Raw genomic sequence first — 56384 nt, forward strand, 5'->3', positions numbered from 1 at the left:
GGGTTCACCAGAGCGGCACCCACCGCGCAGAGCAGCACATAGGCCAGCACCGCACCCAGCCCGTTCAGCGGCGCCAGAATCAACACCAGTGTGCCCGTGCCGTAGAGGGCCAGCCCCAGCCACAGGGGCAGCCGGAACTGGGAGAAGCGCAGCCGGTGCTGCACACCCACCATAAATACCAGCATCACCACCGCATTTAGGATGGGGAACACCGCCAGAAAATTCTCCGAAAGGCCCAGCCGCTGGGTCACATACAGACTGAAAAAGGTGTTGTTCACCATGTTGGTGATGTAAAAGATAACGGATACCGCCACCGCTTTCAAAAGGCCGGGGCTGCGCAGCAGGCTGGGAATCAGCTGGCGGTATTCCGCCAGCATCCGCAGCGGCGAAACGCTCTTGGTCTGCTCTCGCCGGATGCGGCCCTGGCCGGTCTCATGGCAGAACCGGAAGGTGATGAGGGTCTTGGCAGTCATGGTAAGGGCGAACAGGAAATACAGCACCCGCACCACCGGCACCATGGAATAGGCGCTCACGAACAGACCGGAGAGAGGGGCAAAGAACACCGCCACCAGTCCGCCGATGGTCACCCAGGTGTAGATCTCCACCAGATCGGCCGGGTCGGCGTCCTCGATCAGCAGGCAGAACCAGGCCGTCTGGTTTACCTGCTCAAAGCAGTTGAGCACCGCCGCAATGAGGAACATCCAGAAATTCTGCGACACCGCCCACACCAGGCAGGCGATGGCCCAGCCGAAAAAGTCACCCAACATGGTGGTGAACTTGCGGCCCAGCTTGTCGGTAAGGATGCCGCCCCAGAAAGCGATGACCATCTGCACCGCCATGGTGACCGAAAGGATCAGTCCGATCTGCACGTCGGTCACGCCCAAGGTGTACATGTAAAGGGTGGCAAAGGGGGTGATCAGGTTGTAGGGGATGCCCCACAGCGGCTCGATGAAAATCAAGGTGCGGGGGTTGCCGTGGTTGTTTGCCAGCACCCGGATCAGGGCGTGCTGTTTCCATTTTGCATTCTGTTTCATGGTTTCTCTTCCGCCTGTCGTTTGTTACTCCGATACATTCTATCACAGAAAACAGCAAAGGGGAAGAGGCTTTTTCCGACTTTGGAGGTAAAACAAAAACGCACAGCCAGGGGTTCTGGCTGTGCGTTTGATAACATTCGGGATTAGCCGTGCTTATAGTAGTTGATCAGGCAGCCGTCCAGCAGGATCTGGCGCTCGTCCGCGGTCAGCGGGGCCAGACTCATGTGGAATTCCAGCGGGCCATCCAGGCTCAGCACGTAGGCCTTCACGCAGGAGAGGTCACCGGCCAGAGCCTCGCGCACATTGGGCACCAGGACGTAATCGCCCAGACCAAAGGGAGTGGGTCCGGCCAGCTGGAAGGGCAGCATGCCCCAGTTGATCAGGTTGGAGCGGTAGCGCTTGGTGGCGTACTCCACCGCGATGTTGGCGCCTGCACCCAGCACGCGCTGGCAGCTGGCGGCCTGCTCACGGGCGGAGCCGTCGCCGGGCTTTACCGCATAGATGCTGGAGGCGATGCCCAGCTGCTCCCAGGTCAGCTCGCCGCAGCCGGGAACCAGATGGATGCGCTCCAGCAGGCTGGCACTGGTCTTGCCCGCGGCGCGCTCGGCCTCCTCGGCCTGAATGGCCTTGGCACGGCCCACGTACTCCGGGTCTTTACGGCTAAGGGTGAACTCAGCCAGGCCCAGGGGGTTGGAGCGGTAGGAGCTGGTCTCGCCGCTGGGGATCAGCTCGTCGGTGGTGGTCACCGGGTCGGTGATGTAGCTGCTGATCTTCAGCAACAGGTTCTCGGGCAGGGGCTGAATGGCGGGCCAGTCCTTGATGTTGGGGCCAAGGCGCAGCAGCTCGTCGTAGTTGCCCTTGCCGTAGCCGGAGTAAACGCGGCTGCGGTAGCTGGAATCATCGAACTCGTAGGCCGGAATGGTGGGATCGTAGTCGATGTCGGTGGCGGGGGTCAGGATGCCGCCGTTGCGGGTGGTGGCCGCAATGGAGCGAGCGTCCATCAGGGCCACACCGGCGATTTGGCCGTTGCCCGGCTTGGAGCCTTCCCGGCTGGGGAAGTTGCGGGTGGTGTGGCGGATGCTCAGCGAGCCGTTGGCGGGCACGTCGCCCGCGCCGAAGCAGGGACCGCAGAAGGCGGTGCGGATGGTGGCGCCGCCGGCCATCAGTTCGCCCAGCGCGCCGTTCTTCATCAGAGCCATCATGGTGGGCTGGCTGGAGGGGTAAACGCTGAGAGCGTATTCTCCGTTGCCGCCGGTGTGGCCCTTCAGAATGGTGGCCGCCTCACAGATGTTGGAATACATGCCGCCCGCGCAGCCTGCGATCACGCCCTGGTCCACACGCAGCTTGCCGTTCTCGATCTTGCTTACCAGATCCAGGCGGGCCTTGCCGCCCATCAGGGCCGCGCAGTCCTCCTCGGTCTTGTGCAGGATGTCTTCCAGGTTGGCGTTCAGCTCTTCGATGCTGTACACGTTGGAGGGATGCATGGGCAGAGCGATCATGGGCCGGACTTTGGCCAGGTCCACCTCCACCAGACCGTCGTAGTAGGCCAGGTCCGCAGGGGCCAGGGGGGTGTAATCGCCGCCGCGGCCGTGCAGGGTCAGGTACTCGTGCGTAACCTCGTCGGTGCACCAGATGCTGGACAGACAGGTGGTCTCGGTGGTCATCACGTCGATGCCGCTGCGGTACTCCAGAGGCAGCTCGGCGATGCCGGGGCCAACGAACTCCATCACTTTATTCTTCACATAGCCGTTCTTGAACACCGCGCCGATGATGGCCAGGGCCACGTCCTGGGGGCCGACGCCCACCACGGGCTTGCCGGTCAGGTACACGGCCACCACGCCGGGGCGGGCCACATCGTAAGTACGGCCCAGCAGCTGCTTTGCCAGCTCGCCGCCGCCCTCGCCGATGGCCATGGTGCCCAGCGCGCCGTAACGGGTGTGGCTGTCCGAACCGAGGATCATCTTGCCGCAGCCCGCGTACATCTCGCGCATGTACTGGTGGATGACTGCCAGGTGAGGGGGCACGAAGATGCCGCCGTATTTCTTGGCGGCGGACAGGCCGAACAGGTGGTCGTCCTCATTGATGGTGCCGCCCACCGCGCACAGGCTGTTGTGGCAGTTGGTGAGCACATAGGGCATGGGGAACTTTTCCAGGCCGGAGGCCCGAGCGGTCTGCACGATGCCCACGAAGGTGATGTCGTGGCTGGCCATGGCGTCGAATTTCAGCTGCAAAGCTTCGGCGTCGCCGCTGTGGTTGTGGGCCTGCAAAATGCCGTAAGCGATGGTGCCGGTGTGGGCATCCTTCACCGCGTTTTCGTCAAAGCCCAGGGCAGCCAGCTTGGCGGGGGCCTCGCCGTCCGCCTGCACCCACTGGCCGCGGGCGTAATACATGCCGGTATTGCTGCAAGTTACCATTGAATAAACCTCCTTGAAACAGGGTTTCGGGGTCTGCGCGGCGGCCGGTGCTCTGCTTCCCACCCGATTTGACTCGGTCCGGCCCGCAGCGCGCACACTTCACCGGGCAAAAGCCCGTATGAATCGATTATAGCACAAAGGACCCGGCAGCGCCAACCGCCTGCCGGGTCCTTTGAACTGTTTTTTTTGCTTTTTCGAGCCTTTTGTCCATCCGAGCCGTACGAATTCACAGATAGAGATTCATCCAAAAGAAAATCAACCCACTTGCCGTCGATCTTGAAAAAGCCGGGAAAGCGGCCGATCTCCTCAAAGCCGAATTTGCGGTAAAGTGCCTGGGCGCGGGTGTTGTCCGCCCGCACCTCCAGCGAGATGATCTCGACTCCGGCATTGTTCTTCGCAAAGTCGATGGCCGCCTCCATCAACCGGCTGCCCACGCCCTTGCCCCAGCACTCCTGCAGCACCGAAATGCCGATCTCGGCCCGGTGGCTGGCCCGGGCCAGGGTCATGGCCCGGAAGCTAAGAGAGCCTACCATCCGCCCGTCCAGCCGGGCGACGAAGAAAGCACTGGTGGGGGTTTCGGCCATGGCGCGCAGATACTCCCGCTCCTGCTCCACCGTGGTGGCCGGTCCCTCGGCCCCGAAAGTGAGGTTGTCGGTTTCCGAGCCCACCTGCCGCAGCAGGGCAATCAGCTCTTCTGCGTCCTCCGGGCGGCCCTGCTCGATGCAAAGCCGCTCGCCATAGTTTTCATTCATGGTTGGTTCCTCCTTAAAGTGTTTCCCTGCAAAGGATGCCGTTTTCATCAAAATAGCCGCTTTCCATCACGGTGTTCAGGCTGTCCAGCACCCGCTGCTTGTCCGCATCCTCCTCCAGCAGGCTTACCCTGCCGCCGGTCTGGATGCAGGGCAGCAGCTGCACCGTGGCCCCCGCCGCGCCGGGCTCGGTCACCGTTACCTTTAACAGGGCCGAGTCCAGCGTCTCCATATTGAACCAGAAGTTGCCCAGGCTGTAAAGTACCGGAGTATCCTGCCGCCAGCCCGCGCCCTGCAGGATGTGAGGGTGCGCCCCCACGATCAGATCCGCCCCGGCGTCGGTGAAGCGGGTGGCCAGATCGGTCTGGGCCTGCTCCAGCACGGTGGAGCCCTCGGTGCCCCAGTGGACGTACACCACCAGATAATCGCACTGCTCGCTGGCCGCCCGGATGGCCTGTACCGCCAGCTCCGGGTCGTAGCAGCGCAGCACGCCGGGGCTGTCCTGCCCAGCCTCCGGGGTGAGGATGTACTTTTCCGCCCGGGTGCAGGCGATGTAGCCGATTTTCATGCCGCCTGCCAGAAAGAACTGGGGCTGCATGGCTTCCTCCAGGTTCTTGCCCGCGCCCACATAAGGGATGTCCGCGCTTTGCAGGGTGGAGAGCGTGTCCAGAAAGGCATCCTCGCCGTAGTCAAAGCAATGGTTGTTGGCAAGGCCCACAATGTCCGCCCCCAGCTCCTGCCACATGCTCACGTTGGCGGTTTTGGCGCGGAAGGTAAACTGCTTGCCGGGCATGGGGCTGCCCCGGTCGGAAAAGGAGAATTCATTGTTGCACAAAAGCACGTCCGCCGCGCGCATCTCGGCCAGCAGGCTTTCGCCGAAGCAGTCCGCAATGCCCGCGGCCTGTGCATAGTGAAGCATGTTGTACCAGTCGTCGGCAAAGTTCACATCGCCGGTGAAAGCCAGCACCGCCGGGCCGTCCGTCGCGCCGGTGTCGTGCACATTTTCCGCCATGGGCTGAGTGTAGAGCGCCTGATAATACAGGTAACTCTTGCCGCTCACCTGCCAGAACAGGTCCTGGCTGTAGCCCCCGGTTTCGGCGGCGCCGGTCAAAGCGTCGCAGATGCCTGGGGACTGCTCCTCACAAAATTGCAGAAAACCGGCGGTCAGCTCCTCCGGCGCACCGGCAGCGCGCAGAGCGGTCAGGGCGTCAGTGGCCTTCTGCTGAGGGTCCGGGGTAGCGATGGGGACAGACGAAACAGAAACGGTGCTTTGGGGCGGCTGTACCACCCGAACGCCGGTATTCATTAAGTAATAAGGTACGCCCCAGCTGAGCACAAGTAGCGCGGCAGCACACAGGAGCACAGCCAGAACGCGGGCAGGGGTTTTCATGGATTCAGCCCTCCTTGTATGGGTTGTAGATGGTGTTTTTAGTATACGTGTTTTCGGTCTGCCCGGCAAGCTTCGACCGAAAAACCGATTGACTTTTGCAAGGGTATGCTGTATACTGAATCTTGTTCCATAAAAGAAAATCATGTGCAGATGTAGTTTAGTGGTAGAACTCCAGCTTCCCAAGCTGGCTGTGTGGGTTCGATTCCCATCATCTGCTCCACGTCGGAATGGACTGCGCTCCATTCAAAAAGCCCGGCCGCTTGGCCGGGCTTTTCTCATACCGCTCCGTCATTCCTCCTTTTCCCCACAAAATTTTGCTGCACAAACTTTTGTGGGGGCCCCGCCCTACGGGCCGAGAAGGATTTTTCCTTATTCACTGTTCACTTTTCACTAATTTGTGTACAAGCCCCAGTCAAACGACCGGGGCTTTCTTTCGCTTTGCGCACCTTGCAATTTTTTCACTGTTCCATAACCCCCAAGAAGGCTTTGCGCGGCGCAAAAAGTGTGCTATAATAAAAGGAAATTGCAAAATAATACTTTTTTCACGGCCACGGCTCGCTTCGGCGCGGCCCGGCCGGTTTGACGATCTGCCAAAGGAGGGAGCTGCCATGCCCGGCGATCTGCACACTCATACCACATTCTCCGACGGTTCGCTGAAGGCGGACTGGCTGCCCCGATTGGCCGCCCGCGCGGGGCTGAGTCATCTGGCCATTTCGGACCATGACTCCATGCATTCGGTGCGCTACGGCTATGCCAACCGCCTGCGGGAGAACGTGCGGCTGATTCCCGCCACCGAGCTCACCGCCTTTGACTTTGAGCGGGGGCGGCGGGTGCACATCTTGTGCTACTGGCCGGACGAGACCTGCCCGGACCTGATCGCCCACTGCCAGCTGATGGCGGACCGGCGCAACGCTGTTTGCCGCCAGAGCGGCCGGGAGCTGGAAGAAATCTATCCCCAGTTCCGGCTGGAGGATGCCCTGGCCCTGGCGCAGGACGGCGGCGTGCTGTATAAATCCACCCTTATGCAGGTGCTGTGCGACTATGGCCTGGCGGACGGCATTTACAAAGAAACCTACAAGCCCCTCTTCGGTAAGGGCGGCAAGGTGCTGCACGACCCGGATTACCAGACCGTGGACCAGGTGCTGGACGTGATCCATAAGGCCCGGGGCGTGGCGGTTTTTGCCCACCCCAGCGTCTACAAAAGCATGGAGCTGGTCACCGAATTGGCGCTGGCGGGCCGTATTGACGGCATTGAGATCGAGCATCCCCGCAACACCCCGGAGGACAAGCAGGTCCTTTATCAGCTGGCGGCCCAGTGTGACCTTCTGGTCACCGGCGGCAGCGACTTCCACGGCCGCAATACCGGCAGTCCCCGGGCACTGGGTATGTGCCGCACCGGCGACGATGCTTTGGCGCGGCTGGAACAGCTGGCCCAGACCCGAAAGGGCTGAACCACCGGCGGCGCGCATGAAACAGGGCGGCGCTGCCCATCATCAAGCCAGACCCGGCGGACTGCATCTGCGGCTCTTTGCCGGTTGGAACGGGCGGGGAGAGACTCTTTCTGCCCGGCTCATAAAAAAACAGTTACCTGAAATAAAAGGAGAAACCCAACATGACCCATACCTACCAGAACCGTGGCGTGTGCTCCCGCAGCACCACTGTGACCCTGAGCGAGAACGGCATCATCCAGGAAGTGAGCGTTGTAGGCGGCTGCAACGGCAACCTGAAGGGCATCTGCCAGCTGCTGCAGGGTATGCCCGCTGCTGAGGCCATCCGCCGCATGGAGGGCACCACCTGCGGTCCCCGCGCCACCTCCTGCCCGGATCAGATCGCCAAGGCCCTGAAGGCCGCTCTGCAGGAAGAGGGCCTGTAATCCAGGAATCTTTTGTAAAAAAACCGCTTTTCCCCAGAAAGGGAAAGGCGGCTTTTTTTGTGTGGTGGGGGTCTTGTAAAATTGGGTCAATGGGGTACAATGGACCCAGAAACCCTGACCGGCGAGTCAAGGCAAAACAGGAGGAAAGGGGATGGCAGGATGGACCGGCTTCGTCAGCTGCCCAAGGAGAAGCGCAAGGCGGTGATGCACGCCGCCATGGAGGTGTTCGCCCAGAGCGATTACAAGCGGGCCAGCACCGAGGAGATCGCCCGCAAGGCGGGTATTTCCAAGGGGCTGTTGTTCTACTATTTTAAAAACAAGCAGACGCTCTATCTGTATCTGGCCCGGTATCTGCAAAGCTTCATCGAGCAGAACATGAAGATGGAGCAGCTGGCGGGCATCACCGACTTTTTCGATCTGCTGGACTACGGCATGGACGAAAAGCTGGCCATTCTGCGCAAGCTTCCCTGGGCGCTGGAATTCTCGGTGCGGATGTACTACACCGCCGAGCGGGAAATCGGCCCGGTGCTGCAGAAGTATCAGGTGCGGGTGCTGGAAGAGCTGTGGGACCGGTATTTCACCGAGGTCGATCTGGAAAAATTCCGCCCCGGAGTGCAGCCGCGGCAGGTGCTGGACATGCTGGTCTATCTGACCGACGGTTACATCCACCGCCGCCGCATGGAGCAAAAGCCCCTGGAGCTGGAAGAGCTGGTGAGAGAATACATGGTGTGGCGGGGCATCTTGCGCAGCTACGCCTATAAGGAGGAGCATCAATGAGCGAAACGGCGATTGAGGTCAGCGGCCTGACCAAGGATTACGGCGGCGGCCGGGGCGTGTTCGGGCTGAGCTTTACGGTGCAGCCGGGCGAGGCTTTCGGCATTCTGGGTCCCAACGGCGCAGGCAAGACCACCACCATCCGCCAGCTGATGGGCTTTGTGCGTCCCGGGGCGGGCAGCGCGCGCATCTTCGGACAGGATTGCTTTGCCGGTGCGGCCCGGGTGCAAAGCCAGGTGGGCTACCTGCCCGGCGAGCTGGCCCTGATGGACGATATGACCGGCGAGGCCTTCATTCGGCTGATGGCCGGGCTGCGGGGCCAGAAGGACCTGAGCTACGCCTGGCAGCTGTGCCAGCGGTTCGGACTGGACGCGGGGCAGAAGATCCGCAAGATGTCCAAGGGCACCAAGCAGAAGGTGGGTCTGGTGTGTGCGCTGATGCACCGCCCCCGGCTGCTGATTCTGGACGAACCCACCAGTGGCCTGGACCCGCTGATGCAGAACCAGCTGTGGGAGATTTTGCTGGCGGAAAAGCAGCGGGGTGTGACGATTTTGCTCTCCAGCCACATCTTTGAAGAGGTGGAGCGGCTGTGCGACCGGGCGGCGCTGCTGCGCGGCGGGCGCATCGCGGCGGTGGAGCAGCTGGGCGAGCTGCGGGCCAAGGCCAGCCGGGTGTATCAGCTGAGGTTTGCGGGCGAGAAAGAGGCGGCAGCCTTTGCGGCAGCCTGGCCCGGCGCGGTGGCAAAAGGCGAGTGGGTGCAGCTGCAGCTGAGCCGGGGCGAGCCGGTGGCACGGCTGCTGGCGATGGCGGCCCAGAGCGGCGTGCAGGACCTGAAAACCCGGCAGGAGTCGCTGGAAGACATGTTTTTGCGGATGTATGGGGGGCGGAACGAATGAGCGGAGCATTGCTGAAAAAGGAGCTACGGGCCAACGGCCCGCTGGCGGCGATCTTTCTGGGGGTGGTCACCCTGTACGGGTCCATGATTACCAGCATGTTCGACCCGAAGCTGGGCGACAGCCTGAACATTATGATGGAGAGCATGCCGGAGCTGTTCGCAGCCTTCGGTATGAGCAATCCGGGGGCCAGCCTGACCCAGTTTCTGGCCAACTATCTTTATGGCTTTCTGCTCATTGCCCTGCCGCTGGTGATGATTCTGCTTCTGGTGCAGCGGCTGCTGGTGCGGTACACCGACCGGGGCGCCATGGCCTGGCTGCTGGCCAGCCCCACGCCCCGCTGGAAGCTGGCTCTCACCCAGGCCTTTGTGCTGGTGGCAGCGGTGGTGTTGCTGGTGGCCTACATGACCGGCCTGTGCGGGATTCTGGCGGAGGTGCTGTTCCCCGGCGAGCTGGAGTTTGACCGTTTTGCGCTGGTGAATCTGGGCAATCTGGGGCTTTTGCTCTTCTTCGCGGGGCTGTGCTTCTGCTCGGCCTGTCTGTTCCAGAGCAGTGGTCCGGCCCTGTGGGTGGGCGGAGGTCTGAGCGTGGCCTTCGTGCTGCTGGATATGCTGGCCGGTGTGGGCGAGCAGGCGGAGTTTGTGCGCTGGTTCACTCCGGTGACGTTGTACGACCCGGTGGCGCTGGCAAACGGCGAAAATGTTCTGCCGCTGGCGGGGCTGTATCTGGGTGCAGTCATTCTCTTTGCTGCCGGTGTGGTGGTATTCACCCGGCGGGACATCTGCGTGTGATCTTCTTTTTATAAAGGAAAAGCCCGCTTTCTGGTATACAAATGCTGGGAGGCGGGCTTTTTTGCGCTCTTTCGGTTTAAACTCAGCCTCTGCCGGGCCATACTTTTGCCGGAACCAACAAACGAAGGGAGAACGATGGCAATGAGCTACCGGTTCAAAGGCTTTTCCCGCAGCGCGGCGAAGATGCTGAATCTGGCCCTGTCGTTGGCAGGGCAGCGGGGGCAGCGGCAGGTGAGCACCGGACACATCCTGCTGGCGATCCTGACCCAGGGGGGCAGCCCGGCGGCGAATCTGCTGGAGGCCCGGGGGGTGACCCAGATCAAAATCCTGGGTAAGGTGGAGCAGCAGCCGGGCGGCGCGGCCTGCCGGCCTGGCCCCAAGGATATGATGGCGGAAAGCTGCAAGGCGCTGGATTTCGCGGTGCTGGGGGCCCACGCCGCCCGCATGAAGGAGGCCCAGTGCGAGCATGTACTCTGCGCCATGCTGGAGGACCCGGCCTGCACCGCCAGCCGCTGGCTGGCTGAGCTGGGGGTGGATGTGAGCGCCGCCGCCAAGGAGTGCCGTCAGCTTTCCGGCCAGCTGGTGCTGCCGCTGCAGCCCAAATTCAGTGCACCGCCCCCCAGCCGGGGCAGCCGTGCCAGCGACAAATACGGCAAGGACCTGACCCGCATTGCGGCGGAGGGGGGGCTGGACCCGGTGTTCTGCCGGGAGAGTGAGCTGGAACGGATGATCGAGATTTTGTGCCGCCGCCAGAAGAATAACCCCTGCCTGGTGGGCGAACCGGGGGTGGGCAAAACCGCCCTGGCCGAGGCTCTGGCCCAGCGCATCGCAGCGGGCCGGGTGCCGGGCAGCCTGCAGGGCCGCCGCCTGCTCTGCCTGGATATGGCCAGTCTGGTGGCGGGCACCAAATACCGGGGCGATTTTGAGGAGCGGCTGAAAAACCTGCTGGAGGAGATCTGCCGGGAGGGCAACACCATCCTGTTTGTGGACGAGCTACACACCGTGGTGGGCGCGGGCGCGGCGGAGGGGGCCATCGACGCGGCCAATATCCTAAAGCCGCTGCTGGCCCGCGGCGAGCTGCGCATGATCGGCGCCACCACTCAGCAGGAATACCGCCGCTGCATGCAGAAGGACCCGGCGCTGGAACGGCGGTTCGGCCGGGTGCTGGTGGAGGAGCCGGACCCTCAGCAGGCGGTGCGGATTCTGCAGGGGCTGGCCCCCCGTTACGAGCGGTTTCATCAGGTCACGCTGCCCCCGCGCACGCTGGAGGCGGCGGTGGAGCTGTCGGTGCGGTACCTGCCGGGGCGTTTCCTGCCGGACAAGGCCATCGACCTGATCGACGAGGCCGCCGCTGCGCTGCACATCCAAAGTCAGGACCAGCCGGGCACGCCCACCCTGGAGCCGGAACAGCTGGCAGAGGTGGTGGCCCGGGCCAGCGGAGTGCCCGCCCAGCGCATCACCGAACACCAGCGCCGCAAGCTGGACCTGCTGGAGCATCGTCTGGCCGAGGCGGTGGTGGGCCAGCCCCAGGCGGTGGCTGCGGTGGCGGGAGCAATCCGCCGGGCCTGCACCGGCCTGCGGGACACCGCCCGCCCCATGGGGGCCTTCCTGTTTCTGGGGCCCACCGGCGTGGGGAAGACCCATCTTGCCCGAGCTCTGGCCAGCCAGTGGTTTGGCAGCGAAAAAGCGCTGCTCCGCTTTGACATGAGCGAGTATATGGAGGCTCACGCCGCCGCCAAGCTGATCGGCGCGCCTCCGGGCTATGTGGGCCACGGCGAGGGCGGCCAGCTTACCGAGGCGGTGCGCCGCCGTCCCTACAGCGTGGTGCTGTTTGACGAGATCGAAAAGGCCCACCCGGACGTGCAGAACCTGCTGTTGCAGATTCTGGAGGAGGGCCAGCTCACCGACAGCGAGGGCCGCAAGACCGGTTTTTCCCACTGCATCGTGCTGCTCACCAGCAACCTGGGCGCACGGCATCTGTGCGGCCAGTCGGAGGCGCTGGGCTTCGCGGCCGGGCAGGCGGCCCAGCTGGCCCGCCGCAAGGAGTTGGCGCTGGAGGAAGCCAAGCGGTTTTTCCGGCCGGAGCTGCTGGGCCGTCTGGACGAAGCGGTGGTCTTTTCGCCGCTGGAGGGTCCGGCACTGGAGCAAATTACAGAGCAATTATTGGATGAGCTGGAACAGCGGGCAGGACGAAGCGGTTACCAGCTGCGCCACACCCATGAGCTGACGCGGGAGCTGGCCCGGCGGGGCAAAAGTGCCTACGGTGCCCGGGAGCTGCGCCGCCAGGTAAGCCGGGCGGTGGAGCAGGCGTTGGCAGACAGCATCGCCAGCGGCCAGGCCCAGCCGGGTCAGAGCTTCACCGCCTGTTTGCAGCAGGGACAGGTGTGTCTTTTGCCGGGGCAGCCGGAGGCAGGTGCGCCCCAGCCGGTGCAGGTATAACAAAAAAGGCAGGTCAAAACGACCTGCCTTTTTTGCAATTTTATACCTTCTTGCGCAGCAGCGAGAAGGAGAAGAAATTGGTGTAGTAGGAAAGGGAGTACATCACCGGCCGTGTCAGCTTGGAGAAGCTGATCTCATCCATCAGCAGCAGAGCCTCGTGGTCCGGAACCTCCAGCGTTTTGCGGATGGCCGCATCGCCCAGCACGGCACTGGTGTGGGTGACGGTACTGGTAACCGAAACGCCGCATACCTCTTCCAGAATATCGAAGATGGGACGGGCAAAATCCTGCCGCTGGGCGCTCTCGTGGTCCAGCAGCTTGGCGGGCAGATAGTCCACCGAGTAGATCACCGGCATTTCTCCTGCCAGCACCCGCTTGCGTACCATCAGCACCGGGTCGCCCACTTCCAGCTCCAGCTGATGGGCCAGGTGGCTGTCTGCGGTGAGCTGCTGCACCGAGATGCTGTCCGCATGGGGAACATAACCGGCGGCACGGATCATGGTGCTGTATTCGAATTTCTGGTCCAGGCGGTTGTCCAGCGCCACGATGCGCCGGTTCACCACGGTGCCGATGCCTCGTACCCGTTCCACGTAGCCTTCCCGTTCCAGCTCGGCCAGCGCGTCCCGGATCACGGTGCGGCTGACCCCCAGGCGGGCCGCAAGCTCCACCTCAGCGGGCAGCCGCTCACAGCTTTCATAGGGGCCGGTGCGCATCTCGCGCAGCAGCTGGGACGCGATCTGCTGGCTGATCACCGCGCCGCCCAGCGGCCCCGCTTCACCGGTTTTTGCTTTTGCCATATCCAATTGCCTCCTGCACACAAATAAATCATACTTTAAAAAAAGTATAGCACAGCCCGGGCCATTTGCGCAACAAAAAAGCCCGAAACGGCTCCAAACAGGAACCGCTTCGGGCAAGGGCCGCACGGCGTGGGAATCCAGCGCCGGAAACGTGCTCAAACGCCGCCCAGATGCTTGATTTTCTTGTTGTAGCTGCGCCGGAACAAGGTGAGCGCAAAGCAGAGGGAAACCATTTCTGCAATCAGGAAAGAGTACCACACCAGGTCCACATTGCCGGAAAGCGACAGCAGCCAGGCGATGGGCAACAGCAGCACCAGCTGGCGGAACACGCTCATCAAAAGGCTGTGCATTCCTTCGCCCAGAGCCTGGAACAGGCTGCTCAGCACGATGGCGATGCCCGCGAACACGAAGCTCAGCGAGATGATGCGCAGGGCGGGCTCGCCGGTGCGGGCCAGGGCGCTGCCGTCGTTGAACAGGGCCAGCAGCTGGCCGGGGAACAGCTGGAACAGCGCGGTGCCGAAAATCATGATCACTGAGATGGAGATCATGGCGATTTTGGTGCAGGCCAGGATGCGCTGCTTTTTGGCTGCGCCGTAGTTGTAGCCCACAATGGGCACCAGAGCGCTGGTGAGGCCGAAGCCGGGCATGAATACGAAGTTCTGCAGCTTGAAGTAGATGCCCAGCACCGAAACGGCAGTCTCGGAGAAACCGGCCAGAATGAAGTTCATGCCGAAGGTCATCACGCTGGAGATACTCTGCATGATGATGCTGGGCAGGCCCACCGAATAGATGCTCTTCACGGTGGGTAGATCAAAGCGCAGGGCGCTGATGCGCAGCTTGACCTCGTTGTTGTGGCGCAGGTTCAGCACCAGTGCCACCCCGCAGCCGATCCACTGACCGATCACGGTGGCCGCGGCCGCGCCCGCCACGCCCATTTTGGGCATGCCGAACATACCGAAGATCAGGATAGGGTCCAGAATGATGTTGATTACGGCGCCGGTGAGCTGGCTGGCCATCTGGTAAACGGTCTTGCCGGTCACTTGGATCAGCCGCTCCAGGCAGATCTGCAAAAACATGCCCAGGCTGAACACCAGGCAGATGCGCAGATAGGCCGCGCCGCCCCCGGCAACCTCCGGGTTCTGGGTAAAGAAGCTGAAAAACAGCTCGGAGAAGAACAGGCCGAACACCGCGAATACCGCCCAGCTGGCCGCCATGAGCAAAAGGCCGTTGTGGGCTACTTTGTCGGCAGCCTTGCGGTCACCTTCGCCCAGGCGGCGGCTAAGCAGAGCGTTCACGCCGATGCTGGTACCCACCGATACCGCGATGGTGAGCATCTGCACCGGATAGGCGAAGCTCACGGCGGTGAGTGCCGCGTCACTGAGACGGGCCACAAAGATGCTGTCCACCACGTTATACAGCGCCTGCACCAGCATGCTGATCATGATGGGGAAGGCCATGCCCAGCAAAAGCGGAGTCATCGGCTTGGTTCCCATGATGTTTTCCTTCATTTACACAATCCTCCATTTTTCCACAGTCAGCGCCCCACAGCGGGGCAAAATAAAGGAAACGGGTCGGAACGACTCGTTTCCTTTGTTGGCGTTTGTCGGGCGGGGCAGAAATCACATCCGGCTTTTCAGACCCCGGATGTCCTGCCCCAGAAAGAGTACCGGCTCGCAGCTGCCGCCCAGGCGGCTGGCGATCTTTTCGGTATAGCGGACCTCAAAGGCCTTGCCGTCCACAATGTTGGTGGTGTAGATGGTGGGCCGGTTTTCCAAAATGCGGGTGTTCAGAATGTTGTAAAAGCAGCTGGCCATGTAGGGGTTCACATACTCGGTGCCCAGATCGTCCAGAATGAGCAGGTCCGCCTCCATCACTGCCTCCAGCAGGGGACAGCTGTCTGCAAAACGCTCCCGCTCCAGCTGGCTGAACAGGTTCTGGGCACAGATGTACACCACGTTGAAGCCCTTTTCCAGCACCGTCTTGGCAATGGCCAGGGCGGCGTGGGTCTTGCCCAGGCCCGCGTTGCCGTAAATCAGCAGATTGGCATTCTTCATATCGAATTCCCGGGCGTAGGCCTGCAGGTAAGCCAGATTATCCCGCATCAGCGCGCGGATATTCTCGCCGGTGGCCGGGTCGATGGCGTCCGGATAGAGCGAAAGGTCCATGCTCTCGAAGCTGCACAGACTCAGCGGGGTCTCCTCGCTGATCTCCTTCCAGCGCAGCTGCCTTGCCAGCTTGCCCACGCAGGGGCACAGGCGGCCATTCACCATGCCGGTGTCCTGGCAGTCCGGGCAGGTGTAGCGGGGCTCCAGACTTTGGGGGCCGTAGCCGTTTTGGGCCAGCAGCTGCCGGAGCTCCTCCTGGGTCTGGCGGCGCTGCTCGGCCACCGCCTGGCGCTCGGCCTGGGGCGCGCCCTTGGCGGCCAGCTCCATGGTGCGCAGCCCTAATGACTGAACCTGGGCTTCCAGCTCGCCCAGCCGGGGCAGGGCGGCCAGCGCACGGGCCCGGCGCTCCTGGGCCTGGGTTACCGCCCGTTGGCGGCGGCTGGCCACCTGGCGCAGGGCCGCCCGGTAAAGTTCGTTTTTGGTGCGCATGGCTTATTCCTCCTGTTTCAGGCGCAGCGGGCGGCGTGCGGGCCGCTGCAGGATGTCGTTGCCGCTGGGAGCCTGCCGGTCCACCCGCACATTCGCGCCGGTCAGCGAGCCGCCGCCCCGGGCGTCTGCGGGGGTGCGCCAGCCCTTGGCGTACCAGCTTTTCAGAATGCCGTTGATGTACTTGGGGTCCTTGCTGCCGTTGCCGTGCAACACTGCCTCCTCCACCATGGCATCCGAGTAACCGAACTCCTCATACCAGCGGCGGATGCACCGCTTGTCCGCCAGGGTGAGCGCGCCCACAGGCATGCCCAGAATGGCGGCGGCCTTTTCCTCCCGCTGGCCGCGTTCCTTCAAGCGCTGCAGGTAGACCTCGGCCTCCTGGCCGGTGGTCACACCCTCCTGGGCCCAGCGGTCCAGTTCCCGTTCCAGCTGGGTCACCGAATGGCGGCCCTGGCTGGAAATATGCGCCGCGCACAGCAAAATCAGATCCACCGGGATGCTCTCGTTCACATACAGCGAGACCAGCCGCTGGATGTCCTTCTGGCCCAGGCTCTGGCCCAGATAGGCCTGAGCCTCGGTGGCCAGGGTGCTCACCATGGGGTCCCGCATGGCGGCCATACGCAGCTCCTCGGCGGTGAGGGGCGGCTGCTTGGCAGGTAGGGGAGCAGGGGACGCGGCGTCCCGTTCCAGCTCCAACAGACCTACTCCGTGCCAGAAATCCAGCGCCTTTTGGGCGGCCTGCACATTCTTCAGCGCCAGCGCGTGGGCGATGTCCTTGGGGTCGGTGCTGTGAGTGGCCAGAATGTAAAGCGCCACCCGCATGTGGTCGCCGGTGGCGCGGGTGAGGTTGGTGAAGATCAGCTGAGGCACAGCGATGGAATCGCCGGTCTGGCTGCGCAGGCGGTAGGTCATAGGGCAAGGGCTCCTTCTTCGTTCAAACAGGCATACAATGCAGCGCGGGCCCGGCGAAACCGCCGGCAGCCCATAAAATTACATCCTAAAGCATACCACAAAATATCCGGCCTGACCAGTGCCCCGCCGCAAAAAGCCGGACTCAATCCCGCCGCGAATTGACAAACCGGCCCGGGGCGTGTACCATTGGTTAAAAGAACAGCAAAACCAGCGCCCGCGCCAGGGCGGAGAGGCGGATTGAGAAGATGAAGATCGCAATTGTGACCGACACCAACAGCGGTATCTCGGAAAAGGAAGCCAAAAAGCTGGGAGTATACTGCCTGCCCATGCCCTTCTCGGTGGATGGGCGGTGGATGCTGGAGGGCGTGGACCTGACGGCGGAGGAGTTTTACCGGCGGCAGGCGGCCGGGGCCAACATCACCAGCAGCCAGCCCAGCCCGGAGACCGTGACCAATTTGTGGGATAAGCTTCTGACCGAGTATGAGGCGGTGGTTCACATCCCCATGAGCAGCGGTCTGAGCGGGACCACCGCCACCGCGCTGGCTCTGGCGGCGGAATATGGCGGCCGGGTCCAGGTGGTGGACAACAAGCGCATTTCGCTGCCCCAGCGCCAGTCGGTGCTGGACGCACAGGTGCTGGCAAAGCGGGGGCTGACCGCTGTACAGATCAAGCAGAACCTGGAGGAGAACGCCCTGAAGGCCAGCGTATATCTAACCGTGGATACCCTGAAATACCTGAAAAAGGGCGGCCGGGTCACCCCGGCGGCAGCGGCTATCGGCACCGTGCTGAACATCAAGCCCCTTTTGCAGATTCAGGGCGGCGGCATTGACGCTTACGGTAAGGTGCGGGGCCTGGCCCAGGCCCAGGACAAGCTGCTGGATGCCATCTGTGCGGACCTGACCGGCCGCTTTGAAGGGATGCCCATGCACATCGGCGTGGCCTATTCCGGTTCGCCGGAGGTGGGCAAAAAGTGGCAGAAGTATGTGCAGGAACGCTTCCCCCGCTGCAAGGTGCAGTGCAGCGCGCTGGGCCTGAGCATCGCCTGTCACACCGGCCCGGGTGCGCTGGGCGTGGGCTGCTATTATTATGAAGAGTGACCGATGAACGGCAAAAAAGGGTGTGCCCCTCCGGAATGAGGGGCACACCCTTTTTGATTGCTTCGCCTGCCGGGCTGCTCACAGCTGGTCCCGGATGCGGCCCAGGGCGTTTTTCTCCAAACGGCTCACCTGGGCCTGGCTGATGCCGATCTCCCGGGCCACCTCCATCTGGGTCTTGCCCGACAGATAGCGCAGGGCCATGATCTTTTTCTCTCGCTCGCTGAGCTGATGCACCGTGTCCTTAAAGAGGATCTCGCTGATCCAGCTGTCCTCACCGTCGGTTTCGCCCACCTGATCCATCACATACATGGCGTCGCCCGCGTCGTTGTACACCGGCTCGTACAGGCTCACCGGCTCCACCACGCTCTCCAGCGCCAGAGTCACCGCCCGCTCCGGCATGTCCAGCCGGGCGGCGATCTCCTTTGCTTTGGGCTCCCGGCCCAGCTCCTTCTGCAGCTGCTCCCGGGCCTGCATGGCCCGGGAGGCGGTGTCCCGCATGGAGCGGCTCACCCGCAAGGGGTTGTTGTCCCGCAGAAAGCGGCGGATCTCGCCCACGATCATGGGCACGCCGTAGGTGGAAAAACGCACATTTAGATTGGGGTCGAAGTTGTCGATGGCCTTGATCAGTCCGATGCAGCCCACCTGGAACAGGTCATCCATGCATTCGCCCCGGCCGGAAAAACGCTGCACCACGCTGAGCACCAGACGCAGGTTGCCCTGGATCATAGTTTGGCGGGCAGTGTCGTCGCCCTCGTGCGCGGCAAGCAGCAGCCGCTTTTTCTCCGCCTCGCTCAGCACCGGCAGGCGGGCGGTGTCCACGCCGCACAGCTCCACTTTGTTGTAATACAAACGCATTCACACTCCAAACAGGCAAGGGTGCCTGTTCAAAGTATGGCCGCGGCGGGGGCAGGGCAGTCAGGAACGGGGCTGGCAAAATCAGGGCCCGCAGCCGCAAAAAAGCAGGAATAAAGCCGGTGTGACATAAGAAAACGACGCCGGAAAAGGGCCGCTTTTGCGGGATTGCAGCGTCAAAGCCCCTTGACAACCACCAAGGGTGCCGGGGCGGCGCAAACCGCGAAGAACCCAGTGGGTTCTTCGACCGGCCAGGGCGGTCTGCGAAGCAGAGCGGGCGCATCATTGACGCGCCCGCAGCCCGTGCCCCAGGATTTTGGATGCAGAAAGTGCGAAAAGGGGCGGCGCAAGCCTTGGTGGCTTGCCCGCCCCTTTGAACATTTTGTGCGCCAAAATCCTACGGCAGAACCGTTGTTTTCTTATGCCACACCGGTTAAGGCAGCAAGATTCACACAAAATGACCGCCCGGCATACTGTGAACACAAACGATGCAAGGGAGTGGATGCGACGATGACCTCGGAACTTTGGCTGCTGTGCTGCATGGGAATAGTGCTCCTGCTCACGGCGGGGCTAGCCTTTTTGTGGGCGATCTTCTATGACCGCTGCGTCCGGGAGAAGCAGCAGCTGCAAACGCCGGATTTCACCGCAAAGGCGGGCTTCAAGGTGACGCAGCTGCCCGACACGCCTTATCTGCGGCTGGACCGGGTGTATCTGATGGGGCGGCGCGTGGGCCAGCTGGAATTCTTTATTCAGCCCAGCTGGACGGCGGTGCTGCGGGTGGCTCCGGAAGGAGAGGAGCTGCGTCTGTGGGAGCTGGGGCTGCCGGAGTACGACCAGCTCACGGTGCGGCCGGTGAGCGGCGTGCGCACCGAGCTGCGCCAGGCACCCGGCGGCAGTGCGCTGGCCTGCTGGCAGCGGGACGGTTTTTGCTATGGGCTGTATCTGCCCTCGGGGGAGATGGGGCTTGCGGGCAGCCTGCTGGAGCGCTTCGCGGCGGATTGCCGGTGCGCCGTCACTCGATAAAATGCAGGGCCGGGCAAGAATTTCTTGCCCGGCCCTGCATTGCCTTTCAGAGTGATTTTTCCAGTTCCCGGCGCAGCCGCAGGATGATCCGCTTTTCCAGCCGGGAGATATAGCTCTGCGAGATGCCGATGGCGTCCGCTACCTCTTTTTGTGTGCGCTCGATGCCATCGGTCAGACCAAAGCGCATCTGCATGATCTGCCGCTCCCGGGGGGCCAGCCGGGCCACCGCCTGACGCAGCATGTCTTTTTCCGCGTCCTGCTCCAGTTGGGCGCTGATCTGGTTCTGGTCACTGCCCAGCACATCCGAGAGAAGCAGTTCGTTGCCGTCGCCGTCGGTGTTCAGCGGCTCGTCGATACTGGCCTCCTGACGGCGGTTGCTGCTCTTGCGCAGATACATCAGAATCTCATTTTCAATGCACCGGCTGGCGTATGTGGCCAGCTTGATGTTCTTGGAGGGGGCAAAGGTGTTCACCGCCTTGATCAGCCCGATGGTACCGATGGAGATAATGTCCTCCACCGAAACGTTGCTGCCCTCGAACTTTTTGGCGATGTAGACCACCAGCCGCAGATTGTGGGTAATCAGGATGTCCCGGCAGCTCTGGCGGCCCTCCTCCAGCCCGGCAAAGACCAGCTTTTCCTCGGCGGGAGTCAGGGGCGGGGGCAGAGTCTCCGGTCCGTTGATGTAGTACACCGCGTCCGGCAGACAGAGCCAGCAAAGCAGAGCGTGCCAGGCGCGGGAAAGCCAATTGCATTTCATTCCACAGCGCTCCTTTCCCGCCCGGCTTGTGCAAAACGGCGCTGCACGGGCCGTGCGGTGTGATAAAATTCGGCGCCGAACAGCGCCTGTACCGAGCCGTCCGCCAGGGTCTGGTCGGTGAAAACCACCAGTACACGGTCTGCCTGCCGGACCTTGCCGGGGCCGGAAAGCCGGGCGGAAAAGCCGCCCACGGCGGGCAGAGTACGCATGCCGCTGGCGGTCTTGCAGGGGATCAGCCGAACGGGCGTGCCGGGCGGCGGTTCGGGGCAGGCTCCGGCAAAAAAGCCTGCCAGAAAGGCGGCGACAGCCTCCGGCAAAGCGCCGCGCAGGCTGGTGTAGCTGGCCAGCACCGGCGCCTGACCGCTCAGAGGGTCCCGCAGCAGAAAACCGGTGTCCAGCAGGGCGGCAAGCGGCGGACCATCCGCACCGTCCAGAGAAAGCCGGAGCTGCCAGCATTCGGTTTCCTTCGGCCCGCCGAAAACCAGCAGCACCAGCCGCAGGGTCAGATAGACCAGTACGGCGCATCCCACCAGCAGGCTGGGGGAGACCGCCCAATAGACCGCGAAGTTGTTGGTCTGCGCGCCCAGAGGAAGACCGCGGCTCAAAGCCAGCAGCACTGCTCCGGCCAGTCCCAGATTCAAAAGAAAGTACCACACGGTCTGGTGCGCAAAACCTCGCCAGCCCCGGAATGGGCAGGCCGTCCGGCATACGGCAGCGGCGCTGGCGGCCTGGTACAAAAGGCTCAGAGCAGCGGGCAGCGGCGGGGCAAGAAGAATCAGCGAGGACAAAGCGGCCATCACCGCCCCGGCGCAGGTGCGCCAAAAGCCCGGCGGCGCGCCGCACAAAAAGCCCACCGCACGCAGCAGAAGATAGGCCACCAGAAAATTTACCAGCAAAAGCACGTCCAGATAGATCACGGTCTTCACAGCTGTACTCCGCTCCTTTCGCCGGGCATGTTCGCCCGCTCTGGCTTCGATTGTAGCGCGGCGGCCCGGAGAAAGCTGTCAAAAAAATAATGCGCCGCGCACATCTCCCGGAAAGGGAAAGCGCGCGGCGCATAGGTTGTTTTATGGAAGGGTAAAAATTACCAGAGCAGATGCTCCTTGATGGGAATGCCGCAGGTGTTCAGCGCCCGGATGAAGGAGGAGCTGCCCTTGTAGTGGATGCCGGTGATCCCCAGGTCGAAGGCGGCGGTGGTGTTGGGCTTGTGGTCGTCCACAAAGATGGTCTCGGCGGGGACAAGGCTGTACTGCTCCAGCAGCAGCTTGTAGATGGCCGGGTCCGGCTTGGTGAGCTTTGCCTCGCAGGAGGCGATGCCGCCGTCGAACAGGGGCCAGAACTCCCGCTGGCGGATCTCGTCGATCACGTCCTGAGGAATGTTGGACAGATAGTAGATGGAAAAGCCCATCTTCTTCAGCCGCTTGATCACCTCCACGGTTTTGCGGCGGGTCTTCAGCATACGGGCCCAGTCGTCCAGCACGCTCTGTACCTCGAAGGCACAGCCGGCGGCAGTGGCTTTTTCCAGCATCAGGGCGTTGCCCTCGGCCCGGCTCAGCTTGCCGGCGTCCAGCAGCAGCCACTCCTCGCTGCCGAAGGTCAGCTCGAATACCTTCTGCTCGATCTCCTCATTGTAAAAGCGCTCCAGCAGAAACTCCCGGGGCTTGAAGTCGACCACCACGCCCCCCAGATCGAAGATGATGTTTTTATACATAAGGCCAGATTCTCCTTTGCAATCGTCCAAGGGCGCACGGCCCGGGGATATTGCCTTTATTATACACGATTTTCCCCTTTGGGCCAATGCCCCGGCAAAACTTTGGGCATGAGCAGCCGCGCTGGGGCATATCAATGGAAGAAAACAAAAGGGGGCGATGGGCTGTGACATTGCGGCAACTGTGCAAAAAGGACGTGGTGCAGCTGGGCTCCGGCGCGAAGCTGGGACGGGCCGACGATCTGGAGCTGGAGGTGAGCAGTGCCCAGGTGCAGGGGCTGATCCTGAGGGGGCGGCCCCGCTGGTTCGGCCTGCTGGGCAGGGAAGAGGATCTGATCATTCCCTGGCGGCAGATCGAGACCATCGGCGAGGATGTGATTTTGGTGAACTGTCCGCTGCCGGAATCCCAGCGCCAGAAGCCGGAAGAGGGCATTTGGGCAATCTTTCACAAATTTGTAAGCAGCTGAAAACTTGCGCCGCCTGCAAAAAGCATCGTATAATAAACAGCGTTTCCGTTTTACGTGAACCAGAGGCAACACCCCGCAATTCACGCCAACACCTGAATTTATGCGGTGTTGCCGTTGCCAAAAACAATCTGCGGGCAAAAAATTGCCCGGGAAATGAAACAAATACCGCCTGAGCCTCGTTTCCTTTTCAGCAAAGGGTGCGGGGCCGGGGCGGGGAAGTCTGCCGGAGCGGGCCGCGCCGCCCGGTCAAAGGAGGAACAAATCGTTGCAAAGCGTTAAGACAAAACCGTCGATTTTTGACGGCATTGCCCGGCGGCTCAGCCCGCTGCGCTATGCCATGGCTCCGGTGGTGAGCCTGATCACCCTGGTATGTACCGAGTGGATTCACCGGGGCGAGCTGACCATGAAGGTGCTCACCGATAACGTGCTGCCCCATCTGCCCGCCTTCCTGCTCACCTGGCTGCTGCTGGGCTGCATTTATCAGGCACTGGCCCGGGCCACCCGGCTGCATCCGCTGGCGGTAACTGTGACCGGGCTGCTGGGCTGCATCCCGGCGGCGGTTACATACTTTAAATTGAAGCTGCGGGGCGAGCCCTTCTTCCCCTGGGACCTGTCCCAGTTTTCGGAAGCCACCGACGTGGCGGGCAAGTCCGGCGTGGAGCTGCAGACCTCCATGTGGGTCAGCGCGCTGATCTTCGCTGCGCTGTTCGTGCTGGCCTGCTTTGTGCGGGAGCCCAAAACCAGTGTTCGTTCCCGGCTGCTGGGTGCGGGCATCCCCGCTGTGGGTGCGCTGGCACTGGTGTTCGGAGTGTTCATCAGCCCCACGGTCTCCCAGATGGTGGGCATCACCCCGGATATGTGGATGCAGAACCGCTATTACCGCAACTATGGCGTGATCGCAGGCTTTCTGACCAACATCCAGAACCTGCAGGTGGACAAGCCCGCCGGCTACAGCCAGGAGGCGGTTCAGGAGATCATCGACAAGGATGCCTCCCGGGACCTGGCGCCGGAATTCACCGGCAGCTACAAAAACGAGGGCGACGGGGCGGTGAAGCAGCCCAACATCATCTTTGTGATGAACGAGTCCTTCTGGGACGTGGCCGAGCTGGAGGAGTACGGGGTGGAATTTGACCAGGAGGTCACCCCCAATCTGCATCGGCTGATGGAAAGCGCCGCCTACGGCAAGGCTTACAGCCCAAGCTTTGGCGGCGGTACCTGCGATGTGGAATTTGAGGCGCTCACCGGCTACTCGGTGGAGTTTTTGCCCAGCGGCTGCAAGCCCTTCCAGCAGCATGTGACCCGGCCCATGTTCTCGGTTGCTTCTTATTTAAAAGAGCAGGGCTATGCCACGCAGGCCATCCATTGCTATTATGCCAAGTTCTGGAGCCGCAACACCGCCTACCCCAACCTGGGCTTTGATGAATTCATCTCTCTGGAGAATTTTGAAAATCCCGAAAAGAAGCGCGACTACTACTGGGGCGGCGGTCTGGTGACCGACGCCGAGATGACCCGCCGCATCATCCAGGAATGGGAGGAGCGGGATCAGGATCAGCCCCTGTTCATGCACGCGGTGACCATGCAGAACCACACCAGCTACAACGAGGCCAACTACCCCGAGGAGGAGCTGGTGGACATCGTGAAGGCCCCCGAGGGCATCAGCGACAAGACCCTGGGCGCTCTGCGGGACTTTGCCACCGGTGTAAAAGAAGCGGACGCCATGCTGGGCGAGCTGACCGATTACTTCTCCCAGGTGGACGAGCCGGTGATTCTGGTGTTCTGGGGCGACCATTATAATCCCATCGGCAGCGGCTATGAGGTCTACACCGCCGCCGGCTACTCCTCCTCGCAGGACAGCGAGGCGCCGGAGCTGCACCAGATGCCCCTGATGATCTGGTCCAACTACTGGGACGAGCCGGTGGACATCGGCACCGTGGGCGCCTATGAGATCAGCCCGGTGACCTTTGAGCTCTACGGCCTGGAACAGCCCGCGCTGTTCGACCATCTGATCGATCAGCTGTCGGCTTACCGCAGCCGGACCCACGGCGTGACCATCCAGCCGGACGGCTCGGCGGATACCGAGGAGCTGACCGAAGAGCAGACCCAGTGGTTTGACGAGCACTGGATGCTGCAATACGACCTGATGTTCGGCCAGGAATACGCCCTGGGCGGGCAATGAGAGAGGGCGGCGGGGCCTTGCGGGGCTGCGCCGCCCTTTTTTGCGTGGTTTCGCGGCTTTTTTCGCGGAGAAATGCGAAAAAAGTGCTTGTAATCCCGGCACCCTTGTGGTATACTATACCGGCAATACACACGCATTGCTTTGTTCCCCTGTGCCCGCTAGGGTGGGAGACCATGCATGCAATGCGGAGGTAAAAACAATTTTTTGGAGGATTTAAACATGGCAGTAGTATCTATGAAGCAGCTTCTCGAAGCCGGTGTGCACTTCGGTCATCAGACCCGCCGCTGGAACCCCAAGATGGCGAAGTACATCTTCACCGAGCGCAACGGCATCTACATCATCGACCTGCAGAAGACCGTTAAGAAGCTGGACGAGGCTTACAACTTTGTTCGCGAGGTTGCTTCCGAGGGCGGCGAGATCCTGTTCGTCGGCACCAAGAAGCAGGCTCAGGAGTCCATTAAGGACGAGGCTACCCGCTGCGGCATGCACTATGTAAACGCTCGTTGGCTGGGCGGCATGCTGACCAACTTCCGCACCATCCGCAAGCGCATCGACCGTCTGGAGCAGCTGCGCCAGATGAGCGAGGACGGCACCTTTGATCTGCTGCCCAAGAAGGAAGTTGCCAAGCTGGAGCTGGAGATCGAGAAGCTGGAGAAGTTCCTGGGCGGTGTGAAGAACATGCACGGCCTGCCCAAGGCGATGTTCATCGTTGACCCCCACAAGGAGCGCATTGCTGTGGCTGAGGCCCGCAAGCTGAACATCCCCATCGTAGCTATCGTCGACACCAACTGCAACCCCGACGAGATCGACTACGTGATCCCCGGCAACGACGACGCCATCCGTGCTGTTAAGCTGATCGCCGGCGCTATGGCCGACGCCGTGATGGAAGGCCGCCAGGGCGAGCAGAACGCCGCCGAGGAGACCGCTGAGGCTGCTGAGGCCTGAGCACCCACCATTTTCCACCGATAACGAAAGGGGATAATCAAAATGGCTTTTACTGCACAAGACGTTAAGAACCTGCGTGAGCAGACCGGCTGCGGCATGATGGATTGCAAGAAGGCTCTGACCGAGTCTAACGGCGATTTCGAGAAGGCTGTTGAGTACCTGCGTGAGAAGGGCCTGGCCGCCGCTCAGAAGAAGGCTGGCCGCATCGCCGCCGAGGGCATGGTTTACGCCACTGTCTGCGGCAAGGTGGGCGTTGTGGTTGAGGTGAACGCCGAGACCGACTTCGTTGCCAAGAACGACATGTTCCAGACCTTCGTAAAGGATGTTGCTGGCGTTGTTGCCGAGCAGAACCCCGCTGACGTGGACGCTCTGCTGGCCTGCAAGATGGGCGAGGACACCGTTGAGGCTGCTCTGAAGGAGAAGATCCTGGTCATCGGCGAGAACATCAAGATCCGCCGTTTCGAGCGCTTCGAGGGCATCTGCTCCGCTTACATCCATGCCGGCGGCACCCATGCTGTTCTGGTTGGCTTCGAGACCAGCGAGGAGATCGCTGCGAAGCCCGAGTTCGAGGCTTACGGCAAGGACATCGCCATGCAGATCGCCGCTGCCAACCCCGGCTACCTGTGCGAGGCCGACGTGCCCGCTGAGGTGATCGAGAAGGAGAAGGAGATCCTGCTGGCTCAGATCGCCAACGATCCCAAGAACGCCAACAAGCCCGACGCCATCAAGGAGAAGATGGTTCTGGGCCGCATCGGCAAATTCTACAAGGAGAACTGCCTGGTGGATCAGGAGTTCGTTAAGGACAACGAGCTGACCGTTGCCAAGTACACCGATAAGGTGGCCAAGGAGCTGGGCGGCGAGATCAAGATCACCAAGTTCGCCCGCTACGAGAAGGGCGAGGGCCTGGAGAAGAAGTCCGACGACTTCGCTGCCGAGGTTGCCAGCATGATGAAGTAAGTCGATTCCGACTTACCCGCGCCCATTGCGGCGCAGATCATTCGCTTTCATCCTGCCGGTGCGGTGCTGGTCCCGTTTTTGTGGGCGAAAGCCTTTGGGAGAACAGACGGGGCTGTGTGCAGCCCGGCGATCCGATTGTGAATAGAAGGCTTCGGCCCGGCGTTCGCGGTGGTTTTAAGTCGCACACCGCGAAACAGCGCACAAGGGCCGACAAACAAGCCGTAAGGGGCGGCGCTCAGAACGAGCGCCGCCCTTTTTCTATGCTCTTTTCAGGGCTTGATTACAAAGGCAGGCAATGAGCCACAAGCGCGCAAAAAGCAAGCGGAGCATGCTCCGTTTTGCGGAATTTGAAATAGGAAAATCTTGGGTTTTGGCGTTTCAATGGAGTTTTGATCGTATGGTTTTGTCCTTTTGGTACATACACATTGTTCCAATGCACTAATTTGCAATAATAAAGTGGTAATTCGACCAAATCGCTTGCAAATGGCCAAAAGTCGTGCTACAATAATCCCTGCTCATGAGAGATAAGGGCCGTCCGCTGAAAATAAGGTGGGGCAGGCTCTGTTTTTTTGCCTGTGGGAGCTGCGTCAAACCAGGCAAAGCTTTGTGTAAATTAACGTAAAAATTCCATCATGCGGGCTTGCTTTTTGGAATTTTATGTGATACACTTTAGTCAAATAAAACAAGAAAGCAAATTGTGAGGTGCGTAATGGCTGACAAGAATCATCTGAGAAACCCCGCGACCACCGCGTTGTTCGAGGCCATCCTTTCTTTGCAGAGCATGGAAGAGTGCTATACCTTCTTTGAGGATCTTTGCACCATGAAGGAGCTGGCCGACATGGCCCAGCGTTTGGAAGCTGCCAAGATGCTGCTGGATGGCAAGACCTACGAGCAGATCGTGAAGAGCGTGGAGATCAGCACGGCAACCATCAGCCGCATCAACCGCTGCATCCAGTACGGCAACGGCGGCTACGAACTGATCATCGACCGTGTGAAGCAGAATGCCCAGCCCGAAGGCGAGCAGGCTGCGGAATAAGCGGACAGGTTCCCCGAAAGAACAAAAAGAACACCCGGATGAGTTTTCATCCGGGTGTTCTTTTTTGCTTGATGAAGTTTTCTCAAAAGGCCCGGGAAGGCCTTGCGGCTTTCCCCTGCGGCGCAAACCGCAAAATGGCCTGCGGAAAACTTAGTCCTCCTGCGGACGGAAGATGATGTTGCCCTCGTCGTCCACGCCTTCCACAATGGCCAGGCTGGTGAGCTTATAGCCCGCGGCACGCAGGGAGTCACCGCCGGGCTGGAAGCCCTTTTCAATGGTGATACCGATGCCGCACACAGTGGCCCCGGCCTGCTCGCACACGTCCAGCAGACCGTGCATGGCCTTGCCCACCGCCATGAAGTCATCCAGGATCAGCACCCGGTCCTGGGGTCCCAGGAACTTCTTGGCCAGGGTGATGTCGTATTCCTTGCCATAAGTAAAGGAATGTACGGTGGAGGTAAAGACCTCGCCGTCCAGGTTTTTGCTCTTGGCCTTTTTGGCGAACACCACCGGAACATCGAAGTAACGTGCGGTCATGCAGGCAATGGCAATGCCGGAAGCCTCAATGGTGAGGATCTTGTTGATGCCGTCGTCTTTATAAATATGGTAGAATTCCTTGCCGATCTCGTCCAGCAGGTTCACATCCAGTTGATGGTTCAAAAAGGAATCCACTTTAATAATATTGCCCGGGCGGACCTGACCGTCCTTTACGATTCGCTCTTCCAGCAGTTTCATACTTTTATAACGCTCCCTACACAAAAGTATCCCCACCGCGGGCAAAATGCACACACGGAAAAAGGTAATACACCTATTATACAGAAAAGCGAAGGGTTTGCAATGCTTAAAACGCTCTTTTTTGCTGAAAAAACGGCTTTTTGCGGGAAGAATAATAACGAAAGCATTACAAATTGCCAAATGAACAGTTTCCTTTGTCCAAAAAAACAAAGATTACTGTGCATTATCACCACGTTTACGCTTTACAACGATAAAAAGTATGTGAAAATAGCGAATTGCAATTTTGCACTGATGTCCGTATAATTTAGAAAAGCAAAAAATTCCCCCCACAGAAAACAGATAAGGGGTGTGCGGGGGAAGATCGGAGGAGAACCCACATGAAAAAAGCAATGAGTTTGGTCCTTGCGGCCGCAATGGCATTCAGCTTCGCTGCTTGTGGCGGTGCATCCGGCACCAGCGGCGCGACATCCACTGCTTCCGGTGCAGCATCCACCACCGGCACCGCCTCCGGCGCAGCCATTAAGATCGGCGGCATCGGCCCCCTGACCGGCGGCGCTGCCATCTACGGCAACGCTGTTAAGAACGGCGCCGAGCTGGCTGTGGAAGAGATCAACGCCCAGGGCGGCCTGCAGTTCGTGCTGAACTTCCAGGACGACGAGAACGACCCCGAGAAGTCCCTGAACGCTTACAACAACCTGAAGGACTGGGGCATGCAGGCCCTGCTGGGCACCGTTACCACCCAGCCCTGCCTGACCGTAGCTCCCGAGACCGCGGCTGACAACATGTTCCTGCTGACTCCCTCCGCTTCTGCGGTGGACGTCATCAAGGAAGACAATGCCTTCCAGGTCTGCTTCACCGACCCCAACCAGGGCGTCGCTTCCGCGGACTACATCGCCGATAACGGCCTGGCCACCAAGATCGCCGTGATCTACGACAGCTCCGACGCTTATTCTTCCGGCATCCACGACAAGTTCAAGGAAGAGGCTGCCAAGAAGGGCCTGGAGATCGTGGCCGACGAAGCCTTTACTGCCGACAACAAGACCGATTTCTCCGTACAGGTCCAGAAGGCCAAGAGCTCCGGCGCTGAGCTGGTGTTCCTGCCCATCTACTACAGCGAAGCCAACCTGATCATCCAGGAGATGAACAAGCAGGGCTGCACCGCCACTGTGTTTGGCTGCGACGGTCTGGACGGCCTGCTGACCATCGAAGGCGCCGACACCTCTCTGTTCGAGGGCGTTATGCTGCTGACTCCCTTCGCTGCCGACGCACAGGACGAGAAGACCCAGAACTTCGTGTCCAAGTACCAGGAGAAGTTCGGCGAGACGCCCAACCAGTTTGCTGCTGATGCTTACGACGGTGTTTACACCATCCTGGCTGCCTGCGAGCAGGGCGGCGTGACCGCTGATATGGACGCTTCCGCTATCTGTGACGCCCTGAAGACCGCCATGACCCAGATCACTGTGGACGGCCTGACCGGCGAAGGCATGAAGTGGGAAGCCACCGGCGAAGTGAACAAGGCTCCTCGTGCCGTTAAGATCCAGAACGGTGCTTACACCGCAATGTAATTGAAACAGTCCGGCCTGGTCCGGTGCTGAAAGGGCTGCTCGCCGGGGGCGCAGCAGCCCTTTTTTATTCAAAAATCCGGCAAAATCCGGCAGAAAATGCTGCGGGATTCTTGTGTGCACTTTACAGCAGTGCTATAATAATCCATATATTCTGTGCGGTGGCGGCAGACAGGTGTAGGCATCACCGGTCCGCCGCCGCGAAAAAAGGGGAATCGAGTATGGAATTTCTGTCCTACTTAATCAACGGCATCAGCCTGGGCAGTGTGTATGCCATCATCGCCCTGGGCTACACCATGGTGTACGGCATTGCCAAGATGCTGAACTTCGCCCATGGTGATGTGATCATGGTGGGCAGCTACATCGTGTTCATTGCGGTGAACCAGATGGGCATGCCTCCGCTGCTGGCCATTGTTATTTCCATGGCCCTGTGCACGCTGCTGGGCATCGTGATCGAGCGGTTTGCCTATAAGCCGCTGCGCAGCGCCTCCTCGCTGGCGGTTCTGATCACCGCCATCGGCGTGAGCTATCTGCTTCAGAACCTGGCTCTGCTCATCTGGGGCGCGGACCCCAAGTCCTTCACCTCCGTGGTGGGCCTGGCTCCGGTGCAGCTGGCAGGCGGCCGGCTGGTCATCTCCGGCGAGACCATCGTGACCATCCTGGTAAGCGCCGTCATCATGGCTGGCCTGATCTTCTTCGTGAACAACACCAAAATGGGCCGTGCCATGCTGGCCGTGAGCGAGGATAAGGGCGCTGCTCAGCTGATGGGCATCAACGTGAACTCCACCATCGCCATGACCTTCGCCATCGGTTCCGCTCTGGCGGCAGTGGCCGGTGTGCTGCTGTGCTCGGCTTATCCCACCCTGCAGCCCACCACCGGCGCTATGCCCGGCATCAAGGCCTTCACCGCCGCGGTGTTCGGCGGCATCGGTTCCATTCCCGGCGCTTTTGTGGGCGGCATCCTGCTGGGCGTGATCGAGATCATGAGCAAAGCTTACATTTCCACCCAGCTGGCGGACGCCATCGTGTTCGCGGTGCTGATCATCGTGCTGCTGGTGCGTCCCACCGGTCTGCTGGGCAAGAAAATCAGTGAAAAGGTGTGAGGTGGCGGTTATGAATATTCTGAAAACCATGAAAAAGTCCACCCGAAGCAACCTGATCACCTACGGCATCGTGGTGCTGTTTTATCTGGTGATGCAGCTGCTGTCCAGCGGCGGCCTGCTGAGCAATTCCATGCAGGGCATGCTGGTGCCCATCTGTACCTATGTGGTCCTGGCAGTCTCTCTGAATCTGACCGTCGGTATCCTGGGCGAGCTGAGCCTGGGCCATGCGGGCTTCATGAGCGTCGGCGCTTTCTCCGGTGCGGTGTTCTGGATGATCGCAGGTCAGAGCCTGCCCTCCGTTCTGGGTCTGGCAGTGTCCATGCTCATCGGCGGCGTGATGGCCGGTGTGTTCGGCTTCCTGATCGGCATCCCCGTGCTGCGGCTGCGGGGTGACTATCTGGCCATCGTGACCCTGGCCTTCGGCGAGATCATCAAGAACATTCTGAATGCCATCTATCTGGGCTGGGACAGCAACGGCTTCCACTTCTCCATGAAGGACGCCACCTCCCTGAACATGGGCGAGGACGGCGAGGTCATCATCAACGGTGCCATCGGCATCAGCGGCATGACCAAGGCCTCCAGCTTCACTGCTGGCATCATTCTGGTGCTTATCACCCTGTTTGTGGTGCTGAACCTGATCAACTCCCGCGCCGGCCGTGCGATCATGTCCATTCGAGACAACCGCATCGCCGCCGAAGCCACCGGCATCAATGTGACCAAGTACAAGCTGATGGCCTTCATCACCTCCGCCTTCCTGGCCGGTATGGCGGGCGTGCTGTACGCGCTGAACATGTCCGCTCTGGCGGCCAAGAAGTTTGACTACAACACCTCCATCCTGGTTCTGGTGTTTGTGGTTCTGGGCGGCATCGGCAATATCCGCGGTTCCGTGATCGCGGCGGCGGTTTTGTATGTGCTGCCCGAGATGCTGCGCGGCCTGAACGACTACCGCATGCTGATTTATGCGGTGATCCTGATCGTTATGATGATCTTCAACCAGAGCGCCCAGGTGGTCGCCTGGCGTCATCAGGTGTGGGAAAAGCTCTCCGCCACCGGCCCGCTCCAGAAGCTGGCCCGGGTAAAAAAACAAACGAAGGGGGAGGCATGATCCATGGCTCTGCTTGAAGTAATGAACGTGGGCATCGCTTTCGGCGGTCTGCAGGCGGTGGCCCAGCTGGATATGAAGATCGAAAAGGGCCATCTGTATGGCCTGATCGGCCCCAACGGCGCCGGTAAAACCACCGTGTTCAACATGCTCACCGGCGTGTACCGTCCCACTGAGGGCGATATCATCCTGGACGGCAAGAACATCACCGGCAAGGCCCCGGCCAAAATCAACCAGGCCGGCATTGCCCGTACCTTCCAGAACATCCGTCTGTTTAGCCAGATGACCGTGCTGGACAACGTGAAGATCGGCCTGCACAACCAGGTCAAGTATCCCATGTGGACCGGCGTGTTCCGCCTGCCCGGCTTCAAGGAGAAGGAGCAGGAGATGGACTACAAGGCCATGAAGCTGCTCAAGATCTTTGATCTGGACAAGGAAGCCAATCTGCCCGCTTCCAGCCTGCCCTACGGCAAGCAGCGTAAGCTGGAGATCGCCCGCGCCCTGGCCACCAATCCCAAGCTGCTGCTGCTGGACGAACCCGCCGCCGGTATGAACCCCAGCGAGAGCGAGGAGCTGATGAACACCATCAAGTTCGTGCAGAAGGAGTTCGGCGTGGCCATCCTGCTCATTGAGCACGACATGAACTTCGTGATGGGCATCTGCGAATACATCTATGTGCTGGATTACGGCCGGGTCATCGCCCAGGGCAACGGCGAATCCATCCGCAATAACCCCAAGGTCATTGCGGCATATCTGGGAGGTGACTGACCATGGGTGAGATGCTTCGCGTAAGCGATCTGAATGTGTTCTATGGCTCCATCCATGCCATTAAGGATATCTCGTTCCATGTGGACGAGGGCGAGATCGTGACCCTGATCGGCGCCAACGGCGCCGGTAAGACCACCACCATGCACGCCATTTCCGGCCTGCTGAAGCCCAAGAGCGGTACCATCGACTTCCTGGGCAGCCGCATCAGCCAGATGGAAGCCCATAAAATCATCCGGCTGGGCCTGGCCCAGGTGCCGGAAGGCCGCCGGGTGTTCAGCCACCTGACCGTGCAGGAGAACCTGTCCATGGGTGCGTTCACCCGCAAGGACGGCGCTTCCGCCATCGCTCAGGACCTGGAAATGGTGTTCGACCGTCTGCCCCGCCTGAAAGAGCGGCGCAAGCAGCAGGCGGGCACTTTGTCCGGCGGCGAGCAGCAGATGCTGGCCATCGGCCGTGCGCTGATGTGCAAACCCAAGATGCTGCTGCTGGATGAGCCCTCCATGGGCTTGTCGCCCCTGCTGGTAAAGGAGATCTTCAAGATCATTGAGGACGTGAACAAGGACGGTGTGACCGTTCTGCTGGTGGAACAGAACGCCAAGATGGCCCTGGAGATCGCCGACCGCGCCTACGTGCTGGAAACCGGCACCGTAAAGATGGAAGGTCCTGCGGACGAGCTGGCCAACAACATCGAAGTGCGCAAAGCCTACCTGGGCTGCTAAACCCAAAACGACCGAAAGTCCCTATGCCGAAGTTGTTTGGCATAGGGACTTTTTTGTGCGGCAAAAAGGAATTGACAAGATTATAATACAAGTGTATTATAATCTTAATTAATACAGCTGTATTATAAACAAAGGAGAGACGACGATGAAGGAATCAATTCGCAGGCTCCCGGATGGAGAGCTGGAAGTGATGCAGGCGCTCTGGCAGGCGGACCACCCGCTGCTGCGCAGTGAACTGGACCAGGTGCCGGGCCAGAAAAACGGCTGGGCGCCGCAGGTTTTGGTCACGATGCTGACCCGGCTGGAAAAGAAGGGCTTTGTGCGCCGGAACAAAGAGGGGCGGGGATATCGTTACGAAGCGCTGATCAGCCGGGACGAGTATCTGGCCAGCGAGAGTGAAAGTCTGTTGGAGCGGTTGTATGGGGGTCAGCCCGCCGGATTCATCGCAGCCTTGCAGCGGGGCAAGGGCCTTAGTGCGGCGGATATTCAGGAGCTGGAAGCCATCCTGCAAAAGGCGAAAGAGGAACTGAAATGAGCGGTACACAGCTGCTGTTGAATGGATTCGGGCTCAGCCTGTCAGCGGGGGCGGCGATCCTGGTGCTTTTGCTGCTCCGCTCGGGTATTGCCCGGCGATACAGCGCCCGCTGGCGGTGTGTAGTTTGGCTGCTGCTGGCTGTGCGGCTGCTGATTCCTCTTCCGCTGGAAAGCGGGATTCTTCGGATTGAACTGCCCCAAAGACTGAGCCAGCCCCAATACGGCCAAAGTGCGGCGTATTCACTCCCACAGAAGGATGCAGCACCGGTGCCGCAAGCTGCCGGGCAGCAGAAAAAGGAAAATGATACAGAGCAACCGCCGGCATCACCGGACCCGGAAGCAGATTTCCAGCAGCCGGAAACGCCGCCCATTCTGCTGCAAAAGGCGGGGCCGTCTGCGCTTTCCGTTGCTTGCGGCGTGTGGGTCAGCGGGATTCTGCTGTGCGCGGCGGGACAGCTGCTGCGGTATTTTCTCTGGAGGCGGCAGACGCTGCGGTGGAACCGGCCGGTTCAGGATGAAAAACTGCTGCAACAAATCGCAGCGGAAAGCAGTGCGGCAGGGCTTTCCCGGCCTCCGCGGGCTTACTACAACGCAAAATTGCCTGCGCCGCTGGTTTTGGGGTATTTCCGTCCGATGCTTCTTTTGCCGGAAGTTTTTTCCAGCGAACCTGCTATGGGAGCGGTGCTGCGGCATGAATGCATCCATCTGAGGCGTGGGGATTTGTTTTGGAAGCTGCTGTTTCTGGCGGCGGCCTGCGTGCACTGGTTCAATCCACTGGTGTGGATCATGCGCGGAACGGCTCACCATGATCTGGAGCTTGCCTGTGACGAAGCGGTGCTAGTAGGGACGGATACTTCCCAGCGAATCCTTTATGGGGCTGCACTTCTGGAACATGCAAAGAAACCTGTAGCACGAGTGGACGCTTTTCACGGCAAGGCGTGAGGGATCATGATGAAACGAGCAATACGAGAAAAACTTCGTCCGGCTGCCCGGCGGCAGGCACAGACCGGGTTAATGCTGGCCGCTCCGGTGTTTCTGGGCAGCGGGATCTTTTTTCTGCTTCCGTTTTGTCTGATGCTTCGCTACTCACTTACATTTGGAATCGGCGGGTTCCGGTTTGTGGGGCTGCGCAATTACCGGGAGGTGCTGGAAAGCCCGGCCTTCCAATTGGCGGCAGTAAATACGGTGCGTTTTCTGGCGGTGGGACTGCCGCTGATCATGGCATTGGGACTGCTGCTGGCGCTGCTGCTTCGGCAGAAGCTTCCGGGAGCTGGCCTGCTGCGCCGGGTGTTGCTGTTGCCCATGGTGCTCCCGGTCGCCAGTATCGTGATGCTGGTGCAGATTCTGTTTGCCGGTCCGGGCATTTTGAACGGGCTGCTGGAACAGTGGGGATTATTCCCCCGGCAATGGCTGAACGGGCCGGAAAGCTTCTGGGTACTGGTTGGCCTGTATGTCTGGAAAAACTGCGGCTACAATGTGGTGCTGTTTCTGGCCGGGCTGAATATGATCCCGGAGGAGCTTTACCAAACGGCCGAGCTGGACGGTGCGGGCCCCTGGGCAAAATTCCGGTTCATCACGCTGCCGCTCTTGATTCCCAGCCTGTTTTTCGGTTTTATCTTCGGCATCGTGAACAGCTTTAAGGTGTATCGGGAGGCGTTCCTGCTGGGCGGGGAATATCCGGCCCAGAGCATCTATCTGCTGCAGCATTTTTCGAACAACAATTTCCGCAACCTGAATTATCAGCGACTTTCCGTGGCGGCAATTTTATTGTTCAGCGTGATTTTTCTTCTGGTGGGGCTGCTGCTGTGGGCCCAGCGGAAAACGGAAACATAACGGCAAGGGAGGAAGGACCATGAACTGGCTCGAACGGTGGAGACAAAAAGCAACGAACTGGCTGAGCGACACACCGGAAAGCTTCACCAGCGCGTTCCATGAAAAGAAGCAGATGAAGGAACGCCTGGAAGCAGCGCTGGATCAGAGTACAAAACGAAGCGGCCGCGCAGCTCTGGTGCTGGCCGCAGCAGTGATTCTGGGGCTGGGCGGTTTCGCGGTGTGGGGAATCTCCCCCACACAAAAGCAGACGGATGCGCTTCGGGTGCTGTGTGTGGCGCCGGAGTATACCGGCCGCTATTCGGAATTCAAAGCCATGGAGAAGGCGAAAGCCCGGTTCGCAGCTGCCTGGCCGGATGTGGAGCTGACGGTGGAGTATTTCTTCATTGATGAATCCAGCGTACAGAATGAGGAGAAGCTGACCCAGCTGCGCACCCAGATTATGGCCGGGGATGGTCCGGACGTGCTGTTCAGCACAGGCGACATCTTTTTGCAGAATCCGGCCAAGCAGATGGCGGCAGGTGTTTTCTGCGACCTCACACCGTATATGAAAGCGGAGAGAGAGGAGCTGCCTTCACTGAAGGAATTGGTGCTGCAAAGCGGCCAGGAGCGGGGGGAGCAGTATGCGATCCCGCTTACTTATTGGGTGGAGTCCCTGAACAGCACGGCCGAGCGTTTTGCTCTTTATGGAATTGACCCGGGTGCTGTTTCGGACCGGCAAGCGTATCTGGATACCATGCAGCACTTTCTGGAACAAAATCCGCAGCTGAGCTGGAGTGGCGGAAACCGGGCAAATGCAGACTACGTTCTGGCACAGACCTTTGTGAGCCTGTTCCCGGAGCTATGCGATCTGCAAAATGAGAGCCTTCCGCTGGAAGATGCGCAGGTCCGCCAGTGGCTGGAGCTGTGCCGGCTGGAATACGAGCGGGTGGCCGCGTATCCCCGAGATGCATCGGAACAGACCCCTCCGGAGGATCAGTTTCGGCTGTTGGGGCTGCAGCAGCTGAACGCGGTGAAGCAGGGCGAGACCGCGGATTGTCTGGTGGCCCACAACCAGCAGGGAGGGACCACCGGGATCGTGGGGCAGTGGGCCGGGGTGTTGGCCAATTCGAAAAACCAGCTGAACGGCTGGCGATTCATCCGGACCATGCTGGAGGAAGAGGTGCTGTGGACTGGAACCAGTGAGAGCGACAATTACGGCTGGGTCTTGCAGGGAAGCGAAAACTTTGTGAGCCAGCAGGTCAGCTCCACAAAACCGCTGGAAACGCTGTATGGCGGCTCTCTCTGGCTGGAGCGTTATATGGACCAGGTGGGTCAGACCAGTGCAGTGGTTTTTACCATGGAGCCCTATGAGACGTTGTTGGAAACCTTCCAACCCTATTTTGAGGGTACGGCGAGCTATGAGGACTGTGCCCAAAAGGCGCAGAACTACTGGCAGATCTACCGCACGGAATAAGAAACTACATGCACAAAAGGAGGAAACGGCAGATGCGGCGCATTCCGGCAATGATTCGTATCCCGGCAGCTGGCATTCTCATGGCCGCGGCACTGGCAATTCTGCTGCCGGTGTGTTTCACCCTGCTGGGCAGCCTGATGAGCCCCGGGGAGATCGAGTATTACTTCGGCCCGGTCTACGAGGGGACGGCGGAAGAGGCGGTGCGGCTTCATCTTTTGCCGGACCGGCTCTCGCTGGAAAGCTGGTATCAGGTGCTGCTGCGCAGGCCGGACTATCTGATCAAGTTCTGGAACAGCCTGCTGCTTTGCACGGCTATCGTGCTGGGGCAGCTGACGGTCAGCTGTATGGGTGGCTTTGCGTTTGCCAAATACCGTTTCCCGCACAAGGAGATTTTGTATTATATCCTGATTATCCTGATGCTCATGCCGGTGCAGGTCACGCTGGTACCCAACTATATTGTGCTGGACTGGCTGGGCCTGCTGGACCGCTGGGCCTGCCTGGTACTGCCGGTGGCGCTGGCTCCCTTCGGAACCTTTCTGATGACGCAGGTGTTCAAAAGCGTGCCGGATGAACTGCTGGACGCTGCCCGGCTGGACGGTGCTTCCACAAGGCAGCAGCTGGTACGCATCATGATTCCCGCCGCCCAAAGCGGGGTGGTAAGCCTTGCACTGCTTGCCTTTATTGATGCATGGAATATGGTGGAACAGCCTGTGACCTTTTTACGGGATGCGTCCCGTTATCCGCTCAGTGTGTTTCTGGCCAGCGTCAACAGCGAAAATTTTCCTCTAAGCTTTGCTTGCGGCGTGCTGGCGTTGCTTCCGGTGCTGCTCCTCTTTTTGTTCTTCCAAAAGGAGCTGGTGCAGGGAATCGAATTTTCCGGGTTGAAATAAAAGGAGAACGGCGATGAACACATATAAAACTGCCGTGCTGCGCTGGGGGCTGCGTCTGGCAGTGATTCTGGGGCTTTGTACGGTGCTGGCAGGAGTGATCCAATCCCAGCTGATGCCCCAGGTGCAGGCGGTGAAACCATATTCGGGCCGACTTTCCTTCACCGAGCATTACCTGGCCACCGCCGCGGCAGAGCAGCCGGAGCAGCAGAGTGTACAGGCGGCGGGCAGCTGGATAATTCAGCAGGCAATGGCAGAAGAAGGGCAGGCCGTCCGCAAAGGGGATGCCCTGCTGTTGCTTGATGTGCAGGATCAGATGATCCGGCTGCAAACTCTGGAAGCGCAGATCCAGGAGCAAACCAATTACATCAACGCATACAATTGGACCGGCGGCGACCGGCTGGTACTGGAGCAAAAGCTGGAGGCGACAAAAATGGAATACCGGCAATTGAACGCCAGCTTCCCGGCAAACGGCGTGGTAACGGCCCCGGCGGATGGGGTTGTGGCAGAGCTTGCCGGACCGGGTGCGGTATCGGTGGGGCAAACGGTTGCGTGCATCACCCCTGACCAGAACACGGCCGCGAACTGCATTCAGTGGAGCCTTACGGCCGCACAGGCGCAAACCCTGCTGGAACAGGAAAAGCTTGCCTTGGATGTGACCTGCCGTGCAGAGCAGGAGGACGGAACGCTGGAAACGGTGGAAGTCTCCACTGCACTGGAACCATACGAATGGGAGGAAGAGACGGGCGTGTACCGGTTTGAAGCCTCGCTGCCGGTGGAACAGGGAATTGTCCGTCCAGGCGCGCAGGTGGAGGTGACGGCGAAAAGCAGCAGCCGGGAATATGAGTGCCTGGTGCCGCTGTCCAGTCTGATTCTCACCGGCCCGGAACAGTATGCAGTGGCAAAGGTGGAGCAGACCGACGGGATCTGGGGCGAGGAATACAGGGTGCATCTGGTCATGGTGGAGCTGCTGGAAAGCGACGCAGTAAATGCTGCGGTCGAGCCGGTGGGCGAAACGATCGGCAGCAACGATTTCATTGCATCTTATTTTGACCGGGCTTTGGCCGACGGGGAGCAGGTACAGCCGTTATGGAGCTGAAAAAACGCATTGGAGTTTGGCTGGCAGCCGCGCTGTTTTGCTTTGCCATGCAGTGCAAAGCGGTCTGGGACATGCGGTCTGCAATGCCGGAGGCTGTGGTGTTTTCCAGTTCGTCCGGGGTGGGCGTCAGTGTACAGCAGGCAGAAACGGCACTTGACCGGGCAGCTGCAGCGGAAGAACAAACCGGAACAATTGCGTTCCCGCCATTAAAACAGGAGAAAGCGGTCCGCCTGATTGCCGCGACCATCAATTATGCGGCCGCAGTGGGAATGAGGTTTTGCGCAGGGGGCTGGTTTGGACCTGATGCGGTTCTTCAGCACCGGGCTTTTGCGATAATTCCGGATACGTTGGTCCTGGAATTGCTGGGAAACGATCAGGCCATCGGAACGGAGCTTTTGATTCAAGGCGAGTATTATCGAGTTTGTGGAATCTATCGGGCAGACCGGCGCTTTTTGCCAAGAGCCTGTGCGGGAGAATTGCCGCGGGTGTATTTGAGTCGTTCTCCCGGCTGGGATGGGGCAGAAGAGATGCTCGCCACGGAACTGCTGCTTTGGTCCGAAGAGCAAAGCACGCTGGAACAGCTGCGGGAAACGGCTCAGTCCGCTGCGGGTGGTATGCTGTCCGGCAGTGTACAGGACCTGCGCTGTGTCCGGCAGTTTGCCTGCCAGCTGTGCCTCTTCACGATCATCGGTGCGGGTGTGTGGCCCCTGCTGCGTTGGGCCAACCAGGGAATGGAAGCGTTGATCGGTTTATTGCGGCAAGAAGATAAAACACCGCGTGATGCAATGCTTCAGATTGGCTGTGCACTGTGGGGGCTTGCAGGGCCTTTGGTTACTGTCTGGGGGTTAAGCCGTTTGGTGCAGTTGCCGCAAAGCTGGCTGCCCCCGGAACAGATCTTTGATTGGAAGTGGTATCTGGAACGTATTCTGATCTTTTATCAGGCATTGTTCAGCGGTCCGCAGCAGTATCAGGCGCTGACCGGCTGCTATCTGCCTTTGATTGCGGCATGGGGAGCAGCGGCGCTGTTGTGCTGTTTGGTCATGGAGCAGTGGCTGTTTTATGCTTTTGCCGGGAAACGAAATATGCTATAATAAAAAGCACTCAGCCCAGCGTTTGCCGCCGGCCGCGCGGGGTGGGTGCTTTTTGTTTTGGTATGGAGGCGGTTTTCGTTGACAAAGGATCTGACCCAGGGCGGCATCACAAAGACCTTGGTTCTGTTTTCACTGCCCATGATCGCGGGCAATCTGCTACAGCAGCTGTACAACATTGCCGATACCCTGATCGTGGGCCGCTTTTTGGGGGCGAACGCTCTGGCGGCGGTGGGTTCAGCCTACACGCTCATGACCTTTCTCACCTCGATTCTGCTGGGCCTTGCCATAGGCAGCGGGGCGCTGGTGTCCATCTGCTGGGGCCAGCGGGATGGTGAGCGGATGCGTTCCTGCGTGGCGGCCTCCTTTACGCTGATCGGCGTGCTGGCTGCCCTGCTCACTCTGGGTGTTTATCTGCTGGTGGACCCCATTCTGGCCCTGCTGCAGGTGCCGGAACAGGTCTGGGACCTGATGCGGGTGTATCTGCTGGTGATTTTTGCGGGCATTCCCGCTACCTTTCTGTACAATTATTTCGCCTGCATGCTGCGGGCGGTGGGCAACTCAGCGGTACCGCTGGCCTTTCTGGGCGTTTCCTCGGTGATGAACATTGGGCTGGATTTGCTTTTTGTGCTGCGCTTTGACTGGGGCGTGGCGGGGGCGGCCTTTGCCACTGTGCTCAGCCAGTATCTGTCCGGCATCGGGCTGGCGGTGTACAGTCTGTTCGGAGCCCGGGAGCTGTTGCCCCGGAAAAAGCACTGGCGCTTTGGCCGGGCACGTCTGGCCGAGGTGGCCAGCTACTCGCTGCTCACCTGTATGCAGCAATCCATTATGAACTTCGGCATCCTGATGGTGCAGGGCCGGGTAAACAGCTTCGGCCCAGCGGTAATGTCTGCCTTCGCGGCCGCGGTGAAGATCGACACCTTTGCCTACATGCCTGCCCAGGACCTGGGCAACGCCTTCTCCACCTTTGTGGCCCAGAATTACGGGGCAGGCAAGGCCGACCGCATCCAGAAGGGTATCCGGCGGGCGGTGGCCATCTCGGCCGGGTTCTGTGTGGCAGTGAGCGCATTGGTGTTCCTTTTCGCTCACCCATTGATGCTTATCTTCGTGGCCCCCGAGGAGACCGAGATCCTGGCCATCGGTGTGCAGTATCTGCGCATCGAGGGCAGCTTTTATTGCGGCATTGGATGCCTGTTTTTGCTGTACGGTCTCTACCGGGCCATGGAAAAGCCGGGCATGTCGGTGGTGCTCACCATCCTTTCGCTGGGCACCCGAGTCATCCTGGCCTATGGCCTTTCCGCTATCCCGGCCATCGGGGTCACCGGCATCTGGTGGTCGGTTCCCATCGGCTGGTTTTTGGCGGATGTGGTGGGCTTTGCATACTACTGGAAAAACCGTGCCCGGCTGCAGGCTGTGCTGACCGGGAGCGCAAAAGGAGAAATAACATGAAAGAACGCTTGACACATCTTTATTTCGGAAACGGCAAGGGCAAAACCACCGCCTCCATGGGCCTGGCGCTGCGGGCGCTGGGCAACGGCTGGCGTGTGGTGGTGGTCCAGTTCCTGAAAAGCCATCCCAGCGGAGAGATTGCGGGCCTGGAAAAGCTGGGCGCCAAGGTGATCCGCAGCACCGAGACCATGAAGTTCGTGTTCAAAATGAACGAAGAGGAGAAGCAGGCCGCCCGGGCTGTGCAGCAGAAGATGCTGAATGAAGCCGTCCGCCTGGTGGACGAGGGCCAAGTGGACCTGCTGGTGCTGGACGAGGCGGGCTCCCTCTGCGAGTTGGATATGCTGGAGGATATGAATACCCTGCGCCAGCTGGTGGAGCACAAGCCCGCCGGACTGGAGCTGGTGATCACCGCCCACGAACCCGCCCAGTGGCTGATGGATGCGGCGGACTACTGCACCGAAATGCGCTGCCACCGCCATCCCTTCGACCGGGGCATCCCGGGCCGCAAGGGCGTGGAATTTTAAAGCATCCTATGTAACAAATAAAACGCCCGTGACCTGGCAAACGCAGCGCAGGTCACGGGCGTTTTTATGGATTGGGGAGAGCAGCGGCGAAAGCTTAGCGGGCTTTTGTCCCCGCAGTTGTTTGGTCAGGCTCCGGCGGGGCCAGAGGGCTCACCACCGCGTCCTCCAGCCGGTGGTCTCGTACCCGGGCGGTGTGGATGCACACCGGCGGCAGCTTGGCGGAAAAACGCTCCTGGTCGGCAGGCACCGCGCCTAGCTGACCGAACACAAAGCCGCCGAAGGTGTCGTATGTATCCAGAAGCTCCTCGTCCAGCTCCAGCGACAGGCTGCGAGCGACCTCCTTCAGAGGAGCGGAGCCCTGCACCCGCCAGCGGCCGGGGGCCAGAGGCTCGATTTCCCGGGGCTGAGCGGCTTTTTCCATGTCGTCCTCCAGGTCGCCTACCAGCTGCTCCAGCAGGTCGTTCATGGTCACCACGCCGGTCACGCCGCCGTATTCGTCCAGTACCACGGCGAAATGATTGCGGGTACGCTTCATTTCCCGGAACAGCACGTCTGCCCGCAGATGCTGGGGCACGAAATAGGCCGGACGCACCGCCTTTTCCATCACCTGGGTGCGGCTGCGGTCCTGCAGGCGGAAATAATCCCGCACGTTCAGCACACCGATCACATCGTCGGCGGTCTCGCCGCACACCGGGTATTTTGCAAAACGGCTCTCCCGGATAGTGGCGTCCCAGACCTCGTCGCTGTCCTCCTGCCAGAGCACGGTCAGCTCGGTGCGGTGGGTGGCAAACTCGGCCACGGTGCGGTCATCAAACTCAAATACGTTTTGAATGAACTCACGTTCCTCCTGGTCGATCACACCCTTTTTGCTGCCCGCGTCCACCATCATGCGGATTTCTTCCTCGCTCACCTCGTCCTCCTCGGCGTTGGGGTCCAGGCCGCACAGCCGAAGCACAAAGTTAGTGGAGGCGGTGAGCACCCACACAATGGGGGAGGCCACTCGGGCCAGCGCCGAGATCATGCCGGACATGGCCAGCGCCAGGCTTTCCGCCTTTTTCATGGCCAGACGCTTGGGCACCAGCTCGCCGAATACCAGCGTGAAATAGGAAAGAATCAGGGTGATGAGCACCACCGATACCGCGTTCAGGGTCTGGGCGGGCACCGGCACACCTAGGCCGAGCAAGCCATCCACCAGGATGCCGGCGAAGTTGTCCGCCGCAAAGGCGCTGCCCAGAAAACCGGACAGGGTAATGGCAACCTGAATGGTGGCCAGAAAACGGGCGGGCTGGCTGGTCAGCCGGGCCAGCCGGACGGCGCGCTTGTCGCCCTGAGCAATAAGCTGGGCCAGCTTGGCGTCACTCACCGAGATCACCGCGATCTCGGCGCAGGCAAACACCGCGTTCAGCGCGATCAGAATGATTTGCAGAAGAATCTGCCATACAATAGGGTCCATAAAATAAAAAGCTCCTTTTTCGTATCAGTGAATCAAAACAAACAGGCGGGGAGGGAAGATCAGCTTGACGCCCTCAAAGAGGGGAGCGCTAGCGCAGCATCCGTCTGAAACGCAGAAAGACACGCCCGTTTCCCGCAAGGGCAGAAAACAGGTGTGTCTTGTATGGTCGGTTTGATTCAGTTGCATTGGGGCATCGAGCAGGGTCGCCGTCGTCCATAAATCAAATGTTCTCCTTTTCGGGTTTAGTGGGAATGACTAGATGATACAGGATGCGGGGTGGCTTTGTCAAGCGCCGGATGGGGGCGATTTTGGGCGCTTTTACCAGTATCCGCCGGATAATCGCTGTGCGCACTGGAAAAACGGAAAAAGCGGCGAAATACCGGGAAATTTTCGGTTTTGCGGTTTTCTTGCCCTGAAAGTTGTGCTATAATCATGGGTAAACTGTAAAGCAAACCAGTCGCAAAGGGAGGAAAATCAATGGCAGAAACCATCTTAGTTGTGGACTTTGGCGGCCAGTACAATCAGCTGATCGCCCGCCGTGTGCGTGAGTGCCACGTTTACAGCGAGATCGTGTCCTACACCAAGGCCATAGAGGCTATCCGGGAGAAAAAGCCCGCCGGCATCATCTTTACCGGTGGCCCCAACAGCGTATATCTGGAGGATTCCCCCTCCATCAGCACCGAGGTGTTCGAGCTGGGCATCCCCGTGCTGGGCATCTGCTACGGCTCGCAGCTGATGATGCATCTGCTGGGCGGCCATGTGTGCGTTGCCCCCGAGCGGGAATACGGCAAGACCGAGGTCAATGTGGACACCAACAGCAAGCTGTTCCAGGGCGTGAGCGAAAAGACCATCTGCTGGATGAGCCATAACGATTACATCGAGAAGGCGGCTCCCGGCTTTACCATCAGCGCCTACACCACCAACTGCCCGGTGGCCGCCATGGAGTGGCCCGAGCGCAACCTGTACGCCGTGCAGTTCCACCCCGAAGTGCTGCACACTCAGGAGGGTACCAAGATGCTCTCCAACTTTGTGTACAACGTCTGTGGCTGCAAGGGTGAGTGGACCATGGACTCCTTTGTGGAGAAGTCCATCGAGGCAATCCGCGCCAAGGTAGGCAACGGCAAGGTGCTGTGCGCCCTGTCCGGCGGCGTGGACAGCTCTGTGGCTGCCGTTATGCTGGCCAAGGCGGTGGGCAAGCAGCTCACCTGCGTGTTTGTGGACCACGGCCTGCTGCGCAAGAACGAGAGCGAAGAGGTTTGCAGCGTGTTCGGTCCCGAGGGTCCCTACGACCTGAACTTCATCTGCGTGAACGCCCGTCAGCGCTTCTACGATAAGCTCAAGGGTGTGGAAGAGCCTGAGAAGAAGCGGAAGATCATCGGCGAGGAGTTCATCCGCGTCTTCGAGGAAGAGGCCAAGAAGATCGGCACCGTGGACTTCCTGGTGCAGGGCACCATCTACCCCGACGTGGTGGAGAGCGGCGCCGGCGGTGAGAGCACCGTGATCAAGAGCCACCACAACGTGGGCGGTCTGCCGGATTACGTGGACTTCAAGGAGATCATCGAGCCCCTGCGTGACCTGTTCAAGGACGAGGTGCGCAACGCCGGCCGTCAGCTGGGTATCCCTGAGTACCTGGTAAGCCGTCAGCCCTTCCCGGGTCCCGGTCTGGCCATCCGCATCATCGGCGAGGTGACCGAGGAGAAGATCAAGATGGTGCAGGATGCCGACGCCATCTGGCGTGAGGAGATTGCCGCCGCCGGTGAGGACAAAAACCTGGGCCAGTACTTCGCAGCGCTGACCAACATGCGCAGCGTGGGCGTTATGGGCGACGAGCGCACCTACGATTACGCTGTGGCCCTGCGTGCGGTGACCACCACCGATTTCATGACCGCCGAGCCCGCCTATCTGCCCTGGGATCTGATCGCCAAGGTGACTAGCCGCATCGTGAACGAGGTTCCCCACATCAACCGCGTCATGTATGACTGCACCGGTAAGCCCCCGGCAACCATCGAGTTCGAATGATTTCATAGGCTGAAAAATCGCATAGTTAAGCGGTTTTCTGGTCTTTGAAATGGCTCGTGGCAACGATTTGGCAACACTTTTTCATTATTCATAAAAAGAGAGCTAACTGATTTTGATTCGTCAGTTAGCTCTCTTTTTTGTGAAGTGGTGTAAGACAAGAGGAATTGAGCGATCAATACGAGGTACGTCACGCAGAGCTTTGCATATTCGATCAAAAATTAGAAAATTCCCCTTGACATCGTATGAAAAGAACAGTATAATGAACACTGTTCAAGATACAAGATAGCCTACTTCTTTTTCAGAAAAGGAGAAAACCGGAGACGAAGCAGGTTGCTTCGAGAACTTGAAAACGACCCATAGGGGATTTTTTTATTTCCAATACTGAACGATGTTCAAGAGGAGGCAAACGATGAAGGTAAAACGCAATACACTGCTGCTTCTGGCCTGCCTGGTATGGAGTGCGGCAGGGTTCAATATTCTGCGCATCGGTCTAATGAGCTACCCGGCTTATCGGTCTGTGATGAATTACTTGTTGTCTGTTCTGGTTTTCGCGGTATTTCAGATCTTTATCTTTGGTAAACTGGTAAAAAAGCACACCGCGCGGATCAGCGGCTATGAAGAAGAGCGGCATTTCTTTTTGAAGTTTTTCGACAAAAAGGCCTTTGCCATTATGGCAGTAATGATGAGCGGCGGCATCGGGCTGCGGGCCAGCGGCATTGCGCCGGAGCAGTTCATCGCAGTCTTTTATACTGGCCTGGGCGCATCACTGCTGTTGGCCGGACTGCTGTTTGGTTGCAACTGGGGCAAAGCGGCATCCGTCGCGGCTGCCGGTTCGAAATAATATAGAGGATTAAAGGAGAAGAAACAATGCAGGCAATTGTAGAAACCGCATTTGACGCGGTATATCTGATTTCTGTCATCACCATCGGAATTCTGATGATTCGGGGGAGCAAGGGCAACCGTCAGTTCCGACTGTTCGGCTGGATGGCCGTAGTGCTGGGCGCGGGCGATTCCTTCCACCTGATTCCCCGGGCTCTGGCGCTGTGCACCACAGGGCTGGAAAACTACACCGTTCCCCTGGGTCTGGGCAAGTGGATCACCTCGGTGACCATGACCGTGTTCTATGTGCTGCTTTACTACGTCTGGCGGCAGCGCTATAAGATCACCGGCCAGAATGGCATCACTGCTGCGGTGTATATCCTTTCCGCTGTGCGTGTGGTCCTGTGTATGATGCCGCAGAACCAGTGGCTCAGCGCGGAATCTCCGCTCTCCTGGGGCATCTACCGCAACATTCCTTTCGCGCTGCTGGGCCTGCTGATCATCGTGCTGTTTTACCGCAGCGCCAAGGAGCATAACGATAAGGCTTTCCGTTGGATGTGGCTGACCATCGTGCTGAGCTTCGGTTTCTACATCCCGGTGGTGCTCTGGGCCGACACCATTCCCATGATCGGCATGCTGATGATCCCCAAGACCTGCGCCTATGTGTGGACGGTGCTCATTGGCTACTTCGCTATGAAGAAGGAATGCAAATAAATAAGCGTTGCTGAACGCCGGACTACTTCGCCCGCCGTATGCTTTTTGGCTGCGGCGGGCGAAGTGTTTTCTTGTGCGGCTCGGATTTGAGGTTTGTTAAAGGTATTTATGATATACTAAACTCATTCCAGAAGGAAGGCGGCAGGAAAGATGCGGATTTTACTGGTGGAAGACGAAGAATACATGGCCCAGGCCGTGGCGCAGGTTCTGGAAAAGAACAACTACGCCGTCGATCTGGCACACGATGGGGAATGTGGCTTGGACTGCGGGCTTTCCGGCATCTACGACATCATTATTCTGGACGTGATGCTGCCAAAGCGCAGTGGGTTTGAAATATTGAAAATCCTTCGCCAGCAAAAAATCTTCGTGCCGGTCCTGATGCTTACCGCCAGAAGCGAAACCGAGGACAAGGTAAACGGGCTGGACCTGGGAGCGGATGATTATCTGACAAAGCCCTTTGAAATGCAGGAGCTGCTGGCACGGCTGCGGGCACTGGCCAGAAGAAGGCAGGAAATCTCCCTTCCCAGCGACTGCTCGTTTGGAGATATCTTGCTGAATTCACACACATTGTCACTGTACTGCGGGAGTCAGAGCTTTAAGCTGACCTTAAAAGAAAGCCAGCTTTTGGAAATGCTGATGGATGCCCGGGGCGGAGTGATCTCGAAAAACAGAATCATTGAAAAGGTCTGGGGCTTTGACAGCGACGCAGAAGACCGCCATGTGGAGGTGTACATCTCATTTTTGCGAAAAAAGCTCAAGGCGCTGGATGCGAACACCACCATTGAAACGGTGCGGGGAATGGGCTATGCGCTGAAAGCGGGAAAGGAGCAGGCAAGATGTTTCAAAAACGAAAGCGCCGGTTTATCCTCACCAACATGGCTATGCTGACGGTGGTGCTGCTCATCTCTTTCACGGCCATCTATCTCATTACCGCCTATCACATCCAGAGCCAGAATCTTTTAAAGCTGGAAAACATCCATTCCAACACCCTGCGTTATCAGGACGCTTACGAAAAAGGCACGTTTTTTCAAATGGTGGTAACGCCGGAGGAATATTCCGAGGCCTTCGGCGTGATTGTGGACGAACAGGATCAGAGGGTCTTTGACAGCTCCTTCGGCATACTTGAAAAAGAGTGGGTCAACCAGGCCATCGAGCAGACCAATGGACGAAACGAAGGTCAAATTGTGCTGGAAGGGCGGCGCTTTCTGTTTTCAAGGGCGCCCGCCTATGCGAAGGTAGACTCCTCTTTGCAGAATGCCGCCGTTGAGCAGTTCAATCAAATTGACTTTTTTGGATGTTACCGCCTCCATGCGCAGCTTGCAGGAGCTGCTGATGGCCTTTGCGGGAGTGGGTCTGCTCACCCTGCTTGCCATGCTGGGAATTAGCATTCTGTTTGCAAAACGAGCGGTAGCGCCCATTGAGCAGTCCTATTATAAGCAAAAGCAATTCATTCAGGACGCATCCCATGAGCTGAAAACGCCGCTGGCTTCCATCCGGGCCAATCTGGAAGCACTGCAGGCAAACCGGCAGGAAACCGTCCAAAGCCAGCAAAAATGGCTGGACCATATTTTCCACGAAACCAGGCGCATGAGCAAGCTGGTGACCGAGCTGCTGGAGCTGGCCCGTGCCGGCCAGAGCGAGCAGCCGTTAATGCTGGAACCGGTCTGCCTGAGCAAATTGCTGGAGCGAACATTGCTTTCCGTGGAGGCCGTGCTTTATGAAAAGGATATTTCTCTGGAGTAGAAAATCCAGCCGGAGATTTTTGTGAAAGTAGACGCAGATAAGGTGGAACAGGTGATTCGTATTCTTTTGGACAACGCCTGTAAATATACCCCGCCCGGCGGAAACGTTGCGGTCTGCCTGCACCGTCAGAAACGGCATGCAGTCCTCACGGTAACCAACACCGGAGAGGGAATCGCGCCGGAACATATTGATAAGATTTTTGACCGCTTTTATCGGGTGGATAACTCCCGGAAGCACACCGGCAGCTATGGCCTTGGCTTGTCCATCGCCCGATCTCTGGTGGAACAGATGAAGGGCGAGCTTTTGGCACAAAGCGTACCGCATCAAAAAACCACCTTCACCGTTCGGCTGGCAGCGATATAATTGCTTGCCGTCTTATTGAAAATCATGGAACCTGTCGCCCCATTCCAACCAAGAATGGGGCGGCGGGTTTTCTTTTTGGCTGATTTTTTGCCCTATAGGGACGAAAACAGGGATGCAAAGTGCGATGTAACCCATGTTTTACGGGATAGTTGGTGGAGGCAACCGGCCTTTTGGGCTAAACTAGAGGCCGTAACGAGAGAACATGACCTCATATCCAAACAAAGGAGTAACGAAAGAATGGACATGATTTCATTGAGCCACATCAACAAAAGCTATGGCGAACATTCGGTTCTGCGGGATGTAAGCCTGACCGTCCGGCAGGGGGAGATCTACGGCCTGGTCGGAAAGAACGGCGCAGGAAAAACCACCATATTCAAAATCATCCTGGGGCTGACGGAATTTGATAAAGGGCAGCTTTCCATCACAAAAAGCCGCTCCAAAGCGGAGCTATCCGCCAGCCGAAGAAAAATCGGGTTTTTTATCGGAAAGAACTTTTTTGATTATCTGAACGCAAGGGAAAACCTGGAGTATTACCGCCGTCTGAAGGGAATTCGGGACAAAAGCGAAGTGGATCGGGTGCTGCGGCTGGTGGAGCTGGAAGATGCGGCCGGAAGCTTCGGTTCCTTTTCCATGGGAATGAAGCAGCGGCTTGGCATCGCGAACGCACTGCTGGGCAATCCGGAAATTTTGATTCTGGACGAACCGGTGAACGGACTTGACCCGCAGGGAATCGCCGACATCCGCAATTTAATTATCCGGCTGAACAAAGAATCCGGCATGACGATTCTTGTCTCCTCCCATATTCTGGGGGAACTGGAGCATACGGCAACGCGCTTTGGGCAACGCGCTTTGGAATCATCGACCAGGGGCGCGTTCTGCGGGAAATCACCCATGAGGATTTGAAGGTGCGAAACGATACCATTCAGATTCAGGTGGACGATTGCGAAAAGGCCAGCCGCCTGCTTCGTGAAAATCACATTCAGATTCTTCGGCAAACACCGGCGTACAAATCGCTGGAAGACTACTACTTCGAACTGGTGGGAGGGAAAAGCCATGTGTAATTATATCGGTGCGGATATTCGACGCGTTCTACACAAACCGTCCTTTCTGGGCGCAATTGGAACCTTTGCGGGCCTTTTTGCCCTGGCGGTGTTCATTTATTTCAATCCGACTTTCACAGCGGAGTTGTATGTGACGAAAATTTCCAGCTTCCTGAGTTTCTTTCCATTGATCGTTGGATTGTTCGTCTTTCTGTCCGTCTATGCCGACGATTTCAAATGCAGATCCATGCAGGTGGCCATCGGTTACGGAATTCCCCGGGGCAAAATCGTTCTGGGTAAGCTTTTGGAAAGCGCGGTGCTTCTGTTCGGCGTAGCTGCGGGGATGGCGGTTCTCATTCTCGCTGCGCCCATCCTTTTGGGCCTTGCTCCAAGCGCCGGACATCTGGAGCTGCTGGCGTTGACCGTGGCAGCGGAAATGCTTCGCACACTGGGGTATATTGCCCTTGCCAGTGTTTCGGTGTTCCTTTCGCAGAATGCGGTAAACGGCATCATCTTTTATGTGCTGCTTTCCTCAAAAACCGTGTACATCATCCTGACGATGCTTCTTGGGCAGGAGTTTTTGACCAACATGATCGGTGATCTGACGAAATATCTATACACCACGCAGCTTTATACCGCAAAGGGTCTCTTTGTGCAGCATGAATCCTTCTGGGGTATTCTGCTTCTGGCCGTGGGTATTTATGTGGTGGGCCCCACAATTCTTTCGGCGATTGCTTTCCACAAAAAAGAACTTGAGTTTTAAAGGAGAAAATAAAGCATGAAAAAGAAGAGTATCTGGATTTTGCCCCTTGTGGTAGTTTTTGCAGCGGGCGCGTTTTGGACAAAGGGATATTACAATGACCGGTATGTGGTTTCCGATTATTATTACACCCAGATCCCCGAAGATGAAATGAACGAGGATTCCTGGCTGCTGGATTCCGACGGAGCAAAGCAGGTCAAGGGAAAAGAATATGAACTGGTTGCGTACAACGCCCAGGGCGAAGAACGGGAAGTCTATTTCGCAAAGACCGGCAGTGCGGAGGATTATTATGCCCCTGGCACTTACATCCAGGTCAGCACCAGCAAAACGCTTGTGGCCGGGGTGGCCGTTGTGAATGAGGAGGATGTGCCCCCAGCTGCGCTGGAACAGATCGACACACTTGGAACCAGAATTCAGTGACCGCCCGGTGGATGGATTGGCTGATTTGATGTAAAATAAGACCAGAGATGAAGCTCTTTTCAGGTGAAGAAAGTGAGAGGTTAAAATATGGATGCTGCCCGAATGGCTACTACTTTCGTTGTTGTGTTGTATTTCTTGTTTTGGATTGCTGTCTTTTCTATGACGTGACCGCTCACCGTTATATAGAGGAAAACTGCTGTGATCTGGGCATGAAGGTGATTCGCGGACTTTCCGCCGATATGGAGGATTTGCTCTGCGAACAGGGGCAAAAGGATGCCCGAAACTTCTTTGATCAGCTGATGTTCTCCTGTGAACACGGGCCCTTTGTGGCGCCGCCGGTGAAGGCCCCGGCCCGGCAGAAAACCACCTACCAGCCTGTGTTGCCCCAGGCGGCCAAGGAGCGCAGCGGGGATGTGGTCATCGTGACCAACTGTGCCGAGACCGACGAGAATCTGGCCAACATGATCGCGGATTTCCGCGCCGCACTGCCCTGTGAAAGCCGGGTGGTAAACCTGCGTCAGTTCCCCTTTGACGGCAGTTGTCTGGGCTGCTTCGGCTGCGCTGTTACCGGAAAATGCGTGTATAAGGATGGCTTCGACGACTTTCTGCGGAATACCATCCAGACCGCGGACGCTTTTGTGTATGCCTTCACCATTGCGGACCACTATACCCAGTCCAGTTTCAAGTGCTTTGATGACCGGCAGTTCTGCAACGGTCACCGCACCGTGACCCACGGCACACCCATTGCGTATCTGGTCAGCGGTGACTACCGGTACGAGCCCAACCTGCGCATGATTCTGGAGGGCCGGGCCGAGGTGGGCGGCAACTATCTGTGCGGCGTTGCCACCGACGAGGGCGACACCGCCCGGGAAATTCGGCAGCTGGCGGAGAACCTGACCTTTGCCATGGACAAAAAGCTCACCCGCCCGGCCAATTTCTACGGTGTGGGCGGTATGAAGATTTTCCGGGACCTGATCTATGTGATGCAGGGCCTGATGAAGGCGGACCACAAGTTCTACAAGCAGCAGGGCATCTACGATTTCCCGCAAAAGCAGAAAAAACGCATTTTGCAGATGAAGCTGGTGGGCGCGCTGCTGGCAGTGCCCTCGATCCAGAAGCAGGCCAAGGGCAAGATGACCGAGGCCATCGTGGGCCCGTATCGAAAGGTGATCGAGCAGGTACAGGGAGGAAACAAACAATGAGCTTTACAAAAATCGACCGCACCGCCTGGCCGCGGGAGGAATATTTCAACCACTATTTCAGCCAGGTGCCCTGCACTTACAGCGGAACCTTCAAGCTGGATATCACCCGCCTGCGGCAGAGCGGGCAGAAACTGTATCCGGCCATGTTGTATTATCTGTCCACGGTAGTAAACCGGCATCAGGAGTTCCGCATGGCGCTGAACGAGGCGGGGGAGCCGGGCTATTACGATGTGGTCCACCCCTGCTATACCATCTTCCACAAGGAGACCGAGAGCTTCTCCAACCTGTGGACGGCCTACACGTCTGATTATGCGGCCTTCTGCGCCGCCTATGAGCAGGACATGGCAGCCTACGGAAACAACCCGGGCATGATGGCCCGTCCGGATACCCCGGCCAATACCTTCCCGGTTTCCATGATTCCCTGGACCAGCTTCGAGGGTTTCAATCTGAACCTGCAAAACGGTTACGACTATCTGCCGCCCATCTTCACCATGGGCCGGTTTTATGAGGAAAACGGCCGGGTGCTGCTGCCGCTGGCGGTGCAGGTACACCACGCAGTGTGCGATGGCTTCCATCTGTGCCGCCTGGTGAACGAGCTGCAGGAACTCTTGAACGGGTGAGAACATGGAACGAGTGATTGTGATCGGCTGCCCCGGCGCGGGCAAAAGCACCTTCGCCCGGGCGCTGCACCAGGAGACCGGTCTGCCGCTTTATTATCTGGACCGGATCTGGCACAAGCCGGACCGGACCGAGCTTTCCCCGGAGGAATTTGACGCGGCGCTGGCGAATATCTTAAAGCAGCCCCGCTGGATTATCGACGGCAACTACCTGCGCACCATGGAAATGCGCCTGGAACGGTGCGACACTGTGTTTTTTCTGGATTATCCGCTGGAGCTCTGTCTGGAGAGCGCGGCCGCCCGCATCGGAGTTGCCCGGGAGGATATGCCCTGGGTGGAGACGGAGTTTGACCCGGAGTTTCGCAGCTGGATTGAGGATTTCCCCAAGACCCAGCTGCCCCGGATGAACGAGCTGCTGGCTTCCTTCCGGGAGAAAGCTACCATCATCCGATTTCATTCCCGCCAGCAGGCGGCCGCCTGGCTGACAGAATGGGAGCGGGTAAGAAAAGGAGAAAATGAATGAGCAAACGCAAGATGCCCCTGCGCAAAAAGCTGCTGATCGCCGGAGCCGTGGTCCTGGCGGTGCTGGTCCTGCTGACCGGGGCCTTTTTCTGGTATGTATCCGATTATTACCGGGCCGAGGATGTGGCCCTGGCGGTGCTTTCCGGGGAGGATGGCATTACCGTGCAGGATGACCTGACCATTCTGTCGCCCTCCACGCCCACCGATACCGCCATCATCTTCTATCCCGGGGCCAAGGTGGAGGCGCAGGCCTATCTGCCGCTGCTGGACCAGATTCGTCAGACCGGCGTGACCTGCATTCTGGTGGAAATGCCTTTTAATATGGCGATTTTTGATTCCAACGCCGCCGAAGAGGTGATGGAGCAGTTCCCGGAGGTGGAGCATTGGTACATCGCCGGGCATTCCATGGGCGGAGCCATGGCCTCCCAGTTCGCCGCAAATCACCCGGATGAGGTGGATGGTCTGATTCTGTTGGGGGCCTACATCTACGGAGACTACTCCCCGGCGGATACCCTCACCGTGTACGGTTCTTTGAACCAGAGTGTGGAGGATAAGCTGGATTACACTGAGAACGTGGTGGAGATTGAGGGCGGCAACCACGCCCAGTTCGGCAACTACGGCCCCCAGAAAGGGGATGCCCCCGCGACCATTTCCGCAGAAGAGCAGCAGAAGCAGACCGTGGAGGCCATCGAGGAATTCATCGGCAGCCGAAGCGCTGCCTGACGGTTTGAAAAAAGAACGCGCACCACGCGCAAAACGCAAAGGACCGGCCGCCCAGTGGGCGAGCCGGTCCTTTGCCGCAAAATGCAGATTGGAGGATGTTATGAAAAGAGGGGGAAATCAGAGAAAAAGCAGTCCTTACTCCTCGTCGTGGCCGTGACCGTGGTCATGGCTGTGACAGCCGCCGCAGCAGCCGTTGCAGGAGGGGATGTCGTCGGTAGGCAGGCCGTTGCGGGTGCGGTAGTCGGCGATGGCCGCCTGTACCGCCTCCTCGGCCAGCACCGAGCAGTGGATCTTGTGGGGCGGCAGGCCGTCCAGCGCCTCGGTGACCGCCTTGTTGGTCAGCTTCAGCGCCTCGTCCACCGGTTTGCCCTTGATCATCTCGGTGGCCATGCTGCTGGAAGCGATGGCGCTGCCGCAGCCGAAGGTGTTGAATTTTACGTCGGTAATGATATCGTTGTCGATCTTCAGATAGATCTTCATGATATCGCCGCACTTGGCGTTGCCCACCTCGCCAACGCCGTCGGCGTCGTCGATGGTGCCCAGGTTGCGGGGGTTGAGAAAATGGTCCATGACCTTATCACTGTATAACATAGTTCTTGATTCCTTTCTGAAGATCGTTCCAAACGGGGGAGATCAAGCGCAGGTAGGCCACCACATCGGTTACGGCCTGGATGATGTGCTCCATCTCTTCGGGGGTGTTTTCCGGGCTCAGGGTCAGGCGCAGCGAGCCGTGGGCTACCTCATGGGGCAGGCCGATGGCCAGCAGCACGTGGCTGGGGTCCAGCGAACCAGAGGTGCAGGCGGAGCCGGAAGAGGCGCCAATGCCCTTCTGGTCCAGCAGCAACAGCAGCGACTCGCCCTCGATGCCCTCAAAGCAGAAGCTGGCGCAGCCGGGCAGCCGGTGCTCCCGGTCGCCGGTGAGGGTGGAGTGGGGAATTGCGGAAAGACCCTCGATCAGCCGGTCCCGCAGCGCGGAAACCCTGGCGGTGTTGGCGTCCATGTCCCGCACGGCGTCCTGCAAAGCAGCGGCCATGCCGGCGATGGCAGGCAGATCCTCGGTACCGGCCCGCTTGCCCCGCTCCTGGGCGCCGCCCTCGATCAGACTGGTCAGCGCCACACCCTTGCGGGCATACAGTGCGCCCACGCCCTTGGGTCCATGGAACTTGTGGGCGGAAAGACTGAGCATGTCGATGTTGTCCGCCTGCACGTCGATGGGCAGATGGCCCACCGCCTGTACCGCGTCGGTGTGGAAGAGTACACCCTGCTCGCGGCAGATGGCTCCGATGGCCCGGATGGGCTGGATGGTGCCGATCTCGTTGTTGGCGTACATCACGCTCACCAGCACGGTGTCCGGCCGGATGGCGGCCTTCACGTCCTCAGGGCGGACGATGCCGTTTTCGTGAACGTCCAGATAGGTCACCTCAAAACCCTGCTTTTCCAGCTTCTGCAGGGTGTG

The 56384-nt window shown here is 59.2% G+C and carries 58 protein-coding genes and 1 tRNA gene (2 of these 59 only partly in view); 43 read left to right on the forward strand and 16 right to left on the reverse strand.

Annotated elements, in window-relative coordinates:
* From B5G03_RS04760 to B5G03_RS04775, 4 genes are all read right to left on the reverse strand, one after another.
* Positions 1–1034: the 5' portion of an MFS transporter gene (locus B5G03_RS04760; RefSeq protein WP_087180612.1), read on the reverse strand. Its footprint begins 232 nt before the window's first position; 1034 of the gene's 1266 nt are visible here — the first part of the coding sequence; its start codon is at positions 1032–1034; its stop codon lies off the left edge, out of view.
* Between the two features lie 143 nt (positions 1035–1177).
* Positions 1178–3448, reverse strand: a complete 2271-nt coding sequence (locus B5G03_RS04765) for a hydratase (RefSeq protein ID WP_087180613.1) — start codon at positions 3446–3448, stop codon at positions 1178–1180.
* Positions 3442–4200: a GNAT family N-acetyltransferase gene (locus B5G03_RS04770; protein WP_162613331.1), complete on the reverse strand. Its 759-nt coding sequence runs from the start codon at positions 4198–4200 to the stop codon at positions 3442–3444. Before B5G03_RS04770 ends, B5G03_RS04765 begins: the two co-directional genes overlap by 7 nt.
* 13 nt (positions 4201–4213) lie before the next feature.
* Positions 4214–5587 carry a CapA family protein gene (locus tag B5G03_RS04775; protein ID WP_162613332.1) on the reverse strand — a complete coding sequence of 458 codons (1374 nt, stop codon included), beginning with the start codon at positions 5585–5587 and terminating at the stop codon, positions 4214–4216.
* A 146-nt stretch (positions 5588–5733) separates the two neighbouring features.
* On the opposite strand from B5G03_RS04775, the gene B5G03_RS04780 reads away from it, so the two are divergent.
* The 7 genes from B5G03_RS04780 (at position 5734) to B5G03_RS04810 (ending at position 12357) form a co-directional block, all read left to right on the forward strand.
* Positions 5734–5807: transfer RNA gene (locus B5G03_RS04780), tRNA-Gly, on the forward strand.
* A gap of 388 nt (positions 5808–6195) precedes the next feature.
* The gene (locus tag B5G03_RS04785) at positions 6196–7038 is read left to right on the forward strand and encodes a PHP domain-containing protein (protein ID WP_087180616.1); all 843 of its coding nucleotides are present in this window, start codon (positions 6196–6198) and stop codon (positions 7036–7038) included.
* Positions 7039–7199: 161 nt separating this feature from the next.
* Positions 7200–7460 (forward strand): TIGR03905 family TSCPD domain-containing protein, encoded by a 261-nt coding sequence (locus tag B5G03_RS04790; RefSeq protein ID WP_058966503.1) that lies wholly within the window; start codon positions 7200–7202, stop codon positions 7458–7460.
* A gap of 159 nt (positions 7461–7619) precedes the next feature.
* Positions 7620–8237, forward strand: a complete 618-nt coding sequence (locus B5G03_RS04795) for a TetR/AcrR family transcriptional regulator (protein ID WP_162613333.1) — start codon at positions 7620–7622, stop codon at positions 8235–8237.
* A complete protein-coding gene (locus B5G03_RS04800) occupies positions 8234–9130 on the forward strand; it encodes an ABC transporter ATP-binding protein (RefSeq protein ID WP_087180618.1) in 897 nt (298 codons plus the stop codon). The genes B5G03_RS04795 and B5G03_RS04800 overlap by 4 nt, the downstream gene beginning before the upstream one ends.
* Positions 9127–9918, forward strand: coding sequence for an ABC transporter permease subunit (locus tag B5G03_RS04805; RefSeq protein WP_087180619.1), 792 nt, complete (start codon positions 9127–9129; stop codon positions 9916–9918). Before B5G03_RS04800 ends, B5G03_RS04805 begins: the two co-directional genes overlap by 4 nt.
* Positions 9919–10059: 141 nt before the next feature.
* On the forward strand, positions 10060–12357 hold the full coding sequence (locus B5G03_RS04810) for an ATP-dependent Clp protease ATP-binding subunit (protein WP_242962290.1): 2298 nt from the start codon (positions 10060–10062) through the stop codon (positions 12355–12357).
* Positions 12358–12397: 40 nt separating this feature from the next.
* Here B5G03_RS04810 and B5G03_RS04815 read toward each other — a convergent pair whose 3' ends face one another.
* The 4 genes from B5G03_RS04815 to B5G03_RS04830 all read right to left on the reverse strand — a co-directional run bounded on the left by B5G03_RS04815 (position 12398) and on the right by B5G03_RS04830 (position 16659).
* Positions 12398–13153, reverse strand: a complete 756-nt coding sequence (locus B5G03_RS04815) for a GntR family transcriptional regulator (RefSeq protein WP_087180621.1) — start codon at positions 13151–13153, stop codon at positions 12398–12400.
* A gap of 155 nt (positions 13154–13308) precedes the next feature.
* Positions 13309–14661: an MATE family efflux transporter gene (locus B5G03_RS04820; protein WP_087180622.1), complete on the reverse strand. Its 1353-nt coding sequence runs from the start codon at positions 14659–14661 to the stop codon at positions 13309–13311.
* A gap of 111 nt (positions 14662–14772) precedes the next feature.
* Complete coding sequence (locus B5G03_RS04825) at positions 14773–15747, reverse strand: ATP-binding protein (RefSeq protein ID WP_087180623.1); 975 nt, start codon at positions 15745–15747, stop codon at positions 14773–14775.
* A 3-nt stretch (positions 15748–15750) separates the two neighbouring features.
* On the reverse strand, positions 15751–16659 hold the full coding sequence (locus B5G03_RS04830; protein WP_087180624.1) for a DnaD domain-containing protein: 909 nt from the start codon (positions 16657–16659) through the stop codon (positions 15751–15753).
* Between the two features lie 245 nt (positions 16660–16904).
* Between B5G03_RS04830 and B5G03_RS04835 the strand changes: the two genes are divergently transcribed.
* Positions 16905–17756, forward strand: coding sequence for a DegV family protein (locus B5G03_RS04835; protein ID WP_087180625.1), 852 nt, complete (start codon positions 16905–16907; stop codon positions 17754–17756).
* Between the two features lie 78 nt (positions 17757–17834).
* Here B5G03_RS04835 and sigG read toward each other — a convergent pair whose 3' ends face one another.
* On the reverse strand, positions 17835–18611 hold the full coding sequence (gene sigG, locus B5G03_RS04840; RefSeq protein ID WP_087180626.1) for an RNA polymerase sporulation sigma factor SigG: 777 nt from the start codon (positions 18609–18611) through the stop codon (positions 17835–17837).
* 507 nt (positions 18612–19118) lie between these two features.
* On the opposite strand from sigG, the gene B5G03_RS04845 reads away from it, so the two are divergent.
* Positions 19119–19631 (forward strand): hypothetical protein, encoded by a 513-nt coding sequence (locus B5G03_RS04845; RefSeq protein ID WP_087180627.1) that lies wholly within the window; start codon positions 19119–19121, stop codon positions 19629–19631.
* 46 nt (positions 19632–19677) lie between these two features.
* Here B5G03_RS04845 and sigE read toward each other — a convergent pair whose 3' ends face one another.
* From sigE to B5G03_RS04860, 3 genes are all read right to left on the reverse strand, one after another.
* A complete protein-coding gene (gene sigE, locus B5G03_RS04850; protein WP_087180628.1) occupies positions 19678–20388 on the reverse strand; it encodes an RNA polymerase sporulation sigma factor SigE in 711 nt (236 codons plus the stop codon).
* Positions 20385–21314, reverse strand: a complete 930-nt coding sequence (locus B5G03_RS04855; RefSeq protein ID WP_162613334.1) for a sigma-E processing peptidase SpoIIGA — start codon at positions 21312–21314, stop codon at positions 20385–20387. The genes sigE and B5G03_RS04855 overlap by 4 nt, the downstream gene beginning before the upstream one ends.
* A gap of 158 nt (positions 21315–21472) precedes the next feature.
* Positions 21473–22099 (reverse strand): HAD family hydrolase, encoded by a 627-nt coding sequence (locus tag B5G03_RS04860; protein WP_087180630.1) that lies wholly within the window; start codon positions 22097–22099, stop codon positions 21473–21475.
* Between the two features lie 164 nt (positions 22100–22263).
* Here B5G03_RS04860 and B5G03_RS04865 point away from each other — a divergent pair, with 164 nt between their 5' ends.
* The 5 genes from B5G03_RS04865 to B5G03_RS04885 all read left to right on the forward strand — a co-directional run bounded on the left by B5G03_RS04865 (position 22264) and on the right by B5G03_RS04885 (position 27677).
* Positions 22264–22563 carry a PRC-barrel domain-containing protein gene (locus B5G03_RS04865; protein WP_087180631.1) on the forward strand — a complete coding sequence of 100 codons (300 nt, stop codon included), beginning with the start codon at positions 22264–22266 and terminating at the stop codon, positions 22561–22563.
* Positions 22564–22828: 265 nt separating this feature from the next.
* Positions 22829–24739, forward strand: a complete 1911-nt coding sequence (locus B5G03_RS04870) for an LTA synthase family protein (RefSeq protein ID WP_242962291.1) — start codon at positions 22829–22831, stop codon at positions 24737–24739.
* A gap of 219 nt (positions 24740–24958) precedes the next feature.
* Positions 24959–25684 (forward strand): 30S ribosomal protein S2, encoded by a 726-nt coding sequence (rpsB, locus tag B5G03_RS04875; protein WP_058967216.1) that lies wholly within the window; start codon positions 24959–24961, stop codon positions 25682–25684.
* A gap of 42 nt (positions 25685–25726) precedes the next feature.
* Positions 25727–26641 (forward strand): translation elongation factor Ts, encoded by a 915-nt coding sequence (gene tsf, locus B5G03_RS04880; protein ID WP_087180632.1) that lies wholly within the window; start codon positions 25727–25729, stop codon positions 26639–26641.
* 709 nt (positions 26642–27350) lie between these two features.
* Complete coding sequence (locus B5G03_RS04885) at positions 27351–27677, forward strand: YerC/YecD family TrpR-related protein (protein WP_087180633.1); 327 nt, start codon at positions 27351–27353, stop codon at positions 27675–27677.
* 150 nt (positions 27678–27827) lie between these two features.
* On the opposite strand, the gene B5G03_RS04890 is transcribed toward B5G03_RS04885, so the two are convergent.
* The gene (locus B5G03_RS04890; protein WP_087180634.1) at positions 27828–28412 is read right to left on the reverse strand and encodes a xanthine phosphoribosyltransferase; all 585 of its coding nucleotides are present in this window, start codon (positions 28410–28412) and stop codon (positions 27828–27830) included.
* 377 nt (positions 28413–28789) lie between these two features.
* Between B5G03_RS04890 and B5G03_RS04895 the strand changes: the two genes are divergently transcribed.
* The 14 genes from B5G03_RS04895 (at position 28790) to B5G03_RS04960 (ending at position 42533) form a co-directional block, all read left to right on the forward strand.
* On the forward strand, positions 28790–29977 hold the full coding sequence (locus B5G03_RS04895; RefSeq protein ID WP_087180635.1) for an ABC transporter substrate-binding protein: 1188 nt from the start codon (positions 28790–28792) through the stop codon (positions 29975–29977).
* Between the two features lie 218 nt (positions 29978–30195).
* Entirely contained in the window at positions 30196–31077 is an 882-nt protein-coding gene (locus B5G03_RS04900) for a branched-chain amino acid ABC transporter permease (protein WP_087180636.1), read from the forward strand.
* A 10-nt stretch (positions 31078–31087) separates the two neighbouring features.
* Complete coding sequence (locus tag B5G03_RS04905; protein WP_087180637.1) at positions 31088–32182, forward strand: branched-chain amino acid ABC transporter permease; 1095 nt, start codon at positions 31088–31090, stop codon at positions 32180–32182.
* A gap of 3 nt (positions 32183–32185) precedes the next feature.
* Entirely contained in the window at positions 32186–32947 is a 762-nt protein-coding gene (locus B5G03_RS04910; RefSeq protein ID WP_087180638.1) for an ABC transporter ATP-binding protein, read from the forward strand.
* 2 nt (positions 32948–32949) lie between these two features.
* Complete coding sequence (locus B5G03_RS04915) at positions 32950–33666, forward strand: ABC transporter ATP-binding protein (RefSeq protein WP_058966452.1); 717 nt, start codon at positions 32950–32952, stop codon at positions 33664–33666.
* 145 nt (positions 33667–33811) lie between these two features.
* Complete coding sequence (locus tag B5G03_RS04920) at positions 33812–34201, forward strand: BlaI/MecI/CopY family transcriptional regulator (RefSeq protein ID WP_087180639.1); 390 nt, start codon at positions 33812–33814, stop codon at positions 34199–34201.
* Positions 34198–35142: a M56 family metallopeptidase gene (locus B5G03_RS04925; RefSeq protein ID WP_087180640.1), complete on the forward strand. Its 945-nt coding sequence runs from the start codon at positions 34198–34200 to the stop codon at positions 35140–35142. Before B5G03_RS04920 ends, B5G03_RS04925 begins: the two co-directional genes overlap by 4 nt.
* Before the next feature lie 6 nt (positions 35143–35148).
* Entirely contained in the window at positions 35149–36033 is an 885-nt protein-coding gene (locus tag B5G03_RS04930; protein WP_242962292.1) for a carbohydrate ABC transporter permease, read from the forward strand.
* Between the two features lie 19 nt (positions 36034–36052).
* On the forward strand, positions 36053–37486 hold the full coding sequence (locus tag B5G03_RS04935) for an extracellular solute-binding protein (protein WP_087180641.1): 1434 nt from the start codon (positions 36053–36055) through the stop codon (positions 37484–37486).
* A 32-nt stretch (positions 37487–37518) separates the two neighbouring features.
* Entirely contained in the window at positions 37519–38376 is an 858-nt protein-coding gene (locus B5G03_RS04940) for a carbohydrate ABC transporter permease (RefSeq protein ID WP_162613335.1), read from the forward strand.
* A gap of 13 nt (positions 38377–38389) precedes the next feature.
* On the forward strand, positions 38390–39472 hold the full coding sequence (locus B5G03_RS04945; RefSeq protein ID WP_087180643.1) for an efflux RND transporter periplasmic adaptor subunit: 1083 nt from the start codon (positions 38390–38392) through the stop codon (positions 39470–39472).
* The gene (locus B5G03_RS04950; RefSeq protein WP_087180644.1) at positions 39463–40563 is read left to right on the forward strand and encodes an ABC transporter permease; all 1101 of its coding nucleotides are present in this window, start codon (positions 39463–39465) and stop codon (positions 40561–40563) included. Before B5G03_RS04945 ends, B5G03_RS04950 begins: the two co-directional genes overlap by 10 nt.
* 57 nt (positions 40564–40620) lie before the next feature.
* Positions 40621–42009 (forward strand): MATE family efflux transporter, encoded by a 1389-nt coding sequence (locus B5G03_RS04955; RefSeq protein ID WP_087180645.1) that lies wholly within the window; start codon positions 40621–40623, stop codon positions 42007–42009.
* A complete protein-coding gene (locus tag B5G03_RS04960; protein WP_087180646.1) occupies positions 42006–42533 on the forward strand; it encodes a cob(I)yrinic acid a,c-diamide adenosyltransferase in 528 nt (175 codons plus the stop codon). The genes B5G03_RS04955 and B5G03_RS04960 overlap by 4 nt, the downstream gene beginning before the upstream one ends.
* A gap of 94 nt (positions 42534–42627) precedes the next feature.
* Here the strand turns inward: B5G03_RS04960 and B5G03_RS04965 are convergent, their stop codons facing one another.
* Positions 42628–43986, reverse strand: a complete 1359-nt coding sequence (locus B5G03_RS04965; protein WP_087180647.1) for a hemolysin family protein — start codon at positions 43984–43986, stop codon at positions 42628–42630.
* A 477-nt stretch (positions 43987–44463) separates the two neighbouring features.
* Here B5G03_RS04965 and guaA point away from each other — a divergent pair, with 477 nt between their 5' ends.
* The 15 genes from guaA to B5G03_RS05035 all read left to right on the forward strand — a co-directional run bounded on the left by guaA (position 44464) and on the right by B5G03_RS05035 (position 54928).
* Positions 44464–46005 (forward strand): glutamine-hydrolyzing GMP synthase, encoded by a 1542-nt coding sequence (gene guaA / locus B5G03_RS04970; protein WP_087180648.1) that lies wholly within the window; start codon positions 44464–44466, stop codon positions 46003–46005.
* Between the two features lie 409 nt (positions 46006–46414).
* The gene (locus tag B5G03_RS04975) at positions 46415–46846 is read left to right on the forward strand and encodes a hypothetical protein (protein ID WP_087180649.1); all 432 of its coding nucleotides are present in this window, start codon (positions 46415–46417) and stop codon (positions 46844–46846) included.
* A gap of 26 nt (positions 46847–46872) precedes the next feature.
* Positions 46873–47538 (forward strand): hypothetical protein, encoded by a 666-nt coding sequence (locus B5G03_RS04980; protein ID WP_087180650.1) that lies wholly within the window; start codon positions 46873–46875, stop codon positions 47536–47538.
* A 150-nt stretch (positions 47539–47688) separates the two neighbouring features.
* Positions 47689–48426, forward strand: a complete 738-nt coding sequence (locus tag B5G03_RS04985) for a response regulator transcription factor (RefSeq protein ID WP_087180651.1) — start codon at positions 47689–47691, stop codon at positions 48424–48426.
* Positions 48375–48923, forward strand: coding sequence for a hypothetical protein (locus B5G03_RS17340; protein ID WP_162613336.1), 549 nt, complete (start codon positions 48375–48377; stop codon positions 48921–48923). The genes B5G03_RS04985 and B5G03_RS17340 overlap by 52 nt, the downstream gene beginning before the upstream one ends.
* Positions 48871–49281: a histidine kinase dimerization/phospho-acceptor domain-containing protein gene (locus B5G03_RS04995; RefSeq protein ID WP_162613337.1), complete on the forward strand. Its 411-nt coding sequence runs from the start codon at positions 48871–48873 to the stop codon at positions 49279–49281. The genes B5G03_RS17340 and B5G03_RS04995 overlap by 53 nt, the downstream gene beginning before the upstream one ends.
* 21 nt (positions 49282–49302) lie before the next feature.
* Positions 49303–49644, forward strand: a complete 342-nt coding sequence (locus B5G03_RS05000) for a sensor histidine kinase (RefSeq protein WP_162613338.1) — start codon at positions 49303–49305, stop codon at positions 49642–49644.
* A gap of 75 nt (positions 49645–49719) precedes the next feature.
* Positions 49720–50547 carry an ATP-binding cassette domain-containing protein gene (locus B5G03_RS05005; RefSeq protein ID WP_162613339.1) on the forward strand — a complete coding sequence of 276 codons (828 nt, stop codon included), beginning with the start codon at positions 49720–49722 and terminating at the stop codon, positions 50545–50547.
* Positions 50548–50549: 2 nt separating this feature from the next.
* Positions 50550–50705, forward strand: a complete 156-nt coding sequence (locus B5G03_RS17345; RefSeq protein WP_162613340.1) for a hypothetical protein — start codon at positions 50550–50552, stop codon at positions 50703–50705.
* On the forward strand, positions 50698–51447 hold the full coding sequence (locus B5G03_RS05010; protein WP_087180656.1) for a hypothetical protein: 750 nt from the start codon (positions 50698–50700) through the stop codon (positions 51445–51447). The genes B5G03_RS17345 and B5G03_RS05010 overlap by 8 nt, the downstream gene beginning before the upstream one ends.
* A gap of 15 nt (positions 51448–51462) precedes the next feature.
* Entirely contained in the window at positions 51463–51864 is a 402-nt protein-coding gene (locus B5G03_RS05015) for a YxeA family protein (RefSeq protein WP_087180657.1), read from the forward strand.
* Positions 51865–52004: 140 nt separating this feature from the next.
* Positions 52005–53066: an iron-sulfur protein gene (locus B5G03_RS05020; RefSeq protein WP_242962294.1), complete on the forward strand. Its 1062-nt coding sequence runs from the start codon at positions 52005–52007 to the stop codon at positions 53064–53066.
* Positions 53063–53686 carry a type A chloramphenicol O-acetyltransferase gene (catA, locus tag B5G03_RS05025; RefSeq protein ID WP_087180658.1) on the forward strand — a complete coding sequence of 208 codons (624 nt, stop codon included), beginning with the start codon at positions 53063–53065 and terminating at the stop codon, positions 53684–53686. The genes B5G03_RS05020 and catA overlap by 4 nt, the downstream gene beginning before the upstream one ends.
* Before the next feature lie 4 nt (positions 53687–53690).
* Positions 53691–54206 (forward strand): P-loop NTPase family protein, encoded by a 516-nt coding sequence (locus B5G03_RS05030; RefSeq protein WP_087180659.1) that lies wholly within the window; start codon positions 53691–53693, stop codon positions 54204–54206.
* A complete protein-coding gene (locus B5G03_RS05035; protein WP_087180660.1) occupies positions 54203–54928 on the forward strand; it encodes an alpha/beta fold hydrolase in 726 nt (241 codons plus the stop codon). Before B5G03_RS05030 ends, B5G03_RS05035 begins: the two co-directional genes overlap by 4 nt.
* A 135-nt stretch (positions 54929–55063) precedes the next feature.
* Here the strand turns inward: B5G03_RS05035 and nifU are convergent, their stop codons facing one another.
* Both nifU and B5G03_RS05045 read right to left on the reverse strand, forming a co-directional pair.
* Positions 55064–55519, reverse strand: a complete 456-nt coding sequence (gene nifU, locus B5G03_RS05040) for a Fe-S cluster assembly scaffold protein NifU (protein WP_058965252.1) — start codon at positions 55517–55519, stop codon at positions 55064–55066.
* Positions 55506–56384, reverse strand: partial view of a cysteine desulfurase family protein gene (locus B5G03_RS05045; protein WP_087180661.1) — the 3' portion only. The gene runs 315 nt beyond the window's last position; only the last 879 of its 1194 coding nucleotides appear in the window; the start codon falls outside the window, past its right edge; it ends in the stop codon at positions 55506–55508. Before B5G03_RS05045 ends, nifU begins: the two co-directional genes overlap by 14 nt.

The organism is Gemmiger sp. An50, from assembly GCF_002161595.1.
GTDB lineage: Bacteria > Bacillota > Clostridia > Oscillospirales > Ruminococcaceae > Allofournierella.

Coding starts and splice junctions, on each gene's coding strand:
- B5G03_RS04890 (WP_087180634.1), bottom strand. CDS start 28,412: ATGAAACTGCTGGAAGAGCGAATCGTAAAGGACGGTCAGGTCCGCCCG.
- B5G03_RS04860 (WP_087180630.1), bottom strand. CDS start 22,099: ATGTATAAAAACATCATCTTCGATCTGGGGGGCGTGGTGGTCGACTTC.
- B5G03_RS04805 (WP_087180619.1), top strand. CDS start 9,127: ATGAGCGGAGCATTGCTGAAAAAGGAGCTACGGGCCAACGGCCCGCTG.
- B5G03_RS04825 (WP_087180623.1), bottom strand. CDS start 15,747: ATGCGCACCAAAAACGAACTTTACCGGGCGGCCCTGCGCCAGGTGGCC.
- B5G03_RS04835 (WP_087180625.1), top strand. CDS start 16,905: ATGAAGATCGCAATTGTGACCGACACCAACAGCGGTATCTCGGAAAAG.
- B5G03_RS04985 (WP_087180651.1), top strand. CDS start 47,689: ATGCGGATTTTACTGGTGGAAGACGAAGAATACATGGCCCAGGCCGTG.
- B5G03_RS04770 (WP_162613331.1), bottom strand. CDS start 4,200: ATGAATGAAAACTATGGCGAGCGGCTTTGCATCGAGCAGGGCCGCCCG.
- B5G03_RS04765 (WP_087180613.1), bottom strand. CDS start 3,448: ATGGTAACTTGCAGCAATACCGGCATGTATTACGCCCGCGGCCAGTGG.
- B5G03_RS04775 (WP_162613332.1), bottom strand. CDS start 5,587: ATGAAAACCCCTGCCCGCGTTCTGGCTGTGCTCCTGTGTGCTGCCGCG.
- B5G03_RS04935 (WP_087180641.1), top strand. CDS start 36,053: ATGAACTGGCTCGAACGGTGGAGACAAAAAGCAACGAACTGGCTGAGC.
- B5G03_RS04945 (WP_087180643.1), top strand. CDS start 38,390: ATGAACACATATAAAACTGCCGTGCTGCGCTGGGGGCTGCGTCTGGCA.
- B5G03_RS17340 (WP_162613336.1), top strand. CDS start 48,375: ATGTTTCAAAAACGAAAGCGCCGGTTTATCCTCACCAACATGGCTATG.
- sigE (WP_087180628.1), bottom strand. CDS start 20,388: ATGAAATGCAATTGGCTTTCCCGCGCCTGGCACGCTCTGCTTTGCTGG.
- B5G03_RS05030 (WP_087180659.1), top strand. CDS start 53,691: ATGGAACGAGTGATTGTGATCGGCTGCCCCGGCGCGGGCAAAAGCACC.
- B5G03_RS05035 (WP_087180660.1), top strand. CDS start 54,203: ATGAGCAAACGCAAGATGCCCCTGCGCAAAAAGCTGCTGATCGCCGGA.
- sigG (WP_087180626.1), bottom strand. CDS start 18,611: ATGCGTTTGTATTACAACAAAGTGGAGCTGTGCGGCGTGGACACCGCC.
- B5G03_RS04830 (WP_087180624.1), bottom strand. CDS start 16,659: ATGACCTACCGCCTGCGCAGCCAGACCGGCGATTCCATCGCTGTGCCT.
- B5G03_RS04980 (WP_087180650.1), top strand. CDS start 46,873: ATGCAGGCAATTGTAGAAACCGCATTTGACGCGGTATATCTGATTTCT.
- B5G03_RS04930 (WP_242962292.1), top strand. CDS start 35,149: ATGATGAAACGAGCAATACGAGAAAAACTTCGTCCGGCTGCCCGGCGG.
- B5G03_RS04910 (WP_087180638.1), top strand. CDS start 32,186: ATGGCTCTGCTTGAAGTAATGAACGTGGGCATCGCTTTCGGCGGTCTG.
- B5G03_RS04800 (WP_087180618.1), top strand. CDS start 8,234: ATGAGCGAAACGGCGATTGAGGTCAGCGGCCTGACCAAGGATTACGGC.
- guaA (WP_087180648.1), top strand. CDS start 44,464: ATGGCAGAAACCATCTTAGTTGTGGACTTTGGCGGCCAGTACAATCAG.
- B5G03_RS04845 (WP_087180627.1), top strand. CDS start 19,119: ATGACCTCGGAACTTTGGCTGCTGTGCTGCATGGGAATAGTGCTCCTG.
- B5G03_RS04920 (WP_087180639.1), top strand. CDS start 33,812: ATGAAGGAATCAATTCGCAGGCTCCCGGATGGAGAGCTGGAAGTGATG.
- nifU (WP_058965252.1), bottom strand. CDS start 55,519: ATGTTATACAGTGATAAGGTCATGGACCATTTTCTCAACCCCCGCAAC.
- tsf (WP_087180632.1), top strand. CDS start 25,727: ATGGCTTTTACTGCACAAGACGTTAAGAACCTGCGTGAGCAGACCGGC.
- B5G03_RS04925 (WP_087180640.1), top strand. CDS start 34,198: ATGAGCGGTACACAGCTGCTGTTGAATGGATTCGGGCTCAGCCTGTCA.
- B5G03_RS04785 (WP_087180616.1), top strand. CDS start 6,196: ATGCCCGGCGATCTGCACACTCATACCACATTCTCCGACGGTTCGCTG.
- B5G03_RS05010 (WP_087180656.1), top strand. CDS start 50,698: ATGTGTAATTATATCGGTGCGGATATTCGACGCGTTCTACACAAACCG.
- B5G03_RS04975 (WP_087180649.1), top strand. CDS start 46,415: ATGAAGGTAAAACGCAATACACTGCTGCTTCTGGCCTGCCTGGTATGG.
- B5G03_RS04815 (WP_087180621.1), bottom strand. CDS start 13,153: ATGGCAAAAGCAAAAACCGGTGAAGCGGGGCCGCTGGGCGGCGCGGTG.
- B5G03_RS04995 (WP_162613337.1), top strand. CDS start 48,871: ATGGCCTTTGCGGGAGTGGGTCTGCTCACCCTGCTTGCCATGCTGGGA.
- B5G03_RS04885 (WP_087180633.1), top strand. CDS start 27,351: ATGGCTGACAAGAATCATCTGAGAAACCCCGCGACCACCGCGTTGTTC.
- B5G03_RS04905 (WP_087180637.1), top strand. CDS start 31,088: ATGAATATTCTGAAAACCATGAAAAAGTCCACCCGAAGCAACCTGATC.
- B5G03_RS04960 (WP_087180646.1), top strand. CDS start 42,006: ATGAAAGAACGCTTGACACATCTTTATTTCGGAAACGGCAAGGGCAAA.
- B5G03_RS04810 (WP_242962290.1), top strand. CDS start 10,060: ATGAGCTACCGGTTCAAAGGCTTTTCCCGCAGCGCGGCGAAGATGCTG.
- B5G03_RS04940 (WP_162613335.1), top strand. CDS start 37,519: ATGCGGCGCATTCCGGCAATGATTCGTATCCCGGCAGCTGGCATTCTC.
- B5G03_RS04820 (WP_087180622.1), bottom strand. CDS start 14,661: ATGAAGGAAAACATCATGGGAACCAAGCCGATGACTCCGCTTTTGCTG.
- B5G03_RS04965 (WP_087180647.1), bottom strand. CDS start 43,986: ATGGACCCTATTGTATGGCAGATTCTTCTGCAAATCATTCTGATCGCG.
- B5G03_RS04795 (WP_162613333.1), top strand. CDS start 7,620: ATGGACCGGCTTCGTCAGCTGCCCAAGGAGAAGCGCAAGGCGGTGATG.
- catA (WP_087180658.1), top strand. CDS start 53,063: ATGAGCTTTACAAAAATCGACCGCACCGCCTGGCCGCGGGAGGAATAT.
- B5G03_RS04900 (WP_087180636.1), top strand. CDS start 30,196: ATGGAATTTCTGTCCTACTTAATCAACGGCATCAGCCTGGGCAGTGTG.
- rpsB (WP_058967216.1), top strand. CDS start 24,959: ATGGCAGTAGTATCTATGAAGCAGCTTCTCGAAGCCGGTGTGCACTTC.
- B5G03_RS04950 (WP_087180644.1), top strand. CDS start 39,463: ATGGAGCTGAAAAAACGCATTGGAGTTTGGCTGGCAGCCGCGCTGTTT.
- B5G03_RS05015 (WP_087180657.1), top strand. CDS start 51,463: ATGAAAAAGAAGAGTATCTGGATTTTGCCCCTTGTGGTAGTTTTTGCA.
- B5G03_RS04895 (WP_087180635.1), top strand. CDS start 28,790: ATGAAAAAAGCAATGAGTTTGGTCCTTGCGGCCGCAATGGCATTCAGC.
- B5G03_RS04915 (WP_058966452.1), top strand. CDS start 32,950: ATGGGTGAGATGCTTCGCGTAAGCGATCTGAATGTGTTCTATGGCTCC.
- B5G03_RS04790 (WP_058966503.1), top strand. CDS start 7,200: ATGACCCATACCTACCAGAACCGTGGCGTGTGCTCCCGCAGCACCACT.